At 55.2% G+C, this 57,671-nt stretch carries 47 protein-coding genes (2 of these 47 running past the window's edge); 26 read left to right on the top strand and 21 right to left on the bottom strand.

Annotated features, from left to right (window positions below; translation table 11 throughout):
- Positions 1-748, top strand: partial view of a DUF5723 family protein gene (locus tag ABD949_RS02610; protein ID WP_345240261.1) — the 3' portion only. The gene continues 665 nt to the left of window position 1, outside the view; the window shows 748 of its 1,413 coding nt (coding positions 666-1,413); its start codon lies beyond the left edge, outside the window; it ends in the stop codon at positions 746-748.
- Between the two features lie 81 nt (positions 749-829).
- On the top strand, positions 830-2,938 hold the full coding sequence (gene recG / locus ABD949_RS02605) for an ATP-dependent DNA helicase RecG (protein ID WP_345240965.1): 2,109 nt from the start codon (positions 830-832) through the stop codon (positions 2,936-2,938).
- Between the two features lie 84 nt (positions 2,939-3,022).
- Here recG and ABD949_RS02600 read toward each other — a convergent pair whose 3' ends face one another.
- The 11 genes from ABD949_RS02600 to ABD949_RS02550 form a co-directional block, all read right to left on the bottom strand.
- Positions 3,023-6,328 carry a WD40/YVTN/BNR-like repeat-containing protein gene (locus ABD949_RS02600; protein WP_345240260.1) on the bottom strand — a complete coding sequence of 1,102 codons (3,306 nt, stop codon included), beginning with the start codon at positions 6,326-6,328 and terminating at the stop codon, positions 3,023-3,025.
- A gap of 155 nt (positions 6,329-6,483) precedes the next feature.
- Positions 6,484-7,146 carry a 3-keto-disaccharide hydrolase gene (locus ABD949_RS02595; protein ID WP_425576723.1) on the bottom strand — a complete coding sequence of 221 codons (663 nt, stop codon included), beginning with the start codon at positions 7,144-7,146 and terminating at the stop codon, positions 6,484-6,486.
- A 43-nt stretch (positions 7,147-7,189) separates the two neighbouring features.
- The gene (locus ABD949_RS02590) at positions 7,190-8,617 is read right to left on the bottom strand and encodes a Gfo/Idh/MocA family protein (RefSeq protein ID WP_345240258.1); all 1,428 of its coding nucleotides are present in this window, start codon (positions 8,615-8,617) and stop codon (positions 7,190-7,192) included.
- Positions 8,618-8,763: 146 nt separating this feature from the next.
- Positions 8,764-9,867: a hypothetical protein gene (locus ABD949_RS02585; protein WP_345240256.1), complete on the bottom strand. Its 1,104-nt coding sequence runs from the start codon at positions 9,865-9,867 to the stop codon at positions 8,764-8,766.
- 213 nt (positions 9,868-10,080) lie between these two features.
- The gene (locus tag ABD949_RS02580; protein ID WP_345240255.1) at positions 10,081-10,647 is read right to left on the bottom strand and encodes a hypothetical protein; all 567 of its coding nucleotides are present in this window, start codon (positions 10,645-10,647) and stop codon (positions 10,081-10,083) included.
- 116 nt (positions 10,648-10,763) lie between these two features.
- Positions 10,764-11,330: a hypothetical protein gene (locus tag ABD949_RS02575; RefSeq protein ID WP_345240254.1), complete on the bottom strand. Its 567-nt coding sequence runs from the start codon at positions 11,328-11,330 to the stop codon at positions 10,764-10,766.
- A gap of 76 nt (positions 11,331-11,406) precedes the next feature.
- A complete protein-coding gene (locus tag ABD949_RS02570; protein ID WP_345240252.1) occupies positions 11,407-12,606 on the bottom strand; it encodes an MFS transporter in 1,200 nt (399 codons plus the stop codon).
- On the bottom strand, positions 12,606-13,457 hold the full coding sequence (locus tag ABD949_RS02565; RefSeq protein WP_425576718.1) for a ChaN family lipoprotein: 852 nt from the start codon (positions 13,455-13,457) through the stop codon (positions 12,606-12,608). The genes ABD949_RS02570 and ABD949_RS02565 overlap by 1 nt, the downstream gene beginning before the upstream one ends.
- A gap of 210 nt (positions 13,458-13,667) precedes the next feature.
- Positions 13,668-14,735 (bottom strand): branched-chain amino acid aminotransferase, encoded by a 1,068-nt coding sequence (locus ABD949_RS02560; RefSeq protein WP_345240249.1) that lies wholly within the window; start codon positions 14,733-14,735, stop codon positions 13,668-13,670.
- A 108-nt stretch (positions 14,736-14,843) separates the two neighbouring features.
- Positions 14,844-15,395 (bottom strand): cob(I)yrinic acid a,c-diamide adenosyltransferase, encoded by a 552-nt coding sequence (locus ABD949_RS02555; RefSeq protein ID WP_345240247.1) that lies wholly within the window; start codon positions 15,393-15,395, stop codon positions 14,844-14,846.
- An 86-nt stretch (positions 15,396-15,481) separates the two neighbouring features.
- Positions 15,482-16,870 carry a M28 family peptidase gene (locus ABD949_RS02550; protein WP_345240244.1) on the bottom strand — a complete coding sequence of 463 codons (1,389 nt, stop codon included), beginning with the start codon at positions 16,868-16,870 and terminating at the stop codon, positions 15,482-15,484.
- 303 nt (positions 16,871-17,173) lie between these two features.
- Between ABD949_RS02550 and ABD949_RS02545 the strand changes: the two genes are divergently transcribed.
- From ABD949_RS02545 to ABD949_RS02535, 3 genes are all read left to right on the top strand, one after another.
- A complete protein-coding gene (locus ABD949_RS02545) occupies positions 17,174-17,461 on the top strand; it encodes a YciI family protein (protein ID WP_345240242.1) in 288 nt (95 codons plus the stop codon).
- Between the two features lie 108 nt (positions 17,462-17,569).
- Positions 17,570-18,250 (top strand): hexitol phosphatase HxpB, encoded by a 681-nt coding sequence (gene hxpB, locus ABD949_RS02540; protein ID WP_345240240.1) that lies wholly within the window; start codon positions 17,570-17,572, stop codon positions 18,248-18,250.
- Positions 18,251-18,285: 35 nt separating this feature from the next.
- Positions 18,286-19,098 carry a PhzF family phenazine biosynthesis protein gene (locus ABD949_RS02535; RefSeq protein ID WP_345240238.1) on the top strand — a complete coding sequence of 271 codons (813 nt, stop codon included), beginning with the start codon at positions 18,286-18,288 and terminating at the stop codon, positions 19,096-19,098.
- Between the two features lie 52 nt (positions 19,099-19,150).
- On the opposite strand, the gene ABD949_RS02530 is transcribed toward ABD949_RS02535, so the two are convergent.
- Entirely contained in the window at positions 19,151-19,543 is a 393-nt protein-coding gene (locus ABD949_RS02530) for a DoxX family protein (RefSeq protein ID WP_345240237.1), read from the bottom strand.
- A 299-nt stretch (positions 19,544-19,842) separates the two neighbouring features.
- Here ABD949_RS02530 and ABD949_RS02525 point away from each other — a divergent pair, with 299 nt between their 5' ends.
- The 3 genes from ABD949_RS02525 (at position 19,843) to mtgA (ending at position 22,513) form a co-directional block, all read left to right on the top strand.
- Positions 19,843-20,406, top strand: coding sequence for a GNAT family N-acetyltransferase (locus ABD949_RS02525; RefSeq protein ID WP_345240236.1), 564 nt, complete (start codon positions 19,843-19,845; stop codon positions 20,404-20,406).
- Between the two features lie 39 nt (positions 20,407-20,445).
- Complete coding sequence (gene hemW, locus ABD949_RS02520) at positions 20,446-21,567, top strand: radical SAM family heme chaperone HemW (RefSeq protein WP_345240961.1); 1,122 nt, start codon at positions 20,446-20,448, stop codon at positions 21,565-21,567.
- Between the two features lie 76 nt (positions 21,568-21,643).
- Positions 21,644-22,513, top strand: coding sequence for a monofunctional biosynthetic peptidoglycan transglycosylase (gene mtgA, locus ABD949_RS02515; RefSeq protein ID WP_345240234.1), 870 nt, complete (start codon positions 21,644-21,646; stop codon positions 22,511-22,513).
- A gap of 59 nt (positions 22,514-22,572) precedes the next feature.
- Here the strand turns inward: mtgA and ABD949_RS02510 are convergent, their stop codons facing one another.
- The 5 genes from ABD949_RS02510 to ABD949_RS02490 all read right to left on the bottom strand — a co-directional run bounded on the left by ABD949_RS02510 (position 22,573) and on the right by ABD949_RS02490 (position 27,822).
- A complete protein-coding gene (locus tag ABD949_RS02510) occupies positions 22,573-22,899 on the bottom strand; it encodes an MGMT family protein (protein ID WP_345240232.1) in 327 nt (108 codons plus the stop codon).
- A gap of 52 nt (positions 22,900-22,951) precedes the next feature.
- Positions 22,952-23,515: a DUF3109 family protein gene (locus tag ABD949_RS02505; protein WP_345240229.1), complete on the bottom strand. Its 564-nt coding sequence runs from the start codon at positions 23,513-23,515 to the stop codon at positions 22,952-22,954.
- 157 nt (positions 23,516-23,672) lie between these two features.
- Positions 23,673-25,958: a LysM peptidoglycan-binding domain-containing protein gene (locus ABD949_RS02500; protein WP_345240227.1), complete on the bottom strand. Its 2,286-nt coding sequence runs from the start codon at positions 25,956-25,958 to the stop codon at positions 23,673-23,675.
- A 50-nt stretch (positions 25,959-26,008) separates the two neighbouring features.
- On the bottom strand, positions 26,009-26,650 hold the full coding sequence (locus ABD949_RS02495) for an O-methyltransferase (RefSeq protein ID WP_345240226.1): 642 nt from the start codon (positions 26,648-26,650) through the stop codon (positions 26,009-26,011).
- Between the two features lie 173 nt (positions 26,651-26,823).
- Complete coding sequence (locus ABD949_RS02490) at positions 26,824-27,822, bottom strand: polysaccharide deacetylase family protein (RefSeq protein WP_345240224.1); 999 nt, start codon at positions 27,820-27,822, stop codon at positions 26,824-26,826.
- 204 nt (positions 27,823-28,026) lie between these two features.
- On the opposite strand from ABD949_RS02490, the gene ABD949_RS02485 reads away from it, so the two are divergent.
- Both ABD949_RS02485 and ABD949_RS02480 read left to right on the top strand, forming a co-directional pair.
- On the top strand, positions 28,027-28,935 hold the full coding sequence (locus tag ABD949_RS02485; RefSeq protein WP_345240222.1) for an ROK family protein: 909 nt from the start codon (positions 28,027-28,029) through the stop codon (positions 28,933-28,935).
- 22 nt (positions 28,936-28,957) lie between these two features.
- A complete protein-coding gene (locus ABD949_RS02480; protein ID WP_345240220.1) occupies positions 28,958-29,770 on the top strand; it encodes a sugar isomerase domain-containing protein in 813 nt (270 codons plus the stop codon).
- Between the two features lie 9 nt (positions 29,771-29,779).
- Here ABD949_RS02480 and dtd read toward each other — a convergent pair whose 3' ends face one another.
- The 3 genes from dtd to rsmA all read right to left on the bottom strand — a co-directional run bounded on the left by dtd (position 29,780) and on the right by rsmA (position 32,599).
- Positions 29,780-30,232: a D-aminoacyl-tRNA deacylase gene (dtd, locus tag ABD949_RS02475; RefSeq protein ID WP_345240218.1), complete on the bottom strand. Its 453-nt coding sequence runs from the start codon at positions 30,230-30,232 to the stop codon at positions 29,780-29,782.
- Positions 30,233-30,239: 7 nt separating this feature from the next.
- A complete protein-coding gene (mgtE, locus tag ABD949_RS02470) occupies positions 30,240-31,589 on the bottom strand; it encodes a magnesium transporter (RefSeq protein ID WP_345240216.1) in 1,350 nt (449 codons plus the stop codon).
- Positions 31,590-31,702: 113 nt separating this feature from the next.
- Positions 31,703-32,599 carry a 16S rRNA (adenine(1518)-N(6)/adenine(1519)-N(6))-dimethyltransferase RsmA gene (gene rsmA / locus ABD949_RS02465; protein ID WP_345240214.1) on the bottom strand — a complete coding sequence of 299 codons (897 nt, stop codon included), beginning with the start codon at positions 32,597-32,599 and terminating at the stop codon, positions 31,703-31,705.
- Between the two features lie 138 nt (positions 32,600-32,737).
- Here rsmA and ABD949_RS02460 point away from each other — a divergent pair, with 138 nt between their 5' ends.
- The 8 genes from ABD949_RS02460 (at position 32,738) to ABD949_RS02425 (ending at position 47,083) form a co-directional block, all read left to right on the top strand.
- On the top strand, positions 32,738-33,352 hold the full coding sequence (locus ABD949_RS02460; RefSeq protein ID WP_345240212.1) for a hypothetical protein: 615 nt from the start codon (positions 32,738-32,740) through the stop codon (positions 33,350-33,352).
- 25 nt (positions 33,353-33,377) lie between these two features.
- A complete protein-coding gene (locus ABD949_RS02455; RefSeq protein ID WP_345240211.1) occupies positions 33,378-34,688 on the top strand; it encodes a hypothetical protein in 1,311 nt (436 codons plus the stop codon).
- 96 nt (positions 34,689-34,784) lie between these two features.
- Entirely contained in the window at positions 34,785-35,159 is a 375-nt protein-coding gene (locus ABD949_RS02450) for a hypothetical protein (RefSeq protein ID WP_345240210.1), read from the top strand.
- Between the two features lie 96 nt (positions 35,160-35,255).
- Positions 35,256-36,749: a hypothetical protein gene (locus ABD949_RS02445; protein ID WP_345240208.1), complete on the top strand. Its 1,494-nt coding sequence runs from the start codon at positions 35,256-35,258 to the stop codon at positions 36,747-36,749.
- A gap of 27 nt (positions 36,750-36,776) precedes the next feature.
- The gene (locus tag ABD949_RS02440; protein ID WP_345240206.1) at positions 36,777-40,346 is read left to right on the top strand and encodes a hypothetical protein; all 3,570 of its coding nucleotides are present in this window, start codon (positions 36,777-36,779) and stop codon (positions 40,344-40,346) included.
- Between the two features lie 11 nt (positions 40,347-40,357).
- Positions 40,358-41,779, top strand: a complete 1,422-nt coding sequence (locus ABD949_RS02435) for a hypothetical protein (RefSeq protein WP_345240204.1) — start codon at positions 40,358-40,360, stop codon at positions 41,777-41,779.
- Between the two features lie 88 nt (positions 41,780-41,867).
- Positions 41,868-43,265, top strand: a complete 1,398-nt coding sequence (locus ABD949_RS02430; protein ID WP_345240203.1) for a WG repeat-containing protein — start codon at positions 41,868-41,870, stop codon at positions 43,263-43,265.
- A gap of 119 nt (positions 43,266-43,384) precedes the next feature.
- On the top strand, positions 43,385-47,083 hold the full coding sequence (locus tag ABD949_RS02425) for a PAS domain S-box protein (RefSeq protein ID WP_345240201.1): 3,699 nt from the start codon (positions 43,385-43,387) through the stop codon (positions 47,081-47,083).
- Positions 47,084-47,152: 69 nt separating this feature from the next.
- Here ABD949_RS02425 and ABD949_RS02420 read toward each other — a convergent pair whose 3' ends face one another.
- Positions 47,153-47,593 carry a WapI family immunity protein gene (locus ABD949_RS02420; RefSeq protein WP_345240199.1) on the bottom strand — a complete coding sequence of 147 codons (441 nt, stop codon included), beginning with the start codon at positions 47,591-47,593 and terminating at the stop codon, positions 47,153-47,155.
- A gap of 364 nt (positions 47,594-47,957) precedes the next feature.
- Here ABD949_RS02420 and ABD949_RS02415 point away from each other — a divergent pair, with 364 nt between their 5' ends.
- The 8 genes from ABD949_RS02415 to ABD949_RS02380 all read left to right on the top strand — a co-directional run.
- On the top strand, positions 47,958-48,338 hold the full coding sequence (locus tag ABD949_RS02415; protein ID WP_345240198.1) for a response regulator: 381 nt from the start codon (positions 47,958-47,960) through the stop codon (positions 48,336-48,338).
- Between the two features lie 75 nt (positions 48,339-48,413).
- Positions 48,414-49,175, top strand: coding sequence for an MBL fold metallo-hydrolase (locus ABD949_RS02410; RefSeq protein WP_345240197.1), 762 nt, complete (start codon positions 48,414-48,416; stop codon positions 49,173-49,175).
- Between the two features lie 55 nt (positions 49,176-49,230).
- Positions 49,231-50,256 (top strand): oxygenase MpaB family protein, encoded by a 1,026-nt coding sequence (locus tag ABD949_RS02405; protein WP_345240196.1) that lies wholly within the window; start codon positions 49,231-49,233, stop codon positions 50,254-50,256.
- Positions 50,257-50,281: 25 nt separating this feature from the next.
- The gene (gene mnmE / locus ABD949_RS02400; protein ID WP_345240194.1) at positions 50,282-51,661 is read left to right on the top strand and encodes a tRNA uridine-5-carboxymethylaminomethyl(34) synthesis GTPase MnmE; all 1,380 of its coding nucleotides are present in this window, start codon (positions 50,282-50,284) and stop codon (positions 51,659-51,661) included.
- Positions 51,662-51,911: 250 nt separating this feature from the next.
- Positions 51,912-52,640 carry an NUDIX hydrolase gene (locus tag ABD949_RS02395; protein ID WP_345240192.1) on the top strand — a complete coding sequence of 243 codons (729 nt, stop codon included), beginning with the start codon at positions 51,912-51,914 and terminating at the stop codon, positions 52,638-52,640.
- A gap of 30 nt (positions 52,641-52,670) precedes the next feature.
- On the top strand, positions 52,671-54,212 hold the full coding sequence (locus tag ABD949_RS02390; RefSeq protein ID WP_345240190.1) for an alpha-N-arabinofuranosidase: 1,542 nt from the start codon (positions 52,671-52,673) through the stop codon (positions 54,210-54,212).
- Positions 54,213-54,306: 94 nt separating this feature from the next.
- On the top strand, positions 54,307-56,772 hold the full coding sequence (locus ABD949_RS02385) for a glycoside hydrolase family 95 protein (RefSeq protein WP_345240188.1): 2,466 nt from the start codon (positions 54,307-54,309) through the stop codon (positions 56,770-56,772).
- A gap of 127 nt (positions 56,773-56,899) precedes the next feature.
- Positions 56,900-57,671 carry the 5' end (the start) of a glycoside hydrolase family 43 protein gene (locus tag ABD949_RS02380; RefSeq protein ID WP_345240186.1) on the top strand. It continues 908 nt past the right edge of the window, so 772 of the gene's 1,680 nt are visible here — the first part of the coding sequence; the start codon lies at positions 56,900-56,902; its stop codon lies beyond the right edge, outside the window.

The raw sequence follows: 57,671 nt of genomic DNA, 5'->3' as shown, positions 1-57,671 counted from the left end.
CGATTACCAGATCCAGTTTGACCAGACAGGGCGGGATGAAGGCTACCTCGAGGTAAACCAGGTGGATGCTGATCTGGGCTATACCAGCTTTTTACAGGGGCGCAACTTCTCACCACGGACATTGTTAAATCCTGAAGCACCCGGCAATGGCTGGGGTGTCGACCTGGGGGTCTCGTATATCGCACAGGTCGACGAGGACGCTCCGCTGCTGCGGTTGAGCGGTTCGCTGATGGATATCGGGAGCATTCGCTATGAAGGCCAGGCTTACGATGTGCAGCGGCAGAATGTACGGTTCTACCCGTCGGATTTTGATCAGGTGGGGGGCAGTGAAGACATTGCCGGCGTTCTGCGGCAGAAACTGGACATAGAACCCGCCAGTGGTAAAAGAAGCTTTCGTTCCGGATTACCTACCGCCCTTAACCTAGCGGCCGAATGGCAATCGCCTGCAGGTTTAGGGATGAGTGTAGTCTGGTTTCAGAATATGCGGGGGCTTACGGCCATTGCCATGCACCAGCCAACGCTGATTGCGATTACCCCCCGCTTCACAACGCGGCTTATCGAGGCTTCAATACCTATTGCCTACCTGAATCGAGGCATAATGGTTGGCCTGGCCGGCAGGCTTGGTCCCTTCTGGCTGGGCTCCGACAACATTATGGGGCTCATGGGCAGCGGCCGGAATGGTTTTGCGCCCCGTGGTATAGACGTGTACGGTGGCGTGGCCTTCGGTCTGAACCGAAAAACACTGTAGTGCGCAAATTTCCCTAAATTATGTAGATTTGGGTGTTACCAATAAATGCAGTACCAGTTTCGGGCGCATGACCGGGCACGTATGACCGAGCGAACCACCTTTTTTGACACCCGAATTGAATTTCTGAAAGGCGTTGGACCGCAACGGGCGGAGCTATTGAACACAGAACTCAATATCTTCACCTATGGCGACCTCATTCAGTATTATCCCTTCCGTTACGACGACCGTACCCGCTTTCATACCATCAGCGAGCTGGACGACAGCTTAGCGGCCGCTCAGATTCGCGGTCGCCTGCGCGACTGGTATTTCGAAGGGGAAGGACCGAAAAAACGGATGGTCGGCACCTTTACCGACGGTACCGGTACCATGAACCTGGTGTGGTTTCAGGGGCTGACATGGCTGGAAAAAAACCTCCGGCGTAACGGCGAGTACATCGCCTACGGTAAGCCGCAATCTTTTGGTGGGCAGTTCAGCATTGTGCATCCCGAACTGGATAACCTCAGCCCGGATACAGACGTGCCGCGGGGGTTCTACCCCGTTTACAGCCTGACCGAAAAGCTTCGCCGGCGGCACCTCGACAGCAAGGCCATCGGCACCATCATGCGGAACCTGCTGGAAGGTGCCTATCCGCACATCCGCGAAACACTGCCCGAATCGCTCGTTCAGCACTTTCGGCTGGTATCCAAGCGCGATGCCATGTGGAATATCCACCTGCCGCAGAACCAGGCCTGGCTGGTGCAGGCGCAACGGCGGCTGAAATTCGAGGAGTTGTTCTACAACCAGCTCCGGCTCATCAAGAACAAACTCCTCCAGAAAAATGAAAATCCGGGCCAGGTATTCCGAAATGCCGGGCTGGTAACGGCGTTCTACAAAGACCATTTGCCCTTCGACCTGACCAACGCGCAGAAGCGGGTGCTGAAGGAAATCTACGCTGATTTTGTCAGCGGTAAACAGATGAACCGGCTGCTACAGGGCGATGTCGGTAGCGGAAAGACTATCGTCGCCTTTATTGCCATGCTGATGGCCCTATCCAACGGGGCCCAGGCCTGTATGATGGCCCCCACCGAAATTCTGGCCGATCAGCATTACGAGGGCCTGAAACTCTTTGCAGATGCGCTGGGCCTGAACATTGGCATCCTGACCGGCTCCACCACTACCAAACGCCGGCGCGTACTGCACGAGGAGTTGCAGACGGGAAAGATGCACATTATTGTGGGTACTCACGCCCTCCTGGAGGATACCGTGCAGTTCCAGAACCTGGGCCTGTGCATCATCGACGAGCAGCACCGGTTTGGTGTCGCGCAAAGGGCCAAAATGTGGGCCAAGAATGAAGACGTGCCCCCGCACATTCTGGTCATGACCGCTACGCCCATCCCGCGGACGCTGGCCATGACGCTGTACGGCAACCTGGATATATCCATCATTGACGAGCTGCCGGCGGGTCGGAAGCCGATCAAAACGGTTCATAAGTTCGATAAGCACCGGTCGGAGGTATTTGGTTTTATGCGTCAGCAGATCGAGCTGGGCCGGCAGGTATATGTGGTATACCCACTGATTGAGGAGTCGGAGAAGCTTGACTACAAAGACCTGATGGACGGCTTCGAGAGCATCCAGCGGGCGTTTCCCAGGCCGAAGTACGAAGTGGGTATCCTGCACGGCCGGATGCTGCCGTATGAGAAAGACGACGAGATGAAGCGCTTCCAGAAGCGGGAGACGCACATCATGGTCGCAACGACTGTCATCGAGGTAGGCGTAAACGTGCCTAACGCCAGCGTAATGGTCATTGAAAGCGCTGAGCGGTTTGGCCTGGCCCAGTTGCACCAGCTAAGGGGGCGGGTTGGCCGGGGTGCCGACCAGTCGTACTGCGTGCTGATGACCGGATACAAACTCAGCAAAGATACCCGCACCCGCATTGAAACCATGGTTAAAACAAACAACGGTTTCGAGATTGCCGACGTAGACCTGCAACTCCGCGGCCCCGGCGACCTGACGGGCACCCAGCAAAGTGGCGTGATGGACCTGATGATTGCCGACCTGGCCAAAGACGGAGCCATCCTGGCAGCTGCCCGCGAGTCGGCCCAGAAAATTCTGGACGAAGACCCGCATCTGGTATTGCCGCAGCACGCACCCATCCGCAATCATCTGGACGCCTTACGCAAAGAAGAAACTAACTGGAGCCGGATCAGTTAGTCCTCAGGTGTGAAGGTGATTCCCGACGCTGACTCCCGGGCTGATTACCTTCCGAATACGCCTGATTTATATTCCGTGGTACACTCATTTAATCTCCGCGTACGTCTTTACAATCGGCAGCGGAGCGGCTTCTATTTTCTGGCGGTAATCGGCCCACTGGGTGCGGAAGAACTGGTTGACTTTGTTCAGCGCTTCCTGGGTAAGCTGTTCGGCCTGCTCCACCAGCCGGGTTTCGGTTTGGGTAACGGGTTCTGTCCGTCCGGCTATGTACATCCGCGCTTCCTGCAGCTTCGATACCGGCGTCAGCATATACGGTCGGCCATAGCCCTGCTTCTCCATCTTCTTACCCACAACCAGGTCGCGTAAGGCTTTGAGCGAGTCCTGCACGGTTTTGGTGTTCTTCCGCAGGGTTTCCATATCGGTACCGGTGCGGTCCTTTAGCTGATTGGTCAGCAGCTCGGCGGCTTCGGTGGCTTCCTGAATGCGGTCGGTGGCTTCGGTCAACTGGCGGGTGTGGGCGTTCAGCCGGTCCAGCAGCGCCCGGCGGGCTACCATGGTTTCGCGGTTGTAAGGCACCCGTGGATCGGCTTTTACCGTCACCATGGTCGAGTCTTTGGCCCCGGCGTAGGCAAATACGGCTTTGTAGCGGCCGGGCATAACGGGGGTACCCGCCGGTTCGGCATCGGTGGGTTTGGGTTTGGCGCTGCCGGGCTGACGCAGCCCGCGTTCGCTCAGGTTCCAGGTAAGCCGCTGCATGCCCAGCGCCGAATCAGGTACCTGCTTCAGCGTGCGGATGAGTTGGTTGCGCTCGTCGTAGAGCCGTACGTATAAAGTATCCGTTTTTTTGCCGGCGGCTTTCTTCGCCTGCGTGGTATCGGCCCTGCCGGCGGGTAGTTCGGTGGGTAGTACGTTGCCGGTTTCCCTGTTCACCGTCACCTTCTGGCGGGCCTGCCGACCTCTGGCAACGGGTTCGGCGGGTTTGGCCGATGCGGTTACGGCGGCTGCGGTGCTTTTGGGTTTCAGGTAGTACGTCAGCGTAGCACCGGCCGGGCGGTTGGTGGCCTGGTACAGGTTATCCGTTTCGTTCATGTAGCCCACTGGGTTGCGGTAGTTGGCCAGGTAGGCTTCGGTCGGCTCAAACGCTACCAGCGGCTGGTCGAGCGTTTTGTTTATGCCCTGGTTGGCCAGCCGGCGCAGGGGTTTGATGTCGTCCAGCACGTAAATGGCCCGGCCGAAAGTGCCAACCACCAGATCGGCTTCGCGCTCCTGAATGGCCAGGTCCATGGTAGATACCGACGGCAGGCCTTCTTTCCACTGCGTCCAGGTCTGGCCTTCGTCGATGCTTACCCACAGGCCGTGTTCGGTGCCGGCAAACATCAGCCGGGGTTCGGTGGGGTCCTGCAGGAAACAGAGCGCGTAGCCGTTCACTTTCTTGTCGTCCACCAGCCGGGTCCAGCTTTGGCCGTAGTTGGTGGTGCGGTAGATGTACGGCGAAAAATCGTTGCCCATGCGGTAGTGGTTGGCAACCACATAAGCTTCCCCTGGCCGGTGGCGCGAGGTAGTGATTTGCGGAATCCAGGCTTCTTTGGGCAGACCCGGCAGGCGGTCGCGGAGGTTGCTCCAGGTCTTGCCGCCGTCGCGGGTGAGCTGCACGTTGCCATCGTCGGTGCCGACCCAGATCACGCCTTTCTCCGACTGACTCGGCGCAACGGTCAGGATGGTATTGTGGTTTTCGGCGCTGGTAATGTCGAGGGTCAGGCCACCGCTTTGGTCCTGGCGCTGCTGCTCGGGCTTGTTCAGCGTCAGGTCGGGGGAGATGGTTTCCCAGGTCAGGCCCTTATCGCTGGATCTGTGCAGGAACTGGCTGCCGTAGTAGAGGGTGCGTTTGTCGGTAGGGTCGAGAGCAACACCGGCGTTCCAATTGAACCGCAGCCGGGTTTTGGTATCCGGACTGATGGGCTTAATAAAGCTGGAGCGGCCGGTCTGCTTGTCGTAGCGGGCCAGATTACCACCCTGCGACATGGCATAGCCGTAGCGGGAGTCTTCCGGGTCGGGCACGACATCGAAGCCGTCGCCGTACAGCACCACCTGCCAGTAATAGTTGCGCAGACCGCCCTGCGCGAAGGTATAGGACGGACCGGTCCATGAACCGTTATCCTGCAACCCGCCGTAGATGTTGTAGGGTATCTCGTTATCGACATTGATGTGGTAAAACTGCCCAATGGCGATGCCCTCCGGAAAAATCCAGGTCTTGCCCCGGTCGCGGCTGATGGCGATACCGCCGTCGTTGCCGTCGATGATGAAGTTCGGATTATCGGGATGAACCCAGAAAGCGTGGTGGTCGGCGTGGACCTGCTCCAGCGTGGCAATAACCTTGAACGACTCACCACCGTCTTCGCTGACGGCTATCGGCTGGTAAATCATATACAGCCGGTTTTCATTCTTGGGGTCAACAAAGATTTCGTTGAAGTAGAACGGCCGGTTGGTCACAATAGAAGGGTCTTCGGTCACCTTCTCCCACTTTTCTCCGCCATCGTCGGAGCGGTATAGGCCGTTTTTAGAAGCCTCTACCAGCGCATAGATGCGGTTCGGCATACTGCGGGCGATGGAGAGACCAAGCCGGCCAAAGTCGCCCTCCGGCAGCCCGGCTGCTTTCTCTTTCTTCGACCATGTCTTGCCGCCATCGTAGGTAATGTACAGACCCGAGCCCGGTCCGCCCGACTGAAAGTCCCAGGGTGTCCGGCGGTGCTGCCACATGGCCACCACCAGCTTGTTCGGGTTGCTGGGGTCCATCACCATATCCGCCACGCCGGACTTCTCGTTGGTGTACAGCACCCGCTCCCACGACTGACCGCCATCCGTTGTTTTATACACGCCCCGCTCCGGATGGTCGCCGAAGGGGTTGCCGATGACCCCGGCGTAGACGATGTTGGGATTGGTGGGGTCGATCAGGATGCGGTGGATGTTGAGGGACTTTTCCAGCCCCATGCGCTTCCAGGTCCGGCCACCGTCGATTGTTTTATAGATGCCGTTGCCCAGGTTGATGGAGTTACGGGGATTGCCTTCGCCGGTGCCCGCCCACACCACGCTGGGGTTGCTTTGCTGAATAGCCAGGGAGCCGATGTTGATGTTGGCCTGCTCGTCGAATACCGGTTTCCACGACAGGCCGCCGTTTTCGCTTTTCCAGACCCCGCCCGAAGCCGCCCCGGCGTAGATGATATCCGGATTGGCCACCACGGCATCGACCGCCGTAATCCTGCCGCTCATCACGCCCGGCCCGACGCTGCGGGCTTTGACCTGCTTGAAAACAGAAGTGGGGAGGGGTTGGGATACTGTTTGTAGCGTCGTTAGAATAAGTAGTAAGGGCAGATGAAGTAGCTGTTTGCGCATAGGAGTACCAATGGATTTCTGTAAATGTACTGGAAAAGGGAGTCCACACAAAGCGGTGCCTTGCCGGGACGCCAAGACACAAAGAGCTTTTCGTACTCTCTGCACCTTGGCGTCCCGGCAGGGCACCTCTTTGCGCGAAACTTATCTTATTGTTGTTACAACTCCCGAATCCGGATATTCCGGTACCACACCTTCTCTTCCGGGCTGTGGTTCTGTAAGGCAATCTTGCCTTTTGCGTGGGGAGTGGCGTAGGGCCAGGTCTTGAATTTGCTAGCGGCTAACTGCTTCTTCCACTCGTCGCCCCCGTAATGGTACTCTACCACTTTTTTACCGTTCAGGTAGTGCTCTACATGGTTATTGTTAACCACAATCCGGCCTTTGTTCCACTCACCGGCGGGTTTCACCACGGTCAGGTCGCTGGGGGCCTGCATATCGTAGTTGCCTCCGGTTTTCTGTTTGTCGTTGATGCCCTTGTAGCCGGTATCATCAATTACCTGGTACTCCGGCCCCGACATGTAGGTGGTTTTGATATCGTCCTTGTCGATAATCTTGTAGATGACCCCGCTGTTGCTGCCTTTCGGAATCTTGAACTCAAACTCCAGGTCGAAGTTCTCGTACTCCTTGTTGGTCACCAAGTCACCGCCGGTACCGTCGGGCGTCAGGGTGCCGTTTTCGATGTTCCAACCTACCACTTTGTCTTTGTGGTAGCTGTGCCAGCCTTCAATTTTCTTACCGTCGAACAGGGCTACCCACTTGCCGGGCTTCTGGGCATTGGTGATGGTGGCCGTCAGCAGCATCGTGCCGGCTGCCAGGCTCATCAAAACGCTTCTCTTTGTCATGGTTATGGTCTATTTAGGAAAATTAAACGGCATTGTTGATTTTCATGGCAATGGGGTCCCAGCCGACGATCCGCTTCTGGAACAGGCTCATGTTACCGCACTGCGTGGGTCCGCAGGCACGTAAACCGAAGGTAGCGTCTTCGACCACCGAGGTGTTGTTGCGGATGGCGTTGAAAAAGTTCACGAAGTGCTCGTAGCGGTCGCCCTTGTAGTTTTTGGGAACGCTGTACACGAACTCCTTCGGTCCTTCCATCTCCGGCTGGGCAGGATACAGCCTGTTGTATTCCTTCAGGTAAGCCTCCTGCTGGTCTTTGGGGAAATTGTCGATGGACAGACCCGGTGCTTTGGGGAATTTGTTCCGGTGTACGATCAGGCTATCCATCCGCATCGACATATCCCCTTCGGTACCCACAATGCGCACCATATAGCCACCACCGCCACCGTCGACGAAGTTGGACCGCAGCGTGAGGTTAAACTCTGGATGCTCGGCCGTTTTCGGGTAATCGTAGATACCCATCTGAATATCGGGTACATCGCGGCCATCTTTCCAGTAGCGCAGCCCACCGCTGGAATACACCCGGTTTGGTCCTTTGGCACCGGTTACGAAGTGCAGCGTCGAGAGTAGGTGCACAAACAAATCACCGGCTACGCCCGTGCCGTAGTCCTGGTAGTTCCGCCAGCGGAAAAAGCGGAGCGGGTCCCAGGGGCGCTTAGGAGCAGAGCCCAAATACCGATCCCAGTCTACCGTCTGCGGAGAGGCATCGGGCGGAATCGAATACTGCCAGGCACCCATGGCGCTGTGGCGGTCATATTGGGCTTCGGCAAAGACTAACTCGCCGATATCACCGGCTTTCAGCAGCTCTTTCGCCTTCGCCTGAATGATGGAGCTGACGAACTGGCTGCCGACCTGAAATACCTTGCCGGTTTCTTTCTGGACTTTAATGAGCGTATGACCGTCTTCGACCTTCTGCACCATCGGCTTCTCGCAGTATACGTGCTTGCCTTTGCGCATGGCATCGGTGGAGATTTTCTCGTGCCAATGGTCGGTGGTCGCGTTGATAACGGCGTCTACGTCGGTACGGTCGATGATTTCGCGGTAGTCGCGGGTGGTGGGCAGGTTAGCGCCCCAGAGTTCTTTGGCCCGGCGCAGACGGCCGTCGTACAGGTCGCAGGCAGCCACCATTTCTACGCCCTCGACCATCAGCGCCGTTTGCATATCGCCGATACCCATACCACCGGTCCCGATCAGGCCCATGCGGATGCGGTCGTTGGCTGCGGTGCTGCTGTGCCGTTTAATCAGGTTCAGGTACGTAGGAGCGGAGACGGTATTGGTTGTTTCGGCGAGAGCGGCTGGTGCCGTGGCTGCTACCGAACCCGCTAAACCTAATGATTTGAGAAAGGAACGGCGCGAAGGATTACCGCCGGAAAAAGACTGGTCACTATTGTTCATCCAACAAACGGGTTAAGTTAGGACCCGTAAGTTACGTATTTTTTGGGCAGGGGGCAAGAGAGTGGGGCAGGGGGCAGGGGGTATAGAAAAAGCTTCCCGTAGAGAGAAGCTTTTTCTATAAAGGATAGTTGTCGCGTTTACCCCCACTAAATTACATCATTCCGCGCAGCCTCCGGATCGTTGTACTTCACATCCAGCATGTCCGTGGATTTTACCTCCGAGGGATCGCGTGGTGAGGTGTTTTCTTTGATCTGACCGGCTTTCACGGCGCTTTCGTCCATAGCCTCGCGGGGCTGGTCCATCATCTGGGCCGTCTCCTGCGGCCGCTCGGCGGACTCGTATGAATGCGTATCGGTCTCGTCTTCATCATAGGGCCTTGAAGACGGTCCCGTGTGGCCGTGATCTTTCATGCCCTCTTCCGGATCGCGGTTGGGGTCTGACTTCGACGATATATCCTGCGTGTCTACCGAACGCGGACCAGCATCCAGTCCCGAATAGATACCGCCATCGGCCATAGAGTCGGCTTTTGAACCGTCGCGGTTGGCGCTCATGTTGGTTTCGTACTCGTTGGTTACGCTACCCCCATTGATATCCGGGACGTTCGGCGTGGTGGGAGACGGTATAGTGGGTATTTCCGGTGCCGGCGACGGTGGCGTCGGTGGCTGCGGTGTTTCGGGTGCCGGTGGTACCGGGGTGTTCGGGTCGGGTGTCGATGGGTTGGGATAACCCGGCGTCATCATCTGTACCGTAAAGCCAGCCGTTGGCGTGGCACCTGAATCCTGTGTTGTCTGATCGTTTTGCTGGTTTTCGTCGGTATCGTCCGTCAGGTAACCGGTATTGACCTCGGCTCCGGCGGCCGGATTACCGGTTATGCCGGCAACGGCAATGGGGTCATTGGGCACTACACGGCTGTCGCCTATGCCGCCACCGGCGCGGAGCGCTGCCGCTGAATTCTCGTATTTCTTTTCGGCTCCCTGCGGGTCTGGCTCCGTGTCGGTACCCTGCTCGTTGCGGGGCCGGTCGGTATCGGTACTATGGTCCAGTGCCCGCTCCTCATCGCTGCCTAAACGGATGCGGGGCTGGTCGTCGCTAATGGTAGCTTCGGAACTCATGGTAGACACGAGTTTGCCATCTACCAGTTTTACCATATGTGTTTCGGCCTGATCGGCCCCAAACATGATATCGGCATCGTCGGCGGATACCTGGTTGGCTTCCCTGGCACCGTCTGAAAGGTTTGCTGAATTTGCCATAACGTTCTCTATAAAAGGTTAAACAGTAAGTACCCAGGTTACGGCTTAATAAGCAGTACCTTTTGTCCCTATATAACCGGCTGTGGCCTAAAAGGTTTCAGATGACACGGCCGGCGTAAATGGCCCTCCAGAGCGGATTTTTCCTGAAAACAGCAGCCGCCGGGCTGTACCCAATAGGGGTAGTCCGGCGGCTGTATGCATGCGGTGATCTGTCTACTTTTCGCTGGTCAGGCGGTTCCAGAGCTCTTTGGCTTTTTCCTTCACCTCGTCAAGCTCTTTGGCCGCTTCGACCTTGAGTTCCTCCAGCTTGTTGCCGGCGACTTCCAGTTGTTCGGACGCTTCTACCTTGAGCTCCGCAAACCGTTCGGAGGCAACGGCCAGTTTGTCGGCGGCCATGACGCGCAGCTCCTCCAGATGAACAGCCGCTTCGGCTTTAACCTCCTCAATCCGGGTGGAAGCCTGGGCGGCTGCTTCGGTCGCCTGTACCTTCAGCTCGTCAATAGTTACGGTTGCTTTGGCTTTCGCGGCTTCCAGTTGCTCGGCCGCCTGCGCTTTCAGGTCGTCAACGTCGATGTTGGCGGCTGCGGCTTTTATCTTTTCGGTCACCTCACCGGCAATCTCCTCGACTTTATCGGCGGCTGCTGACAACTGTTCCAGCGCTTCGGCCCGCAGGCTCTCCAGTCTGTCGGCTGCGGTACTGGTCGCGTTATGGGCTTCTTCAGCCGTGGCCTGGGTCTTTTCTGCGGCTGGTCCTTCGGTGTTTTTGATGGGCTCTTCCATATGTCTGGTCGTGATTGATGATGGGTTACTCGTAGAGACTGCAACGATAACGGAAGTTCAGGTGATTTCATATGATACCCATCAGTTAACTGGCTGATTTAACCAATTAACCAAACTCACCCCAGCCGGCGGACAATCAGTTTGTTGACCAGGTCATACAACTGAATCGGCTTCATGGTTCGCCAGTTGAGTATCTCCAGCGTTCCGCCAAAGTTGATGTAGTAGTCGAGGTGGTATCTCTTCCACTCCCGCTCCACAAACTCCTGGAAGTTGACGGCCGAGATCCAGCCGTCTTCCACGTCTTCAAACCATTCTTCGTAGTAGCTGTCGTCGGAGCCGTGGAAGTTCAGCACGTTCTCGCCGATGAGCAGAAAGTATTTAATGCCTTCTCTCACCAGCGGGTCAATGACCTGCCGTTTCAGGTACATGATGTCGTTGTGCAGCGTGTCGTTCCACTCACCGAAGAGTTCCATGATGACGTACTGGCGGTCGTAGTCGGCAAAGAGGATCTTTACATACAGGGTCTCCGAGCCGATTTCGTCCCAGAGCGGGTGAATGTAATACCCGTATATATCGTGTTCGTACTGGTTGAAGTTGTACTCGCGGCCGTAAAACGGCGACCGGGGGTCGTCGGCGGCTACGTACAGCTTTTCCCAATTGTAGAAAGGCTCAATCTCGTGCATAAAACCGGGGTACGGGTAATTTTCGTTTCCGTACAATAACGAATCTCAGGCCGGAATGTTGAACGAAAAAACAGGCCTAGAACTTCCGGTGCGCCAGCCAGGCGACTACGGCCAGACAGGCGGCAAACCAGGCATAGGGCAACCGCAAATCAATCAGCGATAAAGCGCCGAACACCAGCGTGGTTACAAAACTGGCCAGCCCCTGCATGGCCTGGTTCAGCCCGAAGATTTCGCCCCGGTCTTCGTCGGAGGTGCGCTGCGCCATCAGCCCTTCAATCAATCCCTGAATGAGGGAAATGGTCAGACAGTCGATGGTGACCACAACATACAGCCCGACCAGGGAGGTACCCAGCAGGCCATAGGCAGCCAGGACGGGCGTACCCAGCAGCGCCAACCAGAAGATAGCCCGGCGCTGGTTGATGCGGTCGGCAAAGTAGGTGTAAAAGACGTAGTTGATGGCGATGCTCAACGTGCCGAAATAGATAAAAAAGTAGGAAATCGCTTTGGCGTCCATCTGCAACTCCCCGACGCTCACAAAGGCGACAAAATAAAAGTAATAGCCGATGCTGAACGTTAGCGCCACCTGCATCAGCACCAGTTGGAGCAGCCCCGGGTGCAGCCGTCCCTTGGCGTTTAGCCGCGACCACAGCGTCAGCACGTTCACCGACAGGGCTACCTCATCGCGCAGTTCTTTGCCGCGGATGCCCGAGGGTTGCGGATGGGTTTCGCGCAGCAGAAAACTCAGCCCGATATTCAGCGCCGATAAGCTAACGGCCAGTCCGGCTACGTAGGTAGCCTGCTGGCCCTCCGGCACATTCAATACCGTCAGCAGCAGCCCGGCAACCATGGGGCCTATTACGAAGCCCAGCGAAATAATGGCTCCTTCAATCCCCAGGTTCTTGAACAACTCATCTTTAGCGGAAATATCGGTAATCGCCGAGCGCACCGTTGCGTACATGCCGTTGGTCAGTCCGTCGCTGAACCGGTTGACAAAATACAGACTGGCCCGCACCGGCAGCAGCAGGCAATCGGCCAGAAACGTACCGATGGCCGATACGATCATAACCGGCCGCCGGCCGTATCCGTCCGAAATCTTGCCCAGCATGGGAGCCGCAAACAACTGAACGCCCAGAAACAAGGCTGTACCTACCGACAGCCATACCTGCGGGTGTTCCAGCCCCTTGACAAATTCTGGCATAATGGGCCCGATAGCCGACCCCACCACCACATCAATCAGAATAATCGCATAAATCAGCAGCAGCCGTCGGTCACGCATCAATACGTCTTGGTCATATCCGCGGGGATGGTAATTACGAAGTTGGCGAGGTCGCGGCTGGACTTTTCAGGGTTGTCGGGGTCTTCGAGTTCCACGGAGGAGATGGTCAGAATGCGGAGGTCGGGGCGCTGTTTGCGCAGGTACCAGCCGATGCCTTCGAAGTTGTTGGAGTGGTAGGATCCGTTGAAATGCAATAAGGTCTGGCCCGGTGACAGATTCTGCAGGATAAAGTGGGCCATAGTGGCATCTTTGATGGCCTGGGCGCGGGGGAAATTGGCGGCCTGCTCGCGTTTGGCGGCATCGTTGGCGCTGCCGCTGCCGCTGCTGTGGGCGCTGTCCATCATGCCGAGCATGGCTTTGTAGCCGGGCAGAGTCAGGTCTACTTCAATGGGGAGCGGGGCTATCTGGCGTTTTTCGTCGGCCGGCAGCGCGTCGAGCGAAGCTAATCCCTGGCGGGCGACCATGCTGGCGTACCGGCGGGGTACGTTGCTGGCGATGACCGGTACCTGGTTCTTGCGGGCAAAGTCGACAATAGGCCGGTAGTCGGTATCGTAGTTATTCCACAGTCGTGCCTGTTTGGTCAACTCTTTGTCGCCTATTTTTCCCTGCAGGTAATCGTTCAGCGGTTGCTGATTATCGGCCTCAAACATTTCGGCGCCCAGCACCAGCTGTTTGCCTTTCTTAGTATAAAGATCTTTGGCTAATTGCAGTTCAAGCCAATGGCAGATGGGGTTGTTGTGCAGCTCACCAAACAGGATTACATCAGCCTCGGCGGCTTCTTTCAGCAGTTTATCATAGCGGCTGGGTTTCAACTTCTGGTCGAACAGCCGGTACGCTGGTTTATCGGACATAAAGGCAGCGGTCGTCAGAGCTATCAGGAATAACAGAAAATATCTCATCAAAACTATGTATTTGTAAGCATAACTCGTACGAGTCCAAAAGAGTACCCGCTTCCGTAAAAAACTTTTCAACAGCAACAAAAAGGCCCCCGACAGTTGCCGGAGGCCTTTTTAAGTCCTTCAAACTTCTCAAGCCTGAAACTTGGAACTTGAAACCTGGAACTATACTTTGGTCACCCATCCGAACGGGTCATCAATCTTACCGGTGCGCAGGTCGCTGAGGTAGTGGAATACTTTGCGGCAGAAGGATTCTTCTGTCGGCTCCGGCAGCATATAATCATGGCCTTCGTAACCGATGAGCGAGTACGGTGATACCACTACGGCCGTACCGGCACCGAAGGCTTCGGTCAGGCGACCATCTTCGATACCCTGAATCACTTCGTCAACGGATACTTTCCGTTCTTCGACGTCAACACCCCAGCTTCTGGCGATCTGGATGATGCTGTCGCGGGTAACACCCCGCAGGATAGAGTCAGAAACGGCCGGCGTTACCAGCTTACCGTCGATAATGAACATGATGTTCATCGTACCGGATTCCTCAATGTATTTATGCGTAAGGGCGTCGGTCCAGATCAGCTGATCGTAGCCGGCCTGCTGCGCCAGCATGGTCGGGTAAAGCGAGCCCGCGTAGTTACCGGCGCACTTGGCAAAGCCAACGCCACCCGGTGCCGACCGGATGTATTCCGTCTCTACTTTCAGCTTCGGCGGCTTGGCGTAATAGGTACCTACCGGGCAGGTGAAAATAACGAACTTATAGGTTTTGGACGGAGCCACGCCCAGGAACGTATCTGTCGCAAACATATACGGCCGGATATAGAGCGAGCTGCCCGGCTGACTGGGTACCCAGTCGGCATCCACGCGCAGCAGGGCTTCCAGTCCGCTGATGAATACCTCTTCCGGAATGGTGGCCATGCACATGCGTTTGGCCGACTCGTTCATCCGCCGGGCGTTGTCGATGGCGCGGAACAGCAGCACCTCACCGTCTTCATTTTTATAGGCTTTCATGCCCTCAAAGATCGACTGACCGTAGTGCAGTGACGACAGCGCCGGGCTGAGGGTGAAATTATCGAACGGAACAATTTGCAGGTTCTGCCACTGGCCATCCACAAAATCGGCCACAAACATATGGTCCGAGAAGTGCTTACCAAACGGCAGATTATCGAAATCTACCTCCTGAATGCGGGAGCTGGTGCCTTTCCGCAGTTCAATCTGCAACAAATCAGTAGTCATAGCGGTACAGATAAGGTCCACCGAAGCTTTTAGTTGCCGGTGGGAGTTGTCAATTAACAAAAGTAGAGAAATTCCGGTAAATTGCTGGGACCGTGGCGTAATAACCCATTAAACGCGCGGTTTCCAGGCTACCTCTTCCGCGTCCAGCTCCTGCGCCATTTTCCGGCTCAGCACAAACAGGTAGTCCGACAGCCGGTTGAGGTATTGAATGACCAGCTCGTCTACCGGCGAATCCTCACTGAGCGCAATCACCAGCCGCTCGGCCCGCCGGCATACTGTCCGGGCCAGGTGGCAGTACGAAACCGACGGATGGCCGCCCGGCAGCACAAACGCCCGCAGTTCGGGTAGCTCTGCATCCATCTGGTCCATGGACTGCTCCAGCAAGGTAATATCTTCCGGAATAATATCGGGGATGGGTTTACGGATAACCTTCTCCGGATCGGTCGCCAGGGTAGCGCCCACGGTGAACAGCCGATCCTGAATCTCTTTGAGCAACTCCCGGCGAGTGTCATTCACCGGCTGGTCGCGCACCAGGCCAATCCAGGAATTCAGTTCATCGACGGTACCGTATGAATCAATGCGGTGATCGGCCTTGCTGACCCGCCGGCCGCCAATGAGCGAGGTTTGGCCTTTATCGCCGGTTTTGGTATAAATTTTCATGCAATGGGAGAGTGTGACGTTTCATGTATTAACAGAAAACCCAGAGTATTACCTCCGGGTTTCTGAAGATTTAAAATGATTACTGCTTATTTCACCGCCGTAGCTTCCGGCAATCCGTATTTGTCCAGCAGGTAGGTCAGGGCGGCCATCGAAGCGGCCCCTAATTCAAGCTCCCGTTTGTTTACCGCTTCAAATTTATCGATACCCGTATGGTGGTAATCAAAATACCGCTGCGAATCGGGTTTGAAGCCGAACAACGCCGTGCCCTGCTGCGCCAGGGGCCCAATGTCGGCACCGCCACCACCCGGACCAATCTCGTGCAGGCCATAAGGGGCCAGCAGGTTTTTCCACGCCATTACATGCGCTTTCTGCTGCGGAGTACCCACTATCCCAAAGCCACGGGGCGTAAAGCCGCCGTTGTCCGACTCGATGGCGGCAATATGCTTTTCATTGTTCTTTTTGGCGTAATCGGCGTAACCGATGCCGCCCTTCAGGCCGTTCTCTTCGTTCATGAACATCACCGCCCGGATGGTCCGCCTGGGTTTGTAGCCCAGGGCCTTCATGATGCGCAGCACCTCAACAGACTGCATACAGCCGGAGCCGTCGTCGTGCGCCCCTTCGCTCAGATCCCAGGAGTCGAGGTGACCGCCGACCACGATAATTTCGTCGGGCCGTTCGGAGCCTTTGATTTCACCGACTACGTTGTATGACTTTGCATCGGGCAGAGTCTCGCAGTTTTGTTTGAAGAAGAACGTAAGCTGCGGGTTCTGCTTCAGCAGGCTGCTGAGCTGATTGGCGCCGTTGGTACTGATGGCCGCCGTTGGGATAAGCGGAACGCCGGTGCCGTAGCGCATGCTGCCAGTATGCGGGTTATCATCGTTGGCGGTGGTCATCGACCGGACAATGGCCCCGACGGCCCCGTATTTGGCGGCAAATGTAGCGCCGTTAGCCCGCTGGTCGACCGCTCCGCTATACGCTTCAAAGGTGTTCAGCTTTGTCGGGTCCATCGGTCGGTTATAGAAGACAATTTTTCCTTTTATCTTTTCGGTGCCCAACTGCTCCAGGTCGGTCAGGCTTTTAACTTCGATTACCTGGGCCTGTAAGCCCTTCGGTGGCGTCGCTACCGAACCGCCTAAGGCTGCAATAGGTACTGTTATTTTCTGTTTGCCGGTTTGGATGTAGGCTTCTTCTTTCGCCCCCCGCACCCAGTGTGGGACCATTACCTCCTGTAGAAACACCCGGTCGAACCCTTCTTTCTCCATAATCTGTTTGGTCCAGTCCACGGCTTTCTGCGCCCCGGCCGAGCCGCTCAGGCGCGGGCCAATCTGTTTGGTGAGGTGGCGCAGCCATTCGTAGGATTTGCCATTGGTGAGAGCTTCGTTGTAAATCCGGCGGATAGCTACCGAGTCGGTATCCTGGGCGTAGGTATGGAGGGTTGTTAAAATCGAGAGTCCGAGGATGAGTGTTTTCTTCATGTTCAGGTTGTCTTTCTGCAAAGTTAGTGTAGTGAAAGGGTTATTAAACAGAGACACGCAGAGGAGCACGGAGATTCGCCAAATTTTTCTTTTAATCTCAGTGTGCCTCTGTAAAAAGGTTCTACGCTTATCTGCGCTACAAAATTCCCTTTTAACCGCTGACGTATTGAGATTCGGGCTTGTGTTTTATTGAACGGCAGGTAACCTTTGGAACAGCGAGGTTGGGCTTCCTGATTGCAGGAAAAAATAGTACCTTGCCCGCCCAAATAGCTTATATTATTAGCCTACGCCATATTATCTGCCATGCAATACGTTGTTCACGCGTACGATTATACGGATGAGCAGGCGCTTGACCGCCGGATGTCCGCTCGTCCCAGTCACCTCGATGCCGTTCGTAAACTGAAAGCCGATGGTCATTTTATTACCGGCGGAGCACTGCTCGATGACGATGGCCGGATGATTGGTTCCATGGTGCTTGTGGACTTTGAATCCGAGGAGCAGCTTCAGCAGTGGCTGCAAAACGACCCGTATGTGACGGGTCGCGTCTGGGAAACTATCAACGTCAATCCGTTCCGGGCGGTTGTCCTTTAATAAGTCTTCGTAGCCACTCAATCCGGCAGCGGGTTACCTTACTGCCATTATACGAATTAAGCAGGAGAAGCCTTGCTTCTGCTGACAACCTGAATCAGAAATGTGTGTATGATTTGTGCTGCTATATTTGATATGGATGGCCTGCTGGTGGATTCTGAACCCCATTGGCGGGACGCCGAAATGGAAGTGTTCCGGACCGTTGGTCTGGAACTGACCGAAGAGATGTGCAAACGGACTACCGGCCTGCCGATTGAGACCGTAGTGGAATACTGGTATCAGCGCCAACCCTGGACCAACCGCAGCCGCGAGGAGGTCGCCCACGAAATCCACAACAAAGCTTTCGAATACATCGGTCTTAAGGCCGGGCCCATGCCGGGTATGGTTGACCTGCTTCAGTTTTTCCGGGAGAAAAGCATCCCCATGGCCATTGCCTCGGCGTCGCCCATGAACCTGATCGAATTGGTGATTGACCGGCTGAACATTCGTGAATTCTTTGTAGTTTGGCATTCGGCAACGCTCGAAGCGCGGAATAAACCCCACCCGGATGTATACTTGGGCACAGCGCGCAAACTGGGCGTTGACCCGGCCTGCTGCCTCGCATTTGAAGATTCCGGAAATGGCCTGAAATCGGCCCATGCCGCCGGGATGATTACGGTAGCGGTGCCAGCCGACTATGAGTTCGATGATGCTAAGTTTAATCTGGCCACCCTGAAAGTTCCCTCGTTAGCGGCCTTCGAAGAGCCAATGTTTCTGGCTTTGCAGGCCGAAGTTGACAGTACACCCTCGTAACTCTTTCGTATCGTTCCTGTTATACCCATACCCTCATGTCAATACGCCTTTATCAACTGGATGCTTTTACCGATCAGTTGTTTGCCGGTAATCCGGCCGCTGTTTGTCCGCTTACCGACTGGTTGGCCGACGAACAGATGCAGCGGATCGCGGCCGAGAATAACCTGGCCGAAACAGCTTTTTATGTAAGAACTGATCAGGGATACCATATCCGCTGGTTTACACCGGCGGTAGAGGTAGATCTGTGCGGCCACGCTACTCTGGCGGCTGCCTACGTGATCTTTTTTCTGGAAGACAAACCAGATACTGACCATATATTTTTCGACTCCCGGAGTGGTACGCTGAAAGTCTGCCGCGAAGGAGACTGGCTTACGCTCGACTTTCCGGCCGATCCGGTCAACAAACCCCCGCTGCTGCCCCCGGCGCTGGCGTCAAGTTTTGACATAAAGCCGGCTGAGGTATACAAGGGTAAAACGGATTTTTTGCTGGTGTATGAAAAGCAGGAAGACATTGAAGAACTAATGCCGGATATGCGCGAACTCTCCACGGTACCGGCGCGGGGCATCATCGTGACGGCGCCCGGTAACGACGTCGATTTTGTGTCCCGGTTCTTTGCTCCGCAGGTCGGTATTGACGAAGATCCCGTTACAGGCTCAGCGCATACCACGCTGGTACCGTTCTGGGCCGGGCGGCTGGGCAAGACGCAACTGACGGCGCGGCAGCTTTCCAAACGCGGTGGCTACCTTGAATGCAAACTCCACGGCGACCGTGTCGATATCTCCGGCAAAGTGCAATTGTACCTGAAAGGGGAGATTCTGATGGATGTGCTGGTATCGTCGGGGGGGTAAAACCACGGCATACCTCAAAAATTTCTTTTACCAGTAGTCGGTTGACTCTCCCTCACAAACCCTCATCAACGGAGGGTTTGCCGGGGCCGTTGAGCAGCAGAAAGATACTCATGGCAAACAGGTTGAGGGCCGGGAACGTATTCTTGTAAGTGTCCCCGATTGCCAGATGTCCGAACAGGAGAGCAAAGGCAAAATTGATTGCCAGTATGGCCCCGGCCCAGCGCGTTTTGAAGCCAATCACTATCAGAATGGCCCCGACGAACTCAGCATACGCCGATAAGGTGGCACTTACGATGGGAAACGGAAAACCCAGACTTTTTAGCCATTCAGCATAGCCAGGAAGGCCTTCCGTTGGGTGCAGCGCCGTATGCCCGGCGGCATCGTATAATTCATAGCCAAAAGCGAGACGAAGCAAAAAGGGGGCGTAGGGACGTAGGCGCTGCATGGCGTAAAATTATTGATTCCCCGCCAATCGCAAATACCTGCCGAAAAATTGGAAAGCCGTCCGTTTACTAACCCATATGAACTATAGAATTATTTTTCTGTTTTATTTGTAATTGTTCTAAATAAACGGGAGATTTGCATCATAATTCAGTGAATAACCATGTTAGTCGCAGATAAGCCAGAAGCAGCGGAGATAAAGTTTAACGTTGGGAAGACCTTTGGTGGAAATCCGTTTGCCGGTCATGAGTGTGTCTTAAAGAAGTGCTGCAAAAAATATAAAAAGGGGAAGCGCTGTAAAAAGTGCCCCAACGATTAATAGGTTCTCTCCTGCTTTTCCTCCATACGCTTTTCCTGTTGGGCTATGGTGCCTTGTTGCGGATAGAGTGCCGGATTTTAAGGTACGTTCACGCTATGCTGGAATGGCTGCAGATTGAAGGGTTGCCCCATGAGCCCCTGTTCGAATCGCTCCTGACGCTCCATCTACAGGTTTTTACCGATCAGTCCCGCGAAGAAGCCGTCGCCGATATGACGTATCACGCCCAACGTGGACCTCTACTGACCCTGCTAGCCATGGACAGTGGTGTGGTTGTTGGCTATAAAATGGGGTATGAACGTAAACCAGCGCAGTTCTATAGCTGGCTCGGCTGCGTATCACCCGATTATCGGGGGCGGGGCATTGCGGCTGAACTGATGACACGGCAGCATGACTGGTGCCGGCAGTGTGGTTACCAGACCATCCGGACACAGACCATGAACCGCTGGCGAACGATGCTGTTGCTGAACATCCGGCACGGCTTCGACATCATCGGTACGCTGCAGGGGCACCGCGGTCTGATTATTGTCCTGGAGAAACGACTGGTATAGCCGGGAACCCCCGCCCGCTATTTTGTGTACTACAGAGGCATGCATCTGTATCTGCACATACCGTTTTGTAAGCAGGCCTGTCACTACTGCGATTTTCACTTCAGTACCAATCAGACGTTCAAAGCCGAACTGGTAGCCGCCATGGCGCACGAAATCGCCTTACGGGCCGATTACCTGCCGGCGCGTCGCCTGGAAACCATCTACTTTGGCGGAGGAACGCCCTCGCTGCTGACGGAAGCTGAACTGGCGCAACTCTTCGAGGCCATCCACCAGCAGTTTACCGTTGCGCCCGACGCTGAGATCACCCTCGAAGCCAATCCCGACGATCTGGTTCCCGACAAACTGGCGATGCTGCGCCGATACGTCAACCGCCTGAGCGTGGGCATTCAGACCTTTGATGAGGCTACCCTACGGTGGATGAACCGGGCGCATACGGCCGTTGAAGCTGAGCAGTGTGTTCGGCTGGCACGGGATGCCGGTTTTGATAACCTGAGCATCGACCTGATCTACGGCATACCCAACCGGCCTGATAACCTTTGGCAGGCGGATCTGGAGCGGGCACTGGCGCTGGATGTTCCTCATCTGTCGGCGTACAGTCTCACCATCGAGCCCGATACCGCCTTTGGCCGCTGGCAGCAGAAAGGCAGGCTGCAACCCGCAGAAGATTCGCTAGCTGCAGATCACTTTGAGCAGCTGGTGAAGGCCCTGACCGGTGCTGGCTATGACCATTACGAAATCTCCAACTTTGCCAAACCGGGCTGCTACGCCCGGCACAATAGCGCCTACTGGCAACGACGGCCTTACCTGGGCGTGGGTCCGGCGGCTCATTCGTACAACGGCCCCAGCCGCCAATACAATGTTGCGCATAATCCGCGTTATATTGCCGGACTGGGTTCCGGTCAGATACCAGCGGAGCGGGAGGAGCTAACCCCCGCCGACCAGGTAAACGAATACCTGCTCACGGGGTTGCGCACCAAATGGGGTTGCCGCATCGATGACCTGAATCAGATGCTGGGCCGGGACTTTTTAGCCGCTAACCGGTTAATCATAGGAAAGCTGCAAAACAACGGTTGGCTGCTGATCGACAGCGGAGTAGTGCGCCTGACTGAATCCGGCAAGCTCTTCGCCGACCGGGTGGCGGCCGAGCTGTTTGTAGACTGATGGATAAAGATTAGCGTTTTTAAGCCACAGCTACGGCTTTTTTTGCCATTTTCGCCCGCTAATTAAACAAGACACTATGAGTCAGGAGCGGCCCGCCAACCAATTTCGTAACCAGGCCCGTCAGGTACCACCGACCAAAGCGGCCAGCTATTCAGCTGGTTCGTACCGGTCTCCATCATCCGGAGCACGCTCCTATGGATCACGCTCAACAGGGCGGGGGTATTGGTCAAAGGCGAAGGCCTTTATGCGGGAGCGGCCGCTGTTGCAACGGCTATACGGGTATTTTCTGAAGCTGCTGCTGTTTGCTTTTCTTTTCTCAATACTCTGGGTGGTCGTGCTGAAATTTGTGCCGGTCTGGTTTACGCCCCTGGTCATCGCCCGGAAGGTTGAGGCCATCGGTGCGGGCGAAGACAGCAAGATTCACAAAACCTGGCGGTCGTACGATAAAATCTCTAAAGAAGTTGCGCTGGCCGTGGTCGCATCCGAAGACCAGAATTTTCCGACGCACTGGGGCTTTGATCTGGACGAGATCCGGGATGCGCTCAGCGAGAACCGCAAGCGATTACGGGGTGCCAGTACCATCTCGCAGCAGGTAGCCAAAAACGTGTTTCTATGGAATGGCCGCAGTTACATTCGCAAGGCGCTTGAGGCCTACTTCACCGTCTTAATTGAATTGATCTGGGGGAAAGAACGCATTCTGGAGGTATATCTCAACGTGGCCGAGATGGGACCGATGACCTTTGGGGTCGAAGCTGCCTCGCAGCGTTACTATGGTCATGCGGCCAGTACCCTGAGCCGTTCCGAAGCCGCCCGGATTGCCGCCGTGCTGCCCAGTCCCCGGCGGTTCTCCATCCGTAACCCATCGGGCTACGTGCAGCGCCGGACCAGCCAGATTACCCGGCAAATGCGGGCGTTAGGGGGTAAGGCCTATATCCGTAACCTGTGAGGTTGGTTGATTAGTTGATTGGTTAAGTGGGATGGGACCTGGTGCGGTGTAGTGGGAGCTTATACGGTTAGCTCCTCCGAGGGATCCCAGTACAGGCGGTCAAACGCTACCACGCGGTCATCGTTTACCGTTATACCTTCGGCTTCCAGCAACTCCTGCATGGCCGTGGGATGGCCAAAGAAATTTTTGCCTGACAGTACCCCCAGGCGATTCACCACCCGATGCGCCGGTACATCCAGGCCGTGGGAGCTATTCATCGCCCAACCGACCATACGGGCTCCCGCCCGCAGGCTCAGATACCGCGCAATGGCTCCGTAGGTGGTAACCCGCCCCAGCGGCACCTGCCGTACTACGTCGTATACATCGTTGAAGTAATCGCGCTGCATTTTTGTTCCAGATTCATTGTTCCAGCCGGGTGGCCCCGCTGGAACAACAAACTTACTTCTGTTCCACCTCCTTCACCAATTCATCATACCACTGCTGGCCGTAGGCGCGGACGAGTGCTTCGCGGACGAAACGGTAGACAGGCACATTCAGCTCCTTGCCGAGGCCACAGGCCGGACTGCAGATGGGCCAGCGGTCGTAGTTGAGGGCGTGGTAGTGCTCGTATTTGGTAATACGAATAGGATAGAGGTGGCAGGAGATGGGTTTTTTAAAATTGATCTTCCCGTCCAGATAAGCCTGTTCAATCCCGCATTTAAGGGTTCCTTTTTCGTCGTATATGGCGTAAACGCACTCCCGGCCGTTGACGGTGGTGGTGACGTAATCACCGTCGAAATCTTCTTCGTACAGGCCCTGCTCTTCAATGGCCCTGATGCCCTCGGCAGAGAGGTAAGGCTTTACTTTCGGGTATATCTCTTTCAGGATAGCGAGTTCGCTATGCTCCAGGGGGGCACCCATATCGCCCTCTACGCAGCAGGCCCCTTTGCATTTTTCGAGGTTACAGACAAAAAACTTTTCGGCTATATCGTCGCTGATGCAGGTATTATCAATTAAAATCATAGGCTTCGTGTACAGGCATCCTTACCAAATGCCACTATAAAGTTAATCAATAACCCTGACATAAAATAAAACTGCCGGCTCCATCAGGGCAAAAGTACGCCGGCAAAACAGGCTGGGTACTAGTGCGCCAGTGGATCCGGCGGTTTATCAATAGGGGTTACAGCTGCTTGATAATCCTGATGCGCTGCCCTTCTCTGACGGTGACGTCAGAAAGCTGGTTCCATTCCTGAATCTGCTCGATGGAAACACCATATTGTTTTGAGATCCGGTACATGGTTTCACCCTTCATGACCGTGTGGTATTGCGGAGTAGCGGGAGCCGACGATGGAACCGCTGTGCGGGTCGATGGTACCCGGTTGGTCGTTGAACCGGCAGACCGCACAACGAGCTCCTGCCCTACCGACAGCTTATCGTTGACGGTCAGGCTGTTCAGCGCCAGCAGCTGATCGACCGTCAGGCCGTATAGCCGGGAGATGCTGTAGTACGTCTGACCGGGTAATACGCTATGCGTTGCGGCAGCCCCCGATGGTACCGTTGCGGCCGGGGTAACGGGTCTGGTCGGGGCCGGACGGCTCTCTGCCGGTATATTGGCAGGGGTGCTGGCCGGGCGGCTGTAGGTGGATGTAGTCTTCGGCTCGGTACCCGGATAGATGGCTTTGGGTGCCGGCTCACTCACCGGTTTGGCGGGCGTTGGTGCCGGGGTGGTAGTTGGGCGGGTGTTTGTCGCCAGATCCTCTTCGGCCGGCCGGACAATGATCACGCGCTGATTTGTACTCCCTGATGATGGGGCCGGCGCTGAAACAGCCTGGGCCGGGGTATTGGTTGGTGTCTCCAGGGGCTGGCTGGTAGTCGGCACGGGCGTTGTGGTAGCCGGACGGCTGGCCGGCTGATTGGCCGGCCGGGACGCTACCGGCTCCGGGCGCTGCGGTTCGGCCGTATTTTCCGTTGGGGTTACCAGCTTCGGCTGATACAGTTTTCGCTCGGCTGCCGTGCGCGGAATTGCATTGGTGTTTTCCGTCGGGCGTGTTGAGGGTTCGTTGCGGGCTACCGTCGAACGATCAGGAGCCGGTGCCGGGGTACCGGGGGCGGGGGCATTGAGAATTTCAACCGGACCGTTCGGCCGGCGCTTCTGGAGCCACATCACCCGGCCGACCTGAAGCTTCTGAATCCGGTCGAGCCGGTTGTAACGCAACAATTTTTTCAACCGAACGGCGTACATCTGCGAGATGGTCCGCATGGTTTCATCTTCGCGGACTGTGTGGTACGGAACCATTCCTTTCCGGCGCTTTTTCTGCAGGTAGTACACTTCCCCCGTTATGACCGGATCGCGCTCGCCCATGTCGTTGTACCGCAAAAAACTGGAGAGGCTAACCCCGGCTTTGTTCGCCAGCGACGAAGGCTTATCGCCGGCCTGCGCCTGAATACCTTTCAGACCATTTATTTCATAATAGATCGGCTCGTTTTTGCTGCGGCCGGGAGGGGTAGTCCGGCGTAAAACCGGGAAGCCAATGTCATCGCCGTCCGGAATCGGCTTATTAATGTTTGATGCCAGAACTGGTTTGTCCGCCGGCAAGTTCAGCCGGCGACGGAAATCGGCGAGCCGCTCATTGGGCACCGGAATGGCCATGACATATGGTTTGTCGGCCGGGACGGCATCGCCGGAAATCCAGCGGTTGTACTTGCGAAGCTCAAATTCATCAATACCTAACTCCTGGGCAATCTGGCTGAACTGCTTGCCGTTGCCACGGGGGTATTCGACCAGCGATACCGCATTTGATGGTTTAAACGTCTGAAGGGCGTTCTCAATGGCCAGTTTATGCGCAAAGCACCGCAGAATGTACCGGTCGGTGCTGGCGTCAACGCTGATTTCCCGGGCATTGGCCCACTCCTGCGGAATCAACCGGCTAATGCCACCGGCACCCAGGTAGTAGGAATAGAGAGCCGAAACCCAGTTGTTAAAAATGGTGTTTGTCCGTTTCAGGTAGCGGGCAGCCCCACGGGTCGACGCCGTAATGCTTTTGCGCTCGTCGACCTCATCATCGACGCGCAGGCCGTGGTCGAGGGCCGTTTCGCGTTTAAACTGCCAATAACCCACGGCCATCGACGTAGAGACGGCATCGGGCGTAAGCGAACTTTCCTGGACGGCCAGGTATTTGAAGTCCAGCGGCACCTGCTCTTCGGCAAAGATCCCTTCAATGATGGGAAAATACAGCGCCGACCGGTTGAGCTTCATATCCCAGTACTGCCGGTTGGCCATCAATGCATTGACGTCCTGCTGAATAATGGCGCGGGCACCTTCGTCCATCTGCACGGAAAGACCCGCAAACATAATCCGGGTCGGTACCACCGGCACGTCGGCGCGAAAGCCAGGCTGCGGCTGAGCCGGCGAATGCATCCAGATCAGAACAAAAAGGAAGGTAATGGGGAAGTGTAGTTTCTTCATAAGAGATTGTGTCTTTCCGCTCAGTTCGCTAGATATCTAGATATAAGGTTCTACAGTTTTCGGATCATCAGTAAACCGTCCCGGATGGGCAGCAGGATATTTTCGACCCGTGGGTCTTTCTGTACTTTTTCGTTGAACGCCAGCACGGCTTTGGTGTCTTTGTCCGATGGCTTCACCGGCTCAACGACCTTGCCGCTCCAGAGTACGTTATCGGCCAGGAGAATCCCACCCGGACGAACTTTGTCCAGCACGAGATCGTAATAAAGCGCGTAGTTTTTCTTATCGGCATCGATAAAAACCAGATCAAATACTTCGTCGATACCCGGAATTAGCTCGGGTGCATTGCCCAGCCGGAAATCGATCCGGTTGGCGTAGGCCGATTCGTTCCAGTAGGTGCGGGCAAAATCTTCCAGTTCCTCGTTGTTGTCGATGGTAATCAGCAGGCCGTCGTCGGCGAGTCCTTCGGCGAGGCAGAGGGCGGAGTAGCCGGTGTAGGTGCCAATTTCCAGGATACGCCGGGGGCGCAGCATGTGCGAGATCATGGCCAGCAGCCGGCCCTGCATATGGCCAGACAGCATGCGGGGCCGCAGAATGTGGGCGTGGGTGTTGCGGTTGAGCCGTTTCAGCAGCTCACTTTCGGGAGTTGTATGGGCTTCGGCGTAGGCCGACAGTTCGGATGGTAGAAACTCCATTCGGTTCAGGAATGGCTCCGGCGCAGCAAGGCCCGGAAGCCCGTCTCGGTGGTTTGGGTAAAAATAGCGTTTTCTGGTAAACGGATACTATATCGCCGGTGGTATGTGGCCAAAAAAGATAGCAGCCGGTCTTTTAAACAGCGAAGGCCACCAATTGGTGGCCTTCGCTATCGTTATTTTACCTGTTTTCGCCGGCTGATCAGCTCCCGCCAGGTGGTCAGGATGATGCCTTCTTTTTCGATAAACGCTTTGAGGGCCGGGTCCATCATGGCCAGCATATCGCCCTTGCGGGTAGGGCCGGAATTGCTGATTTGCGCAAATTGGTTGCCCGTATCGGTCGCGTGATTGATGATAAAGGTAATCCCGGGTTGGCAGGCTTTTAAGAGTTCAATGTATTTTTCGGTTTTATGTTTCCGCAAATTTTCATCCGTCACGGGTGTTCCGTTTGGAAGATTCCAGCCGTAACTGTCGGAGTGGAGATCATCAATCACGGGCAGGCCGGCATTCCAGAGTTGCTGACCGATAAGCCGAGCCGTTTGGCGCAGCTCCGGTGTCATCCGGGTGTCACTGGCAATCAGGGTCGCATGACCACCGGGGAACATCACCGGAATTTTCTCCGTAATGCCTGCCTTGATGTAACGTTCTAAAAATTTGGGGTCAAACAGGGTGCCCATATGTGAGTCGATATGGGTAGGCTCCACACCAAAGCTTCTGAACCTGGCAATCTGGGCCCTGATTTCGGCCTCCACCTCGTCTGCCGACGCATGTTGAACCACCTGCTGTACATTGGGCCAAAAGGCCCCGTACTGATCATAGAGGCCAGGGCCTTTTTCGCGGCCCACTAACGGATGCCAGCGGTAATTTTTGAACTCTGATGTCAAGACAAGATGTACCCCGGCATCGACCTGTGGATGCTGTTTCAGGTAATCAAAAAATTGCGGAACCCAGCCGCAGGGCATCATGACACTGGCAGAGTTGGCCAGACCCTGCTCCATTGATTTGATCGTACCCTGATTGGACTCATAGCTCATGCCGGCATCATCGACATGAAAGATCACGACTTTTTTACCTTTCGGGAAGCCGAGTTTTTCGGCAAAGGTTGGCGGCTGCGGTTGAGCGTTCACAAGGGTGGCAGCCAGGAGGCTGAGTAAACCGATTAAACTTTTTTTCATGGTCAGGGCGTATCAGGAATAACGTATCAGGCGTACTAAGGTATCAAAGACCGGGCGTTCCGTTTTCTTCTTGTCTTCGGTATACAGAAAAATTTACGGAAGAGACTATTCTATGATCTTTTATCCTATACAATCCCCATCATTCAATTCTTTCTGCCTTTGTCTTACATTCGCTGCCTGATCTCTAAACTACCGAAGGTAACAATGAATGCGATTGGCATCGATATGGGCGGTACGCGCATCAAAGGTGTGCTACTCAACGTAACTACGGGCGATGTGCTGCACAAGGTGATTCTGCCTACTGGCGACGGAGAAGGTACACCCTGGAAAACTGCAGTTCAGGAGCTGGTTCAGCAGCTTAAAGCAGCAACAGAAGAACCGATACAGGGTATCGGTCTGGCGGCTCCGGGTCTGCCCAATGCCGATAATACAGCGATTGCCTGTATGCCCGGCCGCTTGCAGGGACTGGAACACTTTTCATGGCCGGAGTATCTCCAGGAGCCGGTGCGGGTGCTGAACGATGCCCATGCCGCCCTGCTGGCCGAAGCCCGCTACGGTGTCGCCCGACAGGCCTCTAATGCCCTAATGCTAACTTTAGGTACGGGCGTGGGCGGAGGGCTGTTGCTAAACGGTCAACTCTACCAGGGTTATTTCCAGATGGCAGGTCACCTGGGCCATATCTCCGTAGACGTCGATAGTGAGCAACTGGATATCACCAGCATACCTGGTAGTCTGGAAGACGCTATTGGTAATGCCACCGTAGCCCGGCGGTCGTACGGGCGTTACCAGACTACCTACGCGCTGGTGGACGCTTACCGGCAGGGTGAGCCGCTGGCAGCGCTGGTCTGGCTGACATCCATCCGGCGGCTGGCTGTAGCGGTGGCTTCTCTGGCCAATGCTTTTTCGCCCGAAGTAGTAGTCATTGGTGGGGGGATCACGCAGGCCGGTGATGCCCTGTTCGGCCCTTTAGAAACTTTCATAGATTTGTTTGAATGGCGTCCGGCTGGCAAGAAGACGATTATTTGTAAAGCCCACTTTGACGAATGGGCCGGTGCTATCGGCGCGGCCGGAAGTGTCATTTCAAACCTTTCTATAGCTACAAATCAACGCTAAACAGCTATTTCTAAACCGAAGTATGACCGTTATTGAACAATATCTTCAGAAGTCGAGAGCCATTCTTGATGTTATCGAGCAGCAGACCGAACAACTGCAGCAGGCGGCACAATGGTTTGCCGAGACGATCCGGGCGGGGCGGATGGTACATGTTTTCGGGTCGGGCCACAGCCGGATCATGGTGGAGGAGATGTGGCCGCGCTATGGTTCCTTTCCCGGTTTTAACCCAATCGTCGAACTGTCTCTGACCTTTCACAATCTGGTGGTGGGGGCAAACGGGCAGCGGCAGGCTATGTTTCTCGAGAACGTACCCGGGCTGGCCGAACGCATACTCCGGAATTATGATCTGTCGGACCTGGATTCAGCGCTGGTGATCTCCTCCAGCGGCTGCAACGTGGTACCCATCGAAATGGCAGAGCTGTTTCAGCAGCGCAGAGTAAAGGTCGTGGCGCTAATTACTCGCAACCATGCCGAACAAAGCACCAGCAAACGAGCCGACGGCAAAAAGCTGAGCGACTTTGCCGACCTGGTTCTGGACACCGGCGCTCCCGTTGGCGATGCCATGATAACCGTGCCGGGTCTGGATACACCTGTAGCGCCGGGTTCTACGGTGGGTGGGGCCGTTATCGTTAATTGCATCAAAGCGGAGGTAGCCCGGCTGCTTACCCAGATGGGCCAGCCGCCGGTGGTCTTGTCGGCGGGAGCCGTGGTGGGAGCCGGTCGGGCTGTCGATTTATTTGAGCGGGCGTATGATGAACATGCCCATCGCCTGGCTAAGTTATACGCACAGGTTGGGCAGGCATCGTATGTAAGTCAGGGGCAAAAAGAGGAGTAGGCGTGTGGATTACACCCTGTTTTTTGAGTCGATAACGATTGTTACCGGCCCGTCGTTCACCAGTGCTACTTTCATATCGGCACCGAACTCGCCGGTCTGGATGGGTTTGCCCAGATCGGCGGATAGTTGTTGGATCATCTGCTCGTAGAGCGGAATGGCTACTTCGGGCCGGGCGGCTTCGATAAACGACGGGCGGTTGCCTTTCTTCGTGCTGGCGTGGAGGGTAAACTGACTGATGAGCAGAATACTGCCGTCTACGGCCCTGAGGTCGAGGTTCATTTTCCCCTCGGCATCGCCGAAGATACGCATACTAATGATCTTCTTACTAAGCCAGTCAAGGTCTTCGCGGGTATCGGTATGGGTAATGCCGAGGAGGATCAGGAAGCCCAGGCCAATTTGTCCTTTTACCTGTCGGTCTATCGTTACGGATGCTTCAGAAACACGCTGGATTATGGCAATCATGAGGAAATTATAAATGCAACAGCAGATTAGCAATCATAAAGTATACGCCGATGCCGATCAGGTCATTGGCGGTGGTTATAAACGGACCTGACGCTACCGCCGGATTGATGCCGATGCGGTTGAGCAGCAGGGGTGTAATGGTACCCATGAACGACGCCAGCATCACCACCGATAATAGGGATGTGGATACCACAAAAAACAGCCTGGGTTCACCGATAATAAACGTGTAAGCACCAGCCAGCAGCCCCACCACCAGGCCGTTGATGAGCGCCACCAGAATGGTGCGTAGCAGCCGCTGCCCCAGTGATGCCGTAAGCCCGGCTTTATCAGACAGGCCCTGCACAATAAGCGAAGCCGTCTGGATACCCACATTCCCGCCGGTAGAGCCAATAATCGGGATAAAAGCCGCTAGAGCCGCAATCTGACTCAATTCGTCCTGAAAGCCATTGATTACCGTCGCAGCCATCAGACTGCCCACGGCACCGGCTACCAGCCAGGGCAACTGCACTTTAGCGCGTTGCCAGATGTTATCGTCTTCGACCACCTCACCCGAGATACCCGAGATGGCCTGAATATCTTCTTCGGCTTTTTCGGTAATCACGTCTACGATGTCATCAATGGTGATGCGGCCCAGCAGGCGGCCCTGTACGTTCACCACCGGAACGGCTTCCAGGTCATACCGCTGCATGATCTCGGCAACTTCGGTAACGGGCCGGTACGTTTCCACAAAGATGATGTTCTCGTCGTAGATGTCGGCAATCTTAGCGTGTTTCCGCGACAAGACAATCCGCTTCAGCGAAACATAGCCGAGCAGCTTACCGGCATCATCAACCACGTACACGACGTGAACTTTCTCGACATTCTCGGCCTGCTGGCGGATTTCCTCGATACACTGGTTGACCGTCAGCTCCACGTTGATCTTGATCAGTTCCTTCTGCATCAGACCGCCGGCTACGTCTTCATCGTAATGCAGCAGGTCGAGGATAAAGCGAGCCTGTTCGCGGTCTTCCAATAGGCCAATAACCTCTTCCCTGATCTGAATGGGTTGCTCGTTCAGGATGTCCACCGCATCGTCGGAGTCCATCTCGTCGACATAAGGAGCCAGTTCCTGGGAGGAGAAGTCTTCCAGAAAATCCTTCCGGTCGCCGGGGTCCAGATTAGCCAAAATTTCGGCTCCTACTTTCCGGTTCAGCAACGATAGTAGATAGCGGGCCTGCTCGGTTCCCAGTTCATACAGAATACCCGAAATATCGGCGGGATAGAGTTCCTCCATCTCAGCCCGCAGCAACGCATCATCCCCTTCGGCAATCGCCGTCTGGATTCGTTCGAGGTATTCTTTGGTTAATTCAAACGTCATATTTGTAGACCAGATCGGATCGCCGAAGCGATTATATTCCGGTTTATTGTCTCAACCGGTAAGCTAACCGTCGATGGGCCTGTCTTTAACTTTAGCCGTTGAAAATTTTTGAGTTATTCCGGAATAGAATTCTGGGGCATACTCAGATTTGTCAGTTCCACAAAATCCGCTACGCTCAACTGCTCGGCGCGTTTGTCCAGCAGCGGGTGCGTGAGCATGGTTTCGGGTAGGTTCATGGATTTAAGGGCGTTGCGTAAGGTTTTCCGGCGGTTGTTAAATCCCTGCTTGACCACCTGCACAAACCGGCGCTCGTCACAACCCAGGTGTTCAACCGCGTTGCGCCGGAGGCTGATAACGCCCGAGTGAACTTTGGGCGGTGGGTTGAACACGCCCGGCTCTACCGTAAACTCGTATTTGATGTTGTACCAGGCCTGCAGCAGCACACTCAGAATGCCGTAATCTTTATTGCCGGGGGGCGACGCAATCCGCTGAGCTACCTCCCGCTGCAGCATACAGGCCACCTCCGGAACCCGGTCGCGAATATCCAGTATCTTAAAGAAAATCTGTGACGAAATGTTATACGGAAAATTCCCGATGACCGCAAACGGCTCCGACCATAAATCCGACGGCTTCATTTCTAGAAAATCACCTTCGATAATCCGCCTGTCAAGTTGCGGAAAGTGCTGCCGCAAATACACCACCGATTCGGTATCGATTTCCACCACATGCGTCTCGAACCGCTCGTCTTTTAACAGATATTGCGTCAGTACACCTGTACCCGGTCCAATTTCCAGCACTTTATGATAAGCTCCATGTCCTGACAGCAGACCCGCGATGCGCTCGGCAATCCGGACCTCTTTCAGGAAATGCTGCCCGAGGTGTTTTTTGGGCCGGACACGATCAGAAGCTCCCTGAGGGTTACGGTCCGGCCGGGCTGGCGTACCTCGGGCTGGATTGCCCCGGCTGGGACGGTTCTTATCGGAGCGGCTGCGGTCGGGGCGAGTGGGCATAAGTAAACAAATAGTTAGTGCCGCAAAGGTACGACCCTGTCCCTATAACTAAATCACAGGAACCGCGCTTCATAAAATTATAGCAAATTTATCCTGCATTAGCTACTTTTACCCGCTTTCGACGCCATCAGGCCTTTCATGCGCGGTACCATTATTCATTACGACGAATTAACCCGGTGCGGTTTGGTGAAAGATACCAACGGCAGCGTACACTATTTCCGGTCGAACCAGTTAGTGCCGGGGTTTTCACCCACCGAAGACCGGTCTGTGTTGCTGACAGTAAATAACGGCGAGTTGCTGGCTGTTGGTCCGGATACCCCGGCACCAGCTCCTATAACCAGTACCGTATACCGGCCTCAGCCGCCACCTGTCCAGCGCACACCGTCCGCGACGGGTCTGCTTAACTGGCCAGGGTTTGTGGTGTCGCTAGCGGCATTGGTCGCTATGTTTTTTGCCGGTGGCGAAGTGAGCCCGTTGCGAAACAGCAAAACACCCCCGCTGATTGAGTCGGTCTGGGCTATTGCGGCTGCCGGTTTGCTGGCACTGGAGGCCTACTGGTTTGCCAATGGGGCCGGTCGCTGGAAAGTCAGGCTGAATGTCTGGCCAATTGCGTTATGTTCTCTGATGGCTTACTGGATGCAAAGCTGCGATGGGTTTGAACCGGACACCGCATTTGAGGCCTATACGTATTTATTGTTGGTGCTTTTTCTGGCGGCTTATTTGCTGCCTTATCAACGAGGCAATAATAACTAACCACTGACTCCGTTTTTATTGGATGATGAATCAGCGTATACGAAAACAATCGACTCATTGGTTTTTCCTCCTTCTTCTGGTAACCCTCTTCGGGTGCGGTGGCAACGACCGGGGAGAGCGGACCGAACGAAAGGGAAAAATAAACAAAGACAATACCACACCAGCGGCTGCTCCGGCGGCTACGCTCAATGAAATCCACTTCTTCATGGAAACCTCGGCGAGCATGAACGGCTATCTAAAGGGGGGGACCGAATTTAAAGATGTGGTGTCGGAAATTGTAACTAAGGCCAATACCATTAAACCGGTAACCATCTGGACCATTTCTGAGCAGCCTCAGCCATACAAAGGCAATCCGGCCAAATTTGTTTCTGATATGGCCACCACACCCCTGGCTTCAGGTCGCAGTTCCAAGCTGCACAGCATCTTTGAGCAGGTTGCCAAAAAAGCGGGCGGTAACAGCATCGCTATCCTGGTGACCGATGCGATTCTGTCCTTCCCGGACCAGGAGATCCGGCGCGATCCCAACATCAACCGCACCGACGCATCGAGTGTGCTGAAGAACAATATTTACGATGAGTTTGTCCGCATGAACCGGCAGGGCATCGGCGCTACCGTGTATGGCTATCGTTCGGCCTTCAACGGTACCTATTACGACTACCAGAATGCCAAACAGACGCTGAACGGCGAAAGTCGGCCGTTCTATATCTGGGTAATCGGTAAGCAGGAATTGCTGAACGATTTTAATCAGCGGATGCAGGAAATGCTGACCAGCCAGCCGGCTAAAACACTTTCGTTCGGTACCGGCAGCGCCCTGAAAAAATACGATCTGTTCTTTTCGCTGAACAAAAAAGGCGACTGGCGGGCCAAAGGCGGCAACGTGTCAGAGCTAAAGACCAAAGGTGGTGCGCCGGCCGAATTTGCCGTTGGGCTTGACCTGAATGGTCTGCCGGCCTACGCCCAGACCGACGATTATATTCGCAAAAATCTGGTGGTTACCTCGAAAGATGCCTCCGTCAAACTGGCCAATGTGCAGAAGAAAGAAGCCGTGACCAATACCAGCCGGTTAAGCGAGCGGGAACAGCGGCTGCTGAACCAGTCGACGCATGTGCTGACGTTCCGGATTGATAACGTATTTGGCGACGAGGCCAATGTGGCGGTACGCCTGCCGGTGCGGTTTGATAACTGGCCGGAGCAATGGTCGACCATGGATGACCGGACCGCTACGGGTCGCCAGAACAAGACCTTTGCCCTGCAGCACCTGATGAACGGCGTCAAAGAAGCATACCAATCGGCAACAAACGATTTTCTGCAACTCAACTTTAAAATAGAAAAATAGGCTTGTTCTTTGTTTCAAGTTCCAGGTTAATTCGTACGGTCATTAGTCTGGAACCTAAAACCTAAAACAACGAACCTCAAACTTTAATCGTAACTAATGTTCACCTCCCTGTACGAACTCTGGCTGGGCCAGAACAATGACCCCATCTTCGCCGACGAGATTTTTACCCCAGTCGGCATGCTCACCTTATTGTTTGCGCTGATCGTAGCGGCTGTGTTTTACCTGCTGCTTGGACGGTGGAAACCGGTCTTCGATAATACGACCCATTGGATAATCACTTTGGTCGTGGTGGCAATTTTCGGCTTTGTCTATGCGTTGCAATATGCAAAGGACCGCACCGGTGCCGACGAGGCCGACAGCTACATGCAGGGTTTCGGCGGCATCAATGCGCTCTATGCCGTCATCTTCTTTACCATTTTTTCTGCTTTGCTAAAGCGCTTTTCCATTTTCGCCAAACGGACACCTTTTTAAAATAGGTTTCAACTGTTTCAGGTTTCATGTTTCAAGTTTAGCAGTAGCTCATTTTAACTTGAAACTTGAAACCTGAAACTTGAAACAATTAAGTTTATGAAACTATTTCTTTTTGGAATTGGGGGAACGGGGGCGCGGGTGCTGCGCTCGCTGACGATGTTGCTGGCTGCCGGCGCGAAAACCCCTGCCGACCTGACGATCATTCCCATTCTGCTCGATATGGACATGCAGAACGGCGATACCGAGCGGTCTCTGCGCATTGTGGAACTGTACCGGACTATCCGCCGGGGGGCTTATAAAGACACCGCTGCGCAGGGTGGTCAGTCGGAGCGTCGCACGTTCTTTGCCACGCCCATGCAGCCGCTGGGTACTTTGCAGGCCGATAACGCCCAGGAGCGCATCGGCGACTCCATTCTCCCGAAACTGACGGAGCATCAGGGTACGTTTGAAGAGTTCCTGAACGTCAGCAGCCTCGAAGACATTGACCGGGAATTCCTGAAGCTGTTCTACGACAATTCGGCCCGGCCGACGAGCGCCGAACTGAAGCTGAACCTCTCGGTTGGCTTCAAGGGTAACCCCAACATCGGTAGTGTCGTGTTCAATTCGCTGGAAGACTCGGCCGTGTACAAATACTTTACCGGTGCCTTCAACAACGAAACCGACCGGATCTTTATCATCAGCTCCATTTTTGGCGGTACCGGTTCGTCGGGTTTCCCGCAGTTAGTAAAGCTACTGCAGCACCCCAGCCAGAAAATGCCGATCCGGAACGCCCGCAAGGGAGCCGTGACGGTGATGCCGTATTTTGCGCTGGAAGAGAACGCCGGCAGCTCCATCGATCAGAACCGGTTTCTGTCGAAGACCAAGGCCGCCCTGTCATACTACCAGAACCAGATCCAGCTGGATGCGCTGTACTACATCGGCGACCGGCCCGGTGCCAAGCTGTACCCCAACGTGGAAGGCGGTTCGCAGCAGATCAACAATGCCCATATTGTGGAGATGCTGGCGGCTGAGGCTGTCCTGAATTTCGCCATGACCGGCAACGATGATTTCGGCGACAACAAGCGGTATTACGAATACGCGCTGCGACGCAACGACCGGAAGCTGGACCTGCCCCACTTCCACGACAATACATACCACAACCTGCTGGAGCCGCTGATCCGGTTCTCGTACGCCACCAAATTCTTCACCGATTTTGTGCCGGCAAACATCAATGAGGCCTTCGCCAAGAATCTCCAGCTGCCGCAGCAACTGAACACCAACACGTTCTATACCTCCCTGCGCAACTTCATGAGCTTCCACTACAAGGAGTGGCTGCGTGAACTGGCCGAAAATGACCGGAGCTTCAACCCGTTTGATCTGAATGCTCCGTATAACTCCATGGTCCGCTCCAGGCAGATCGAAACCGGCTTTTTCAACAAGGGCATCAGCGACGGCTTCCTGAAAGAACAGGCCGGCAAAGCGGAGAATACCCTGCAGGCGGCTTATCCTCAGCCCGAAATGCGCTTTATGCAGATACTCATTGAAGTAGCCGAGCGGTGCCGGGAGAAACTTGGCCCTATTAACCGGGAACTGGCCGATGCCGTTGTTTAACCCGACCTTTTAGCTTTTTAGTGAATTATGGCTCATATCCTTCGAATTGATAACGATCCCAACGTTAGTGAACAAAATCACCAGGGTTGGACCGGCACCCAGGGCGGTCTGACCGGTAACCGCATCGAGCATATCCCCGACACGCTGTCGGGCGCGGCCGGTGGGGCGTCCGGGGTAGCGTCCAAAGCGGGCACCTCTATTCCGTCGCCGTTCGCGCGGCTGTATCTGTTCGATACGGCCTTTCGCATGGTGCGCAATAACCTGAACCCCCGCGAGCTGTCGATGTACCACGTGCTGGTGTCGCACTGCCTCGATATGCTCGAACTGCTGTTTCAGGCCGGCAACAGCAACGATGTAACCTATCGCGTCTGGGGCCGGGCCGAGCGGCTGGCCACCTTAGGCCAGCGTACCAACTCTGCGCCGGTCGGCTCGGCGGGCCCGGTACGGCATTCGCACCAGATTCTGGCCAAGGCCCTGGAACTGGACCTGCGCAACGAACTGGCCAACCTCCAGCAGTTTACCCTGATCTACTACAAAGGGGCGCTGCTGGGTGGTACATCACCGCTGACGCTCGTCTTTACCTCGCCTAACTGGGAGCAGGAGCGGCAGAACAAATTTATCGATCCGCCTAAGAGCACAACGGGCCGTATCCTGTTCCAGAACGAGTACATCCCGCTACAGGACCGCGACGACGCATTCGTGACTTACATGCGCCGGCTGTACGACCAATATGGCAGTTCGGCGCTGTACGGCGGCTTCAAAGACTACCTGTATAAGGTGTTCTTCGATAATCCGGTGCCGCTGCCGGTGGCGCAGGGCACAACGCTCAGCAACTTTGACCCGATTACCATCGGGGGCGAAAGCAATTCGGCCCTCCAGGTGCTGCCGGGAGTCGTACTGTATAAGGTGCGTGAAGCTGACCTGATGGACGACATCGAGGAAAGCAGCGATTTTGTGCTGCAGCCGACGGTCACGCATTTTCAGCGCGAAGCCCGCAACGGAGCCCCGACCAATATCCGGCGGCCGCTGGCGCTGGCGTCGCGGATGGATGTGGCGGGCCGGTACGTGAAAAATACCCCCTGGAATCCGCAGACGGTTATCTTCCGCTCCTCGCTGAACAACCTCAGCGAAGACGGCCTGCTGGCCGACCGATACCTGCCGGGTGTAGACAACGTGCGGTACCCGTTCGTCACCACGGATGACTTCCTGGAAGATTTCCTGATCCGGATGCCGTTCAAAATCAATAACGAGCGGTTTATGACCGGCACCATCGGTGACTCTGAATACCTGTTGCCGGTGCGGAAGGCGTATTTCAACTTCTTCCGGCCGGAAGATCTGCAAAAGCAGCTTACCATCCGGGAAGAGGACCGGGGCCTGGGCCGCGTCATGATTGCTTCGCTGAAGATTCCGATCCGGAACAACCGGACCATCGAGTTCCGGAAAGAATACGACCTGAATAAGCCCGAAACCGTGCTGGAGTTCCGTTCGGGTATCGCGTTCTTCCCCTTCTACCGGATTACGGTTCCCGATCCGTACTGGCAGAGCCTGAACAAATACAATGTCCTGGTGGCCGACTGGAGCGAAGACAATACCGGATTCCGGGCGGCTACGTCGGTGCGCTTTTTTCAATTGGCCAATATTGTATCGAACCAGTGGCTGAACGTACCGGCACCGGAGGCCCGGACGCCCAAAGCCGATCAGCCGGCATCGTACTACTACAAAGTACCGCAGGATTTTGACCTGGTCGAAATTCGGCTCGAACGGGGTGGCGTACCCTACCACGGTCTGGTGCTGCCGAAGTTCACGATCATTGACCAGAAAGGCTACAAGAATTACACCTTTGCCATCGACTTCGGTACCTCCAATACCCACGTCGCCTACGCCGATGCTGCCGTTGGGGGCGTAGAGCCGAAGGCGCTGACGGTGAGTGACTCCAAAGTTCACCTGGATCAGGATGAGCTGCAGATGGTGTCGCTCAACAAGCCATACGATGGCTACGAAGCCCGCACCATGTACGACAAATACCGGCTACCCATCAGCTACGGCCGGCTGCCGCAAATGGATACCCTCATTCGCCGGGAATTTGTACCACCGATCGTCGGCCGGGAATATGGCTCGCCTTTTGTCTTCCCGCTTCGTACCACCGTCTACGAAAAAAGCGGCTTTACCGACAGCGGAGACAATTTGTTCAGCAAGATCAACTTAGGCTTCAATATTGATCTGGAAGAGGGTAGCACGGGCGTCAACCACTACATCACTAACCTGAAGTGGCTGTTTGAGAACCAGCCGGGCGATACCCTCAACCGGCCACGGGTGCGTGCGTTCTTTGAAACGCTGCTGCTGATGATCCGGAACAAAATTCTGCTCAACCAGGGTAACATCCAACAGGCGAGTGTGGTCTGGCTGTCGCCGTCGAGTATGCGGGCGCTGAACGAAGACAACCTGGTGCAGGAGTGGGAGCAGGCCTTCCGCAACGTATTTGGTACCACCAACATCTTCCGGCAACGGCCGATCTCCGAAGCGCTCGCACCGTACTTCTACCTCGTTAAAAATGGGGTGAAGTCCTTCGCCGATACCGTCAACGTAGATATTGGCGGGGGCACGGCCGACATCATGCTGTTCATGAAGCAGCAGGGCCGGTACCTGAATACCTCATTCCGCTTTGCCGGCTACGACATCTGGGGTGGAGGACTCAACGAGCAGGGGCATCCGTCGCATCGGAAAGATAACGGCTTCGTTAAGAACTACCTGACCTACCGCCGGACGCTTAACCAGAGTCCGGCGCGGGAGGATAACATTCTGCAAACGTTTCTGGAGAAGCCTGAACTGACCGCCGAGGACATCGTCAGCCTGCTCTTTAAGTACAACGATCATTTCAAGTTCATCCAGTCTATTCAGGATGGAAAGCCGGCCCTGCGGCTGGTGCTGTACCTGCACTACAGCGCCATTGTGTACCACCTGGTGCAGCTGATCGAGAGTCATCAGTTGGGGCTGCCCCGTTACCTGACCTTTACCGGGCGCGGTAGCCAGTACCTGAACATGTTGGGCTCGCGGTCGCGGCTGATCACGTTTACGCGGATGCTGTTTGAGTCGTACACCAAGCTGCCGATCCCGCCCGACTTCGAAGTGATCCTGACCGATAACCCTAAGGAGACCACAGCCGCTGGTGCGGTGTTATTCGAAAACGCGGGTGCCGAAAAAGCGCAGTACGAAAACCGCGAAACGACCTCGTACTGGGGCGATGAACTCGAAAACCAGACGCCGTTTGAGTACCGCCGGACCAAGATTGGCGAAGCCAGGGCCCAGACGGATTTCCACAACTCGGTGCTCAACAACGTGAAGACCTTCCTGGAAAAGACGCTGCTCAACCGGGATATTGCGTACTTCCTGAGCGAGTACAACATCCAGACGCCAGAGCGCTACTTCGACTACCTGGTGGGTACCGATGTAACGCGGGGCGGCCTGGTGTACGACAGCTACATGCTGGCCAGGGTAGGACTGGAGAGCCGGCCGAACGAAGCGCTGGCCGAAACGTTCTTCTTCCTGCCGCTCAAACACGCACTCTACGAATTGTCGAAACACATTGCCGAATCCTGACCCCTGGGAAGATGCAACGACTGCTAATTGGCTTACTGATACTGACCGGCCTGTTGATGGGCCGGTCAGTATTGGCTCAACGTTCAGATACGTATCAGCAGCAGGTCGATACGGCCACGTTTCAGATGCTGCGGGCCACGCTGGAATTTCTGGCGAGCGATACCAAAACCTTCGGCTCTGTAAGCCGGCCCAAATGCGACGATTGCACCACCGATGGGGATCTGCAATCGTTTATTACGGAAAATAAACTACAGCGCGCGGACCAGCTGGTGCGGGACGGGCGGCAGAAAAGTCAGGATTTGCAAAGAAGAAGTCCGCTGACCAGCCCGGACGATGTCAATCGGGTTTTATCGGGCCTGCAGACGTTCCTGATGGATAAGGTAACCTCCGGCATTGGGCGCCGGCACCGGCTTCAGTTACCGACCTACAGTGCCTACCGGACAGAACTGGACCAGATCGTTGCGGAGGCCGTTACGGTTCCGATCCCCGAAAATGCCCTGGCGCAGAATCTTGACCCGGAGCCTGAGACCGATACCAGTTCAGTGCCCCTTTCCCCACAAAACGAACCTGTTACAAACGAAACAAAAGGTATGATTGATTACGGTTTTTGGGCCTTCTGGCTATCGATCCTGAATCTGGCCGGTTTGTTGTATGCTTTAGGCCGCAGAAAGCCGGCCGCAGCGCCGGTCGAAACCCGGCAGGCCGTTGGGAGTGAACAAATCAATGAAGTAAGTCATCGGGTGAAAGTTGTGGAAAATGAGCGGGTGAAGCTGGAGAATAGGCTTAGAAAGGTGGAAGAGGAGCGCAGCCAGTTGCAGACCCGGCTACAGTCCATGGAAACGGTGGCCCAACGTACGGAGCAGAATGTGAATACGATCCGGGATACGCTCTCCTCTTTAGGGTCCGGAATCGTATCGGCCAGATCTGGCGAATCGGCAGCCCGCCCGGTACAACCGGCTGATGCACGGCCACCCGTTCAGCAACGGCCACCGGCACCGCCCCAGCAGCCAGGGCCAGCGTCACCGCAACCGTCGACCCAGGCACCGCCGGCCCCTCAATCGCTCCGGCAGGGGCAGTCTCCCCAACCGGCTCAGCCTGCTAACCGGATGAAGCCGAAAGTAACTACCTTTTTCGCACGTACCGCCGATTTGGGGGATGGATTCAGCGTCAATGGCCTGGTAAATGCGCCGGATCGGGATACGGTTTTTGAAATTCAACTAATCAACGACGGACAGGCTACCTACCGTGTGACCGATAACGCTGATGCGCAGCGAATGGCCTTATCTGATCCGTACTCGTTCCTGAACGAGACCTGTACGTATATGACCCAGCCGCAACCCGGCAGCCGTATTCGAACTGATCAGCCGGGGAAGCTGGCGCTCCAGGGGGAAAAGTGGACGATCACGGATAAGGCACAGATCAGTTTCATATAGAGGTTTCTAAGTTTTTTAGTTTCTTTGATCCCTTTACCGGTAAAGCCGGGTCCATAAAAGAGCCCCTACGGGAGAGCGGTAGGCCATCATGACGCTGGAGGAACTAAAAGAACGGATAAAAGACGAAATTGTACTGCACGAAGGTAACGTAGCGGAATGGGAGTGGCGACAGCGGGGGCTCACCGACGAGGCCCAGCAACTGGGCCTTTCGCCGGCCGATTTTTCCCGGCTGGTTAACCAGGTCAGTTATGCCGTAGCTCCGGATTTTGGTCGTATTAGTGAGCTGAAAGCCAAAATTCTGGAGACGGCGCAGAAGCAGCAAAAGCAGCTTTACCAGAGCGACATCCGTTTGTTTGTGGAGGAAGCCGACCGGGCGCGGCTCTCCCGCACGTTCGTGACTGACAAGTGGATACCCGCTATCCTGGAAACCATACCCGACCCGCAGCCAGAACCTCCTGTTACGGCTCCCGTGCCGCCCCCGGCTACTCAACCACTCAACCCACCAACTCCGCATCCAGCTCCCGAATCAACCGATCAGCCCCACCCGCTGGCGGAGGAGTCGCCCGGCGTGGAGTCGCCCGGCGAGCCGGAACCGCGGCTTTCGCTCACGCGCATGTTTGCCCCGGAGCCAATACCCGCCCCTGTACCCGTACCCGATAAACCGGCCGAACCGGATCTGCGGCCGCAGGTGCGGGAGGAGATCAAGCGCTACCTCGACCGGTACGACAAGCAGATTCCCGCCGGAGCCATTCAGACCCTGTTCTCGCTGCTCGATTATGACGAGCAACTGGTCGCGGCCGAAGTACGCGCCTACCTCACCGATCATTTTTATGCCTCAGTGAACACCCCACAGGGACCGAACCTCCGGGCTAAGCTGGCCTCTACCGACTGGAAGCACCTCAGTCACTGGGAGCAACCCCAGGCTCCACCGGTAAAGTCACCCACCTTACCCACTCCGCCCAAACCGGTTGCCCCACCGAAGCAGGAGAAGTCAGATACGTTTATTATTCTGCTGGCGGCTGTGGTGGTGCTGGTGCTGATTGCCCTGACGGTATGGGTTGTTAAATCCGAGAAGAAGGAAGAACCCCCCGTGAAGTCGACCCGGCCCCGGCGCAGCGCGTCGATTACACCGAATAGCGAGTCTGCTTCTTCTTTGGCATCCCGCCAGGCCGCTGAGCAGTACGACGACATCGCCACCGACGACCAGACCAATTCGGACGAGCTGGCCCCGGCTGATTCACCAGTCGAACTGGAGGGTCAGGTGCCGGCGAATGCCTCCTATGACGAGGTGGTGGAAGGGGCCAGCGACTCGGGCCTGCGGGCAGCTCGCAAAGGCAAAAAGTGGGGGTTTATCGATGCCAATGGGCAGTGGGTGATCACGCCCAGATACGAATCAGTCGGCGATTTTCACACCGACCGTGCGCTGGTGATCCTGAACGGCAAACCCATGCTGATTGACGCCAACGGAAATCGCATTGAAGAATAAGTCTTTCTTTACCCTACGGATGTTTATTTGTTGCGCAGATCTGGTAAAAAGCTGGTGAATTTTTGTAAATTTAATCTGGCTGTGATTACCACGAAATTCCTTCCTAAACACTTGCAGGGATGCGCTGGTCTGCTAAAACCAAAGAAGAACTGGCCGCCGAAATCCGTCGGCTGAGTAAAGAACTGGATATTTTGAATTCCCTCGAAAACTTTCCCCGCACCCAGCACGTGCCGCTGTTCGACGTGCGCAAGACTGTCGACCAGCTAAACCTGATCGGCCTGACCATCGAGAAGGACGGGATCGTATCGTACGTAAATCCCTATACCTTCCGCGTTACGGCCTGGCAACCCGACGAGGTAATTGGCAAAAACTTCTTTGCCGTATTTATTCCCACCGACGAGCGGGAGCAGGTACAGCAGGACTTTACCGAAGCACTGGAGCGGGGTGGTTTTCTGGAACATAAAGAGATTGATTTACTGGCCCGGAGCGGTGCTTTGCGCAATGTTCACCTCAACTCGCTGATCGTGAACAACGTATCTGGTGTGATTACGTCTTTTACCATCATTGGCGAGGACATCACGAACAAGAAGCGGGTAGCGTCGGCGCTGTCGTACTCCAATGCGCAGTTGCAGGACTTGGTCGACAATACCAGTGACCTGATCCAGCTGCTCACCCTCGACGGCAAGTTCATCTTTGTCAACCGGGCCTGGCGCGAGGTACTGGGTTACAGCTCCGACCAGATTGCTGCCCTGCACCTGACCGACGTCCTGCATCCCGACTATGCTGATACCACCCTGGAGCGGCTGAAGCGGATTCAGGAAGGGGAGAAGATGCCTTATTTTGAGACGGTCTTCCGGAGCCGCAGCGGCAAAACCATTTTCCTGTCGGGTAGCGTCAATTGCCGGTACGACCAGGGACGCCCTACGGCCTTCCGCTGTATTCTGCACGATATTACCAGTAAGATCCGGGCCGAAAAAGCGCAGAAACTGTACTACAGCATTGCCAACTGGACCATCAATACCCGGAACCTGGACGATCTGTACCAGAAGATCCACGAAGAACTGGGCAACATCATCGACGCCCGCAACTTCTTTATCGCCCTGTACGATCAGGGGAAGAATTACGTGCATTTTCCATACTACGTCGATGAATATTTCCGGGGGAATCTTCGCTTTACCAAGCGGAGATTAGGGAGTGGGCTTACCGAGTACACGATCCGGGCCAACAAGCCGCTGTTCCTGTACGAAAAAGACATCCGGCACCTTTCTGAGCAGCACCAGATCGATTTGTACGGCCAGCACCAGCCAAAGGTGATGCTGACGGCTCCGCTGCGGATTGGGGACGAGATTACGGGGATCATCGGCGTAAAATCCTACGACGATGACCGCACCTACGGCCCCCGCGATCTGGAGTTGCTGGAATTTATTTCGGGGCAGGTAGCCCTGGCCATTGCCCGTAAGCAGTACGAAGCCGCGCTGAACAAGCAGACGGCGAGGCTGAATGCCATCTTCAACAGCAGCACGTACCTGATCTGGTCGGTGAATAAATCGCTTCAGCTTACCTCGTTCAACAGGAATTATACCCGGATGATTGAAAACCATCTGGGCGAAACGCCGGCGCTGAGCATCAGTACCGAAAAGTTGGGCTGGCGCATGATCGGCGAAGAAAACCGCCGGATGCTGGAAGAGAAATACCGGATGGCTTTCCGGGGAATACCCCAGAACTTTGAAATGTTCTTTGAATCGAAACGGGGCGATACCTGGCTGGAGTTTCACCTGAACCCCATTCTGCTGTCGGGTGGTCTTATTGAAGAAGTATCCGGTATTGCGCGGGATATTACCAACCGGAAACGGGCTGAACTCAGCCTGCGGCAGAGTGAAGAGAAGTTCCGGGGTATCTTTGAAAACCTTCAGGATATCTACGTCCGCGTCGACCGCAAAGGCCGTATCACCATGGTCAGCCCGTCGATATTCAAGCGCTCCGGCTACACGCCCGACGAGGTGCTGGGGCAGGACGTGACGCAGTATTTTGTGGATAAGAGCGTGATCCGCCGGGCCATGTTCAAGCTGGTTCGTAACCGCAGTTTGCGCAACTTTGAAGCGACCCTCCGGCGGAAAGACGGCACCGAGAAGCAGTTCATGTTTAACATGCTGCTGCTGAAAGACGAGCAGGGTAACTACTCGGTTGTGGCCGCGCTGGCCCGCGACATCACCGAACTGAAGCGGCAGGCACAGGAACTGGTGAAGGCTAAGGAAGAAGCCGAGCGGTCGCTGAAAGTGAAGGAGCGGTTCCTGGCCAACATGAGCCACGAGATCCGCACGCCGATGAACGGCGTCATTGGCATGATCGACCTGCTCACGGATACGACCCTCAACGATGAGCAGCGGGATTATGTCCGCACCATTAAGCGCTCGTCGGAGACGCTGCTCAACATTCTGAATGACATTCTGGATCTGTCGAAGATCGAGGCCGGTAAAATGGTGCTGCACGAAGCCCCGCTGGCGTTCCGGGAGGTATTTGATAAACTGATTGCCTTGTTCTCGCAGCAGGCTAACGCGAAAAACAACGAACTCACCTACCACCTGAGCGATGACCTGCCTACCTACATTATTGCCGATCAGACGCGGCTGTTACAGATCCTGTCGAACATGACTTCTAACGCCATTAAGTTCACCGAAAACGGTATGGTGCATGTGGAAGCGTCGGTGATCAGCAAGCGGGGTAAGTTCAACCGGGTGCGGGTCGAGGTGCGGGATACGGGTATTGGTATATCATCAGACAATATTGGTCTGCTGTTCAATTCGTTCAGCCAGGTAGATACCTCCTCGAAGAAGTCGTTTGGTGGTACCGGTCTGGGTCTGGCGATCTCCAAAGAACTGGCACACCTGATGAAAGGCGATGTAGGGGTTCACTCCGAGGTAGGGCAGGGGAGTACCTTCTGGTTTACCATTGAAGTGAAAGAAACGGCCATTGCCCCCACCAGTGCCAGTGCCGAAGCGGCTGAAGTAACGCTGATTGGCTTCTTCAAAAACGAGCATCCGAACGTGTTACTGGTCGATGACAATGCCGTGAACCGAAAAGTGGCGAGCGAAATTCTCCGGAAAGCCGGTTGTGTGGTGACCACGGCCGCCAGTGGCTTTGAGGCCATCGAGCAGTTTGAGCAGTCGCTGGCGGGGCCGGTCCGGTTCGACCTGATCTTTATGGACATTCAGATGCCCGACATGGATGGGGTGGAAACGACCCGGCAGTTGCGCGAAAGGTTCACTGGCCAGTTGCCGACTATTGTGGCTATGACGGCATATTCCATGCGCGAAGATCGGGAACGGTTCCTGAGCCAGGGCCTCGACGATTACATTGCCAAGCCCATCCGCGCTCAAAGCCTTATCACTAAAGTCAGGGAAATCTACGATGCCGGTAAGTCGCGGCAGGAGTCGGCACAGTTGCAGCAGAAGCAGCAGGCGATTGCCCAGGCGCTGACGGTGCCGGTAATTGACCAGGAAATTGTGGGTCAACTGCGGGACCTGGGTGGTCAGGAACTGGTTGATTCCATCTTTGAGGAGTTCGTCAACGAAGCAACCGAGCTGGTACAGGGCTCGCTGGACGCGTTTGCCCTGGGTGACATTCCGACGGTGAAAAGCCACCTGCACACGCTGAAGGGCAGCGCCGGAACCATTGGGGTTCCCCGGCTGGCTCACATTGCCCGCGATGCCGAAGGTAAGCTAAAAACAAATGATACCAGCACGCTGGGCGATAACCTCAAGCAGCTAAGCGAAGCCTTTCAGGAGTTTCTGGTGGAATATAAAGGGTTGATTGGTTGATTGGTTCAATGGTTAATTGGTTAGTTAGTTCACGGGTATCAAAACCCAATTAACCATTGAACCAATCAACTACTCCCGTACAGGAAATTGCTCAAGTTGCCCTTTTAAATCCTGAATGGCGCCTTTAAGCTCCTGTGGGTCAGGGCTGACCTTCAGCCAGAATGGGCGTTTGTGATCCTCATACCAGGCTGGAGTAGCCTCGCCGGCTAGTTTAATGCAAAATTCGTATTTATCCTTCCGGGCCGATTCGTTGCTAATACTCAGGCTGGGCTCCACAAACGTGACTTTGGGGGCCAGTTCCCGGTTGGAAACTACGGACTGCATCCAGCCAAGCAGCATTTCAATCTCCCAGGTTGATAAAAGAGAAGCGGTACAGGTATGCTCCCGGCCCTGGTAATGCGTACGCAGGTTGACAAGAAGCCAGTTTCGGTCCAGGAAGGAAGGTGCATCCGTATACTCGTAATCCAGTATCTGCAATTCGAACTCACCTTCTGGTCCGGTTAATTTCATAAAATCAGCTAATAAGAAGATGGAAGAGAATAGTAACCGGCGTGCGAAGTAAACAGACGAACGGTGGGGTGTTCGTAAAAACCGCTTGCGGACAAAAGCACTCCGAAAAGCGGTGACCGGAGTGCATCAACCCGGGTTAGGGTGGATTGGGAAGATAAATGTACAAAACATTTCAGAAAATGGTGTTACCGGGATGTGAATTTTATAAAATTTAATGTGAGCCTTGTCCACTCCCTGAATGAATGTGGGTACATATATTTTGAAAAGCCTGTGCACCGGTGTGGGCGGGGCTTTTTTGCGTTTAGATAATTATCGTTAATTTCACCAGCCAAAACCATCCTTGTTACCTACGACCAATAGCCATATGTCCTCTTCCAAACGAGTCCTGATTGCTGAAGATAGTTCGGTTATTCAAAACCTGGCCCGCAAAATCCTTGAGTTTCAGAATTATGATATAACCGCCGTGAAGAATGGCGAACAGGTGTTGCAGATCCTGGAGAAAGAGGATTTCTCTATTCTGCTGCTGGACATCAACATGCCGATTATGGATGGAATGGAGTGTGTCCGTCGGGTTCGGGCGCTGCCGCAACCCCAAAAAGCGGCTGTACCCATTGTGGCCATTACCGGTAACGCGAAAAATTACACCGAAGAAGAGTTTAAAGCTGCCGGCTTCAACGATGTGCTCGTGAAACCCCTGAACTTCGACCGCCTGGTTGAGGTTGTCAATCAGTTAACGGATAATTAATGGAGTGATTGAGTGATTTGGCGATTGAGTGAAGACGATTGATCGCTCATTCACTCAATCGCTGAATCACTCAATATGCAGATAACCCTCCTCGGTACGGGTACGTCGTCGGGTGTGCCTATGATTGGCTGCACGTGTGCGGTTTGCCGGTCGGTCGATTTTCGCGACAAACGATTGCGTTCGTCGGTACACCTGGCCGTGGATGGGCGGAGTATCGTGATTGACACCGGCCCGGATTTCCGGCAGCAGATGCTTCGGTTGAGTCTGGAGCGGCTGGATGCGGTGGTGTTCACGCACGAGCACAAAGACCATACGGCTGGCCTGGATGAGGTCAGGGCGTTTAATTTCCGGCAGCAGGAAGAAATTCCCATCTACGCCCGTGGGCGGGTGCTGAACCAGCTCCGGAACGAGTTTGCCTACGTCTTTGCCGATAAAAAGTACCCCGGTGTGCCGAGCATTCGCACGCACGAGATCAACAATGAACCCTTTGAAATAGCCGGAGTCCGGATCATCCCGATAGAGGTGATGCACCACCGCCTGCCGGTGTTTGGCTTTCGGGTACACAATTTCACTTACCTCACCGACCTCAACTACATCTCCGACGCAGAACTCGAAAAAGTATACGGTACGCAGGTACTGGTACTGGATGCCCTGCAGCGCAACGATCATATCTCCCATTTTACGCTGGAGCAGGCGGTGGCCCTGGTAGAACGCATCCGGCCGGAGCTGACATTCTTCACCCATATCAGCCACAAAATGGGTCTGCACCACGAAGTGGAAAAAGAATTACCCCACAATATCCGGCTGGGGTACGATGGTTTGCAGCTAAGCCTGTAAGGCGTAAACTAATCACCTGCACAGGTCGTTATCCGCGTAGAAACCAGTGAAACCTATGCCGACGATCATTAAACCCACCCGCACGTTTACGGACGAACTTCTCCGGCACTACCGCCTGCAGGGTGACGCACCGGCCGATGCGGCAATTACCGCCGTAGTCGATCAGCACGGCAAGGACGAGCTAAGAAACCTCATGCGCTGGCTGGCCGATCCCCAGGATCTTTCGCTGGACAGGCAGCCCGAACCGGTGCAGCAGTTCATACGCGAGTTCGCGTACCTGCCGGCCTGGGCTGATAAGCGGAAAATGAAGCAGGGACTCGCTTTCTTCTGGAAGCATGCCGGCGCCGTTGCCTTATCGCTCGGCTGTTACTCGCTGCCGTACTGCTACCTGGCGGCCAACGGGGCGCAGGTGCTCTGGATGACGGAGCGGATCAAAAACGACACGTACCGGCGTTTGCAGGAAACTGGCGAATTTGTGTTTGGGGTGATGAATGAGAAGGAGTGGACCAACGGTGCCATCTTTACCCGTATTCTGAAAATCCGGCTGATCCATGCAGCCTCGCGCTGGTTTGTGCTTAACAGCGGCCGCTGGAATATGGACTGGGGTTACCCGGTGAATCAGGAGGATATGGCCGGCACCAACGGCGCATTCTCGTACATCGTGATTCGGGGTTTGCGCAAAGCCAATATTACCACCAGCGAGGCTGAAGAAGAAGCGTATCTGCATCTCCTGAACGTGGTAGGGTATATCAACGGCGTAGCCGACGAACTGCTGCCGCAGAACCTGCGCGAAGCGTTTCACCTGGACCGGATTATTGCCCAGCGGCAGTTTGAGGCATCGGAAGCCGGTCAGGGCTTAACCAAAGCGCTGCTGCGGGCCCTGGAGCAGCAGGCCGGTTCGCCAAGTGCCTACAATCTGGCAGCCGCCCAGATGCGCTTTTTCCTGGGCGACGCCCTTGCCGATATGCTGGCCATACCCGATGTGCCGGTGGAGACGCGGCTGGTAACGCTCACCACCAAACTCCCTGTTTTCACCGATCTGCTGTCCCGCAGCACCTCCGCGACCATTGCGAAACCTTAGCGCCCGTTGCGTGTGTTACCCCAGTATGAGCATTTTACAACTTGATCCGATTGCCGCCTTAGCTACTGCGCCGGGTATCGGGGCCATTGCCGTTCTGCGTGTTTCGGGCGAAGGCGCTATTGAGCTGGTCAATCGGTTATTCAAAGGCAAAGACCTCAGCCAGCAGGCTTCCCATACCGTCCATTTTGGCACACTGCGCGACGAAAACGACAGTATAATTGATGAAGTGCTGGTGACGGTTTTCCGCAGCCCCAATTCGTTTACCAAAGAAGACGTGGTGGAAATCTCCTGCCACGGCTCCGATTATATTATCCGGCAGATTCTGCAGCGGCTCACCCGCGAGGGCGTACGGCTGGCCCGGCCGGGCGAGTTTACCCAGCGGGCGTTTCTAAACGGCCAGTTTGATCTGGTGCAGGCCGAAGCCGTAGCCGACCTGATTGCCGCCGACTCCGAAGCCAGTCACCGGGCTGCCCTGACCCAACTGCGGGGTGGTTTTTCCAAGCAACTGAAGGCCCTCCGCCAGCAACTCATCGACTTTGTGGCGCTGGTGGAGCTGGAACTGGATTTTGGCGAAGAGGACGTGGAGTTTGCCAAGCGCGAGCAACTGCGGTCGCTGATAATGGACATCCGCCGGGTGCTGCGTCCGCTGATCGACTCGTTCTCGGCTGGCAACGCCATCAAGAACGGCGTGCCGACGGTCATTGTGGGTAAGCCGAATGCCGGCAAATCGACCCTGCTGAACGCCCTGCTGAACGAGGAAAAAGCCATTGTCTCGGAAATACCCGGTACCACCCGCGATGTGATCGAAGATGAACTGTTCATCGACGGCATCCGATTCCGGCTCATCGACACCGCCGGGCTGCGGCACACCACCGACACCATTGAGGCCATTGGCGTAGAGCGCACGCAGCAGAAAATGCGCGATGCCGCCCTGATTATCTACCTCTTCGACGGCGCCAACATTACGCCAGACGAGTTAGAGGCCGCGTTAGCCGACATTCACGACAGTGATAAGCCCTATATCCTCGTTGGCAACAAAGCCGACGTTACCTCCGCTGACCAGCGGCAGCAATTGGAAGCGGCTGCGGACGAAGCCATCACCTGGATTTCGGCCCGCGACGAGCGCATCGACGAGTTGAAAGCCAGCCTATCTGCCCGCGTCCGCACCGATGCCGCTGTACAAACCGGCAGCGCCGTAGTCACCAACACCCGCCATTACGAGCACCTGACCGGCACCGACCAGGCCCTTTCCCGCGCCATCGGCGGCCTCGACGCCGGCGTCACCGCCGACTGGCTCGCCATGGACCTCCGCCAGGCCCTCCGCCACCTCGGCGAACTGACCGGAGAAGTCACAACGGACGATTTGCTGGATTCGATTTTTAGTAGGTTCTGTATCGGAAAGTAACCCTGCTTGATTGGGGAGCATATTTTAACAGGCAGGCTTTTTGAAACGTATGTGGCACGTACTGGCATTTACTGACACAAACTCACACCTATTGGATATTAACTGATGGGAAGGTGATGCCGCCAACTTTCCTACGTCACCCTATATTGTTATGATATTCTTTGGATAGAAAAGAAATATTTCTATAATTGTGTTGAAATTACACGATTCGGAAAAGCTGGCAAGCAGAGAAATAAACGGTTATTAACGAATGCCCTATACGCATACCCATAGAGTTCTGGTGGCGCTTGACTGTATCATTTTTGGTTTCGATGGCGAAGGCCTTAATCTCCTGCTGATTAAGCGCCACTTTGAACCTGAATATGGCAACTGGTCCCTGATGGGAGGCTTTCTCAACGAAGGGGAAAGCCTCGAAGAAGCGGCTCATCGAATAGTATATGACCTGACCGGTCTCGACAATAATTACCTGGAGCAGTTTCAGACGTTTGGGGCCATAAACCGCGACCCGGTCGAACGTACCATTTCGGTTGCCTACTATGCCCTGGTCAATATCGAAGACCAGGATGTTAATGCCATCAGGCTGCATAATGCTTCCTGGATCAGTCTCCACAAAAAACCGAAGCTTATATTCGACCACGACAGGATGGTGCAGGAGGCATTGAAAAGACTGCGTACCAAAGCGGCCCTGAATCCAATTGGCTTTGAACTGCTGCCGGGGAAATTTACCATTCCTCAGCTTCAGAAACTGTACGAAGCCATTTACGATACTAAACTGGATCGCCGGAATTTCAGCCGCAAGGTTCTGTCGACGAACCTGCTGGTGGGAACCGGCGAAAAAGACATGAGCTCACAGACCAAAAAAGGGCAGCTCTATACGCTCAATGCCCCTGAATACGTCCGGCAGCAACAAGGTAATTTCGGCTTTCTGCCCGAATTGATTATGGCCGATGACCGGACAATGCCTTTAAGCAATACCTGAAATTGTGTCAGACAAACACGTTTTCGTTTTATGAAAAAGTATTTACTCTCCCTTAGCCTTACAACCCTGTCGCTGGCGGCAATTGCCCAGAACCGGGTAACGGTCAACGCCGATGCGGGAAAGACCGTCATCAGCCGACACATCTACGGCCACTTTGCCGAACACCTTGGCCGGTGTATCTACGATGGCTTTTACGTCGGCGAAGGCAACTCTAAAATCCCCAATAAAAACGGCGTACGGCTCGACGTGGTCGAAGCGCTGAAAAAGATGAAGATTCCGAACCTGCGCTGGCCGGGCGGCTGCTTTGCCGATACCTATCACTGGAAAGACGGCATTGGCCCGAAAGCGAAGCGACCGAAGATCGTGAACACCTGGTGGGGGGGCGTTACCGAAGATAACAGCTTCGGCACGCACGACTTCCTGAATATGTGCGAACTGCTCGGCACGGAGCCTTACCTGGCCGGGAATGTCGGCAGCGGCTCCGTGCAGGACCTGAGCGACTGGGTGCAGTACGTCAATTTCCCCAGCAACAGTCCGATGTCGAACCTGCGGCAGCAGAACGGCCGGCAGACTCCCTGGAACGTGCGCTACTGGGGGGTTGGGAACGAGGCCTGGGGCTGTGGGGGTAACATGACGGCCGACTACTATGCCAACATTTATCGCCAGTATGCTACGTTCATGGCCCCCCAAGTGGGTAAAGAAACCATCTTCCGGATTGCGTCGGGGGCCAGTTCCGATGACTTCAACTGGACCGAAACCCTCATGAAAAACATCCCCGGCAAAATGGTTGAGGGCGTGGCCCTGCACCACTACTCTACATTCGGCTGGGGCCCGAACGAGAAAGGGTCTGCTACCGAATTTACCGAAACCCAATACGCGCATACGATGCACGAAGCCTTGAAAATGGACGTGTTCGTGCAGAAGCATTCGGAAATTATGGATAAGTACGACCCGCAGAAGAGAATAGCGCTGGTGGTGGATGAGTGGGGGGCGTGGTACGAAGTCGAGCCGGGGACCAATCCGGGTTTTCTGTACCAGCAAAACACCATGCGCGACGCCATTCTGGCCGGTGCTACGCTCAACATTTTCCACAAATACGCTGAGCGAGTCCGGATGGCGAATCTGGCACAGGCGATTAACGTGCTCCAGGCGGTGATTCTGACCAAGGGCGATAAGTTGCTGCTGACGCCCACGTACCACGTGCTGGAGATGTACAATGTACACCAGGACGCGACGATGCTGCCGGTTGATGTAAAGACGGAGGACTATAAGGTGGGTGACTATACGCTCCCGGCCGTATCGGTGTCGGCGTCGCGCGATAAAGCGGGCAAAACGCATATCTCGCTGGTCAACATCGACGCTGGGAAGCCGCAGGAGATTACGATAAGCCTGAAGGGCCTCAAAGCGTCGGCGGTGAGGGGGCGCATCCTGACTTCGCCTAAGGTGCAGGACCACAACACGTTCGAGAATCCCACCAAGGTCAAACCGGCCTCTTTTACCGGAACTAAACTCAACGGCGATAACCTAACCGTAACCCTGCCGCCGGTATCGGTGGTGGTGCTGGAGATGTGAGTGATAAATTGTTGAATGATTAAATGAATGGATGATTCACCGATGTGCCCTATTCTATCATTCAATCATTCAATCATTCAAAAAAGTTGAACCAATGAAACCCTATTCCTACCTGCTCTTCCTGCTCCTGACAACAACGGCTGGCTTTTCGCAGGACAAGCCGGTGCTGAAACTGTGGTACAACCAACCCGCCGGACAGGTCTGGGAGAATGCCTTGCCTATTGGTAATGGTCGGCAGGGGGCCATGGTCTACGGCAACGTAGCGCGGGAAACCATTCAGTTGAACGAACACACCGTCTGGAGCGGCAGCCCCAACCGGAACGATAACCCCGATGCGTTAGCCGCCCTGCCCGAAGTGCGGAAACTCATCTTCGACGGAAAGCAGAAGGAAGCCGAGAAACTCGCTAACAAGGCGATTATCACTAAAAAAGCGCATGGGCAAATGTTTCAGCCCGTGGGAAATTTACACCTGACCTTCAACGGGCATGACCAGTATACCAATTACTACCGGGAACTGGACATTGAGCGGGCCGTAGCCAAAACATCGTATATAGTCGATGGGGTGACCTACACCCGCGAAGTATTCGCGTCGTTTCCCGACCGGGTGATTGTCATGCACCTCACGGCCAGCCAGCCGGGCCGCCTTGCCTTCACGGCTTCGTATACCACCCAGCAGAAAGCCGACCGGAAAACGACCCCGGCCAAAGACCTGACCATTGCCGGTACCACCTCTGACCACGAAGGGGTAAAAGGCATGGTGCGGTTTAAAGGCATTGCCCGCATCAAGACGCAGGGCGGTACTCTTTCGGCGAATGACACCACGCTCACCGTACAGGGGGCCAATGCCGCAACTATTTACCTGTCCATCGCCACCAATTTCAACAACTACAACGACATCAGTGGCGATGAGAACGCCCGTGCGGCTGCGTACCTCAACAAAGCGTACCCAAAATCGTATGCCGTGATGCTGAAAGAGCAGATAGCTGCTTACCAGCGTTACTTCTACCGGGTTCGATTAGACCTCGGCACAAGTCCCGTCGAAGTAGCCAAGCTGCCCACCGATGAGCGGCTTGCAACTTTCCGGACCGTCAACGACCCGCAGTTTGCTGCGCTCTATTACCAATATGGACGCTACCTGCTGATTTCGTCCTCGCAGCCAGAGGGCCAGCCCGCTAACCTGCAGGGTATCTGGAACCATAGAATGCGCCCGCCCTGGGATAGTAAATATACCATTAACATCAACGCCCAGATGAATTACTGGCCCGCCGAAAAAACGAACCTGGCAGAGTTGCACGAGCCCTTTTTGCGGATGGTCCGGGAATTGGCAGAAACGGGGCAGGAGACGGCACGGGTGATGTACGGGGCACGTGGCTGGATGGCCCACCACAATACCGACATCTGGCGGACTACCGGCGCGATTGACGGAGCTACCTGGGGCATGTGGGTGGCCGGTGGCGGCTGGACGGCCCAGCATCTTTGGGAGCATTACCTCTATAACGGCGACAAAGCGTATCTGGCATCGGTGTACCCTATACTCAAAGGAACTGCCCTCTTCTACGTGGATTATCTGGTCGAACATCCCCGGTACCACTGGCTGGTTGTCAACCCGGGCACCTCGCCCGAAAACGCGCCCGCAGCTCATGGTGGCTCGTCGCTGGATGCGGGTACGACCATGGATAATCAGATTGCGTTCGATGTATTCAGTACGGCCATCCGGGCGGCCGACATCCTGAAAAAAGATGCCGCGTTTGTGGACACGCTGAAGCAGATGCGCAGTAAACTCCCGCCCATGCACATCGGGCAGCACGGGCAGTTGCAGGAATGGCTGGAAGACATCGACGACCCGAACGACAAACACCGGCACATTTCGCACCTGTACGGTCTGTTTCCATCCAGCCAGATTTCGCCGTATCGGACGCCCAACCTGTACAGTGCGGCCAAAACCTCCCTCGTCCACCGGGGCGATGTGTCGACCGGCTGGAGTATGGGCTGGAAAGTGAACTGGTGGGCGCGTTTGCAGGACGGCAACCACGCCTACACCTTAATTCAAAATCAGCTTACACCCCTGGGCGTCAACAAAGAAGGCGGTGGGACATATAACAACCTGTTTGATGCTCACCCGCCGTTCCAGATCGACGGCAACTTCGGCTGCACGTCGGGCATCACCGAAATGATGCTGCAAAGTGCCGATGGGGCCATCCACCTGCTGCCCGCTCTGCCCGACGTCTGGCCAACCGGCAGCGTCACTGGCCTTCGGGCGCGGGGCGGTTTTGAAGTAGTTGATATGCAATGGTCAGCCGGTAAACTGACAAAACTGACTGTCCGGTCCAACCTGGGCGGAAACCTGCGTCTGCGGGTGCCGAATGCTCTAACAGGTAGTGACGGAAAAGCATTGGCAAACGCATCGGGATCAAACCCGAACCCATTTTATTACACCGACGACACGCCGGCTCCCGTTGTGTCGCCGAAAGCCAGTAAGCCAGCGCTGACCCTGAACGAAACCCTGCTGTACGATATGCCCACGCAGGCCGGAAAGGTTTACACGCTGGTAGGGCGATAAGCCTTGCTTTGTCATCCCGACGCAGGAGGGATTTTCGGTAACCGGAGGTTCTCAGTCTCACCCGGAGATCCCTCCTGCGTCGGGATGACAAAGCAGCGGAATGACGAAAAGTAAAACATAACCCATTATGAATAAACGACTTGTCTCTTTTGTTCTAGGTCTGTGCTGCGTTGCACTGAGTCACTTAATTCTGGCCCAGACGACGCTGGTGAACCCCATCCTGACCGGATTTTACCCCGATCCCAGCATCGTGCGGGTGGGAACAGATTATTATCTGGTCAATTCCACCTTCTCCTACTTCCCCGGCATTCCGGTATTCCACAGCAGGGATTTGAAAAACTGGAAGCAAATCGGCAACGTCATCGACCGGCCGGAGCAGATGGATTTCATGGGCGAACGGATGACCCGCGGCCTCTTTGCGCCCGCCATCAGCTTTTACAAGGGCACCTACTACGTGACCTGCACCGACATCGACCACGACGGCAATTTTGTGGTAACGGCCACGAATCCCGCCGGGCCGTGGAGCAATCCGGTTAAAATTCCGCAGGTACGGGGGATTGATCCGTCGATTTATTTTGACGAAGAGACCGACAAAGCCTATATCCTGTACAACAGCGACGCACCCGACCGCAAGCCTCTGTATTCTGGCCACCGGACCATTCGCATGTACGAGTTCGATTACCGGAATTTGAAGGTAACCGGTGAAGAAAAGCAATTGGTAAACGGCGGGGTAGACCTCTCCAAAAAGCCGGTCTGGATTGAAGCCCCGCACATCCTGAAGCGAAACGGCTGGTATTATCTGTATGCCGCCGAGGGCGGTACGTCGGTCAACCACTCGGAAGTGGTTTTGCGTAGCAAAGACGTCTGGGGCCCTTACGTGCCTTTTGAGGGAAATCCAA

Origin of the sequence: Nibrella saemangeumensis (genome assembly GCF_039541915.1) — a bacterium.
In the GTDB taxonomy this organism is placed as follows: domain Bacteria; phylum Bacteroidota; class Bacteroidia; order Cytophagales; family Spirosomataceae; genus Nibrella; species Nibrella saemangeumensis.
Note: the sequence above shows the minus strand (reverse complement) of the source record. Positions and strands in the feature narration are given on the sequence as shown.

Excerpts from the sequence above, each read along its gene's own strand:
- ABD949_RS02585 (WP_345240256.1), bottom strand. The coding sequence starts at position 9,867 with ATGGCAAATTCAGCAAACCTTTCAGACGGTGCCAGGGAAGCCAACCAG.
- rsmA (WP_345240214.1), bottom strand. The coding sequence starts at position 32,599 with ATGCCCACTCGCCCCGACCGCAGCCGCTCCGATAAGAACCGTCCCAGC.
- ABD949_RS02385 (WP_345240188.1), top strand. The coding sequence starts at position 54,307 with ATGAAACCCTATTCCTACCTGCTCTTCCTGCTCCTGACAACAACGGCT.
- ABD949_RS02390 (WP_345240190.1), top strand. The coding sequence starts at position 52,671 with ATGAAAAAGTATTTACTCTCCCTTAGCCTTACAACCCTGTCGCTGGCG.
- ABD949_RS02570 (WP_345240252.1), bottom strand. The coding sequence starts at position 12,606 with ATGCGTGACCGACGGCTGCTGCTGATTTATGCGATTATTCTGATTGAT.
- ABD949_RS02415 (WP_345240198.1), top strand. The coding sequence starts at position 47,958 with ATGTCCTCTTCCAAACGAGTCCTGATTGCTGAAGATAGTTCGGTTATT.
- ABD949_RS02395 (WP_345240192.1), top strand. The coding sequence starts at position 51,912 with ATGCCCTATACGCATACCCATAGAGTTCTGGTGGCGCTTGACTGTATC.
- hxpB (WP_345240240.1), top strand. The coding sequence starts at position 17,570 with ATGATTTGTGCTGCTATATTTGATATGGATGGCCTGCTGGTGGATTCT.
- ABD949_RS02595 (WP_425576723.1), bottom strand. The coding sequence starts at position 7,146 with ATGAGCCTGGCAGCCGGCACGATGCTGCTGACGGCCACCATCACCAAT.
- ABD949_RS02460 (WP_345240212.1), top strand. The coding sequence starts at position 32,738 with ATGCGCGGTACCATTATTCATTACGACGAATTAACCCGGTGCGGTTTG.
- ABD949_RS02555 (WP_345240247.1), bottom strand. The coding sequence starts at position 15,395 with ATGAAAATTTATACCAAAACCGGCGATAAAGGCCAAACCTCGCTCATT.
- ABD949_RS02535 (WP_345240238.1), top strand. The coding sequence starts at position 18,286 with ATGTCAATACGCCTTTATCAACTGGATGCTTTTACCGATCAGTTGTTT.
- ABD949_RS02485 (WP_345240222.1), top strand. The coding sequence starts at position 28,027 with ATGAATGCGATTGGCATCGATATGGGCGGTACGCGCATCAAAGGTGTG.
- ABD949_RS02590 (WP_345240258.1), bottom strand. The coding sequence starts at position 8,617 with ATGAACAATAGTGACCAGTCTTTTTCCGGCGGTAATCCTTCGCGCCGT.
- mgtE (WP_345240216.1), bottom strand. The coding sequence starts at position 31,589 with ATGACGTTTGAATTAACCAAAGAATACCTCGAACGAATCCAGACGGCG.
- ABD949_RS02600 (WP_345240260.1), bottom strand. The coding sequence starts at position 6,328 with ATGCGCAAACAGCTACTTCATCTGCCCTTACTACTTATTCTAACGACG.
- mnmE (WP_345240194.1), top strand. The coding sequence starts at position 50,282 with ATGAGCATTTTACAACTTGATCCGATTGCCGCCTTAGCTACTGCGCCG.
- ABD949_RS02455 (WP_345240211.1), top strand. The coding sequence starts at position 33,378 with ATGAATCAGCGTATACGAAAACAATCGACTCATTGGTTTTTCCTCCTT.
- ABD949_RS02480 (WP_345240220.1), top strand. The coding sequence starts at position 28,958 with ATGACCGTTATTGAACAATATCTTCAGAAGTCGAGAGCCATTCTTGAT.
- ABD949_RS02560 (WP_345240249.1), bottom strand. The coding sequence starts at position 14,735 with ATGACTACTGATTTGTTGCAGATTGAACTGCGGAAAGGCACCAGCTCC.
- hemW (WP_345240961.1), top strand. The coding sequence starts at position 20,446 with ATGCATCTGTATCTGCACATACCGTTTTGTAAGCAGGCCTGTCACTAC.
- ABD949_RS02450 (WP_345240210.1), top strand. The coding sequence starts at position 34,785 with ATGTTCACCTCCCTGTACGAACTCTGGCTGGGCCAGAACAATGACCCC.
- ABD949_RS02510 (WP_345240232.1), bottom strand. The coding sequence starts at position 22,899 with ATGCAGCGCGATTACTTCAACGATGTATACGACGTAGTACGGCAGGTG.
- ABD949_RS02580 (WP_345240255.1), bottom strand. The coding sequence starts at position 10,647 with ATGGAAGAGCCCATCAAAAACACCGAAGGACCAGCCGCAGAAAAGACC.
- ABD949_RS02530 (WP_345240237.1), bottom strand. The coding sequence starts at position 19,543 with ATGCAGCGCCTACGTCCCTACGCCCCCTTTTTGCTTCGTCTCGCTTTT.
- ABD949_RS02490 (WP_345240224.1), bottom strand. The coding sequence starts at position 27,822 with ATGAAAAAAAGTTTAATCGGTTTACTCAGCCTCCTGGCTGCCACCCTT.
- ABD949_RS02445 (WP_345240208.1), top strand. The coding sequence starts at position 35,256 with ATGAAACTATTTCTTTTTGGAATTGGGGGAACGGGGGCGCGGGTGCTG.
- ABD949_RS02425 (WP_345240201.1), top strand. The coding sequence starts at position 43,385 with ATGCGCTGGTCTGCTAAAACCAAAGAAGAACTGGCCGCCGAAATCCGT.
- ABD949_RS02435 (WP_345240204.1), top strand. The coding sequence starts at position 40,358 with ATGCAACGACTGCTAATTGGCTTACTGATACTGACCGGCCTGTTGATG.
- ABD949_RS02420 (WP_345240199.1), bottom strand. The coding sequence starts at position 47,593 with ATGAAATTAACCGGACCAGAAGGTGAGTTCGAATTGCAGATACTGGAT.
- ABD949_RS02550 (WP_345240244.1), bottom strand. The coding sequence starts at position 16,870 with ATGAAGAAAACACTCATCCTCGGACTCTCGATTTTAACAACCCTCCAT.
- ABD949_RS02545 (WP_345240242.1), top strand. The coding sequence starts at position 17,174 with ATGCAATACGTTGTTCACGCGTACGATTATACGGATGAGCAGGCGCTT.
- ABD949_RS02575 (WP_345240254.1), bottom strand. The coding sequence starts at position 11,330 with ATGCACGAGATTGAGCCTTTCTACAATTGGGAAAAGCTGTACGTAGCC.
- ABD949_RS02505 (WP_345240229.1), bottom strand. The coding sequence starts at position 23,515 with ATGATTTTAATTGATAATACCTGCATCAGCGACGATATAGCCGAAAAG.
- ABD949_RS02410 (WP_345240197.1), top strand. The coding sequence starts at position 48,414 with ATGCAGATAACCCTCCTCGGTACGGGTACGTCGTCGGGTGTGCCTATG.
- ABD949_RS02430 (WP_345240203.1), top strand. The coding sequence starts at position 41,868 with ATGACGCTGGAGGAACTAAAAGAACGGATAAAAGACGAAATTGTACTG.
- ABD949_RS02405 (WP_345240196.1), top strand. The coding sequence starts at position 49,231 with ATGCCGACGATCATTAAACCCACCCGCACGTTTACGGACGAACTTCTC.
- dtd (WP_345240218.1), bottom strand. The coding sequence starts at position 30,232 with ATGATTGCCATAATCCAGCGTGTTTCTGAAGCATCCGTAACGATAGAC.
- ABD949_RS02500 (WP_345240227.1), bottom strand. The coding sequence starts at position 25,958 with ATGAAGAAACTACACTTCCCCATTACCTTCCTTTTTGTTCTGATCTGG.
- ABD949_RS02565 (WP_425576718.1), bottom strand. The coding sequence starts at position 13,457 with ATGTCCGATAAACCAGCGTACCGGCTGTTCGACCAGAAGTTGAAACCC.
- ABD949_RS02440 (WP_345240206.1), top strand. The coding sequence starts at position 36,777 with ATGGCTCATATCCTTCGAATTGATAACGATCCCAACGTTAGTGAACAA.
- mtgA (WP_345240234.1), top strand. The coding sequence starts at position 21,644 with ATGAGTCAGGAGCGGCCCGCCAACCAATTTCGTAACCAGGCCCGTCAG.
- recG (WP_345240965.1), top strand. The coding sequence starts at position 830 with ATGACCGAGCGAACCACCTTTTTTGACACCCGAATTGAATTTCTGAAA.
- ABD949_RS02495 (WP_345240226.1), bottom strand. The coding sequence starts at position 26,650 with ATGGAGTTTCTACCATCCGAACTGTCGGCCTACGCCGAAGCCCATACA.